A 55,261-nucleotide genomic window follows, 5' to 3' on the forward strand; every position below is an offset into this window, starting at 1 on the left:
TTCAAGAGACCAATCTGCGTCTGCCCGGCACCGCGATATTCATAGATGAACTTCCAGATGACGGAGGCGCCGACAAACGAGATCGCCATCGGCATGAAAACGATGCTTTTGGCGATATTGCCCCACCAGATACGGTCGGTCAGCACGGCGATAACGAGGCCGAAGAAGGTGCAGGCGGCGGGCACCACGGCAAGCCAGAGAATGTTGTTGAAGATCGACTGACGGAAACCGTCATCGAAAATGGCCCAGCGGTAATTGGCAAGGCCGACATAATTCACGCCGGAACGATCATAGAAGGAGAGGATGAACGTGGCGATGACGGGATAAACGAGGTAGATGCCGAGCAGCAGAAGCGCCGGGCCGAGAAACAGCCAGGGGCGCACGGTGGCGCGCCGGTTGAGATTGCGCGAGGCCTGCGTCACGTCGCCGTCGCGCACCGGAAGTGCAAGGTTCAGCAGCTTGTCGGACAGCCAGTAATAGAATGCGCAGGCAAACACGCCGACGATCATTACGCCGACAGCCGAGACGATCTGCGATGCCATGTTCCCTCCTCCACGGTCCTGCCCTGGACCCGGCTTGATGCCGCTTGATTGTTTTAAGGCAAGGCACGCCGCCGTTCTTTTGAAACGGCGGCGCCTTTAATGGCGGTTACTTCAGGCCGTCCCAGGCCTTCTGGATCTCGGTGCCCACCTGTTCGCCTGACTTGCCGCCGACGAAATCGACCATGCCGGTCCAGAACGCGCCGGCGCCGATCTTGCCGGGCATCAGGTCAGACCCGTCGAAACGGAAGGTGGTGGCGGTGGAGAGAATTTCGCCCTGCTTCTTCAGCGCATCATTGGCGTAGGTTTCGATGTTCACGCCCTTGTAAGGCGTGAGGAAACCGGACTGCGCCATCCATACTTCATGGGCGATGGGGGTCTTCAGGAATTCGACGAAGGCCTGTGCGGCAGGCGAATCCTTGGTGATGGCGACCAGCGTGCCGGCACCCAGAACCGGCGTGCCAAGCTCGGGCTTCGACGCATAGGTCGGCATGTAGAAGAAGTCAGCATCCGTGCCGAGCTTGGTTCCCTCTGGGAAGAAGGTCGGGATGAAAGAGGCCTGATGGTGCAGGTAGCATTTCGGCGGAATGCCGAAGAGGCCCTTCGGGCTGTCGCGGAAGTCGGTCGAGGCCACAGCTGCGACGCCGCCCGAGACATATTTCTCGTTCTTGGCAAACTTGCCGAATTCCTCGATGACGCTGACGACCTTGGGGTCATTGAACTTCATCTCGTTCGAAACCCATTTGTCATAGGTCTCGCCGGTGTTCATGCGCAGCATCAGGTCTTCCACCCAGTCGGTGGCCGGCCAGCCGGTGGCGCCACCGGAACCGAGCCCGATGCACCAGGGTGTGCCGCCATCCTTGACGATCTGGTCGGAGAGCTTGAACAGATCCTCCATGGTCTTGGGAACCTTGTAACCGGCTTCCTCGAAATTTTCCGGCACATACCAGACGAGCGACTTCAGGTCGGCCTTGTAGGGGAAGGCGAAGAAGGCATCCTTGCCATCCTTGCCCTTGTAGGTGCCAAGCTTCACCCAGCTGTCGCCGGCACCGTAATTGGTCTTGACCCAATCTGATGTGTCCGACTTCAGCGGCGCAAGGAAACCCTTGGAGGCGAGATCCTGCAGAAGGCCCGGCTGCGGCAGGATGGCAATGTTCGGCGCCGAACCGGCCTGCGTATCGATAACGATCTGCTGCTCGTAGTTTTCAGAGGAAGAATACTGCGCGTTGGCACCGGTCGCCGCATTGAAATAGGCCAGAACCGTCTTGAAGAGGATCTCGTCATCGCCGCGCCACGGACCGAAGACGCTGAGCGACTGGCCCTTTAGGTCACCATGGGCTGCCTTGAAGTCATCATAGCTTTTCCAGTTAAATTTTGCATCCTGCCCCGGCGCAAACTTCAAATCGGCCGCCTGAACCGAAGTAAAAACCATGGAAAACACGGCAACACTTGCCAGCAATACTGATTTCACGTCGAATTCCTCCCTTAATGTTTAATTGATCTTCCCACCCAGATCTGCTTAAAGGCTTTCAAAGCGCTTTGAGTGGAAGAAAGCCATGGCGACCGCCCTCAAGTCAAGGGCTTTTTCCAATGCATGTTCCTTCTGCAAAGTGTGAATTCAGGTAGGGCGAAGGTCAGGAAAGTCCAATTTTGCGTTTCCGTCAAATAGATGCGCTGATACAGTCCGAAGCGCTTTGGGTGCGGCTTGCGGGAGAACAGCTGCATGGGACGGAGAATTTCAGGTCGTGAACCTCAAACAATTGTCTGAATTGCTCGGCCTGTCGCAGACGACGATCAGCCGTGCCCTCAACGGATACCCGGAGGTGAATGCCCAGACGCGGCTTCGCGTGCTGAAGGCCGTGCAGGAAACCGGTTACCGGCCAAACCGCGCCGCCCGCAGGCTGGCCACAGGCAAGGCCGGCTCCATCGGCCTCATCATGCCGATTGCGTCTGAACAATCAGCCGACATCCATTTTGCCGAATTCCAGCGCGGGCTGGCGGATGAATGTCTGGCCCATGAATTTCATTTCGTCATCATGCCCTCCCAGCCGGACGAGGAAGAACAGGCCATTCGCGGGCTGGTCTCAAGCGGCAGCGTCGATGCCTATTATCTCGCCTACATGCGCGAGCACGACAGCCGCATCGCCATGGCAAAATCGCTGCCGACGCCGTTCATCGTGCATGGCCGCTCTCTGGGACTTGCCGAGGATTATCCTTATGTCGACGTGGACAATGAGCGGGCGTTTCGCGAGGCAACGGAATTCCTGCTCGACCTCGGCCATCGGCGTTTCGCGCTGATCAACGGCCCGGCCGATCTCGACTTTGCCATCCGCCGCCGCATGGGCATCGAACAGGCGCTTGCGGCACGTGGCCTGACGCTCGAGGACCACGCCGTCAGCAACACGCTGATGACCGATGCCAGCGGTTACCGCCAGATGGCGCAGATCCTGGACAGCGACGTGCGACCGACGGCCGTTTTGTGTGCCAGCACGGTTCTGGCGCTCGGCGCGGTGCGGGCCATCAGCCAGGCGGGAAAGGTTCTGGGGCGTGATATCTCGCTCATCGCCCATGACGACGACCTGATGTTGCTGAAGCCTGAAAACTTCATCGTGCCGCTGACAACGACCGGCTCGTCGCTGCGCGACGCCGGCCGCAGGATAGCCGAGCGGCTGATCGCAGCGGTTGCCGATCCCGACGCACCCACGCTGCTTGGCGAATTGTGGACGGCAGACCTGATCGTGCGCGCCTCGACAGGTCCGGCGCCGGCCTGACAGGCTGCTGCAGAATTTAGCCGGCGGCCGTGGACGTCAGAAAGTCGGGATCGGACGGCCGAGCGACCGATAGGCGGCAACCACGGTATTGGCCATCAGCATGGCGATGGTCATCGGTCCGACACCACCCGGCACCGGCGTGATGACACCGGCCACATCGAGGCAATCGTCGAAGGCGACATCGCCGACGAGGCGTGTCTTGCCCTCGCCCTTTTCCGGCGCATCGACGCGGTTGATGCCGACATCGATGACGGTGGCACCGGGCTTCACCCAGTCGGCCTTGACCATCAGCGGACGCCCGACGGCGGCGACCAGGATATCGGCCTGCCGGCAGACAGTCGCGAGATCTTTCGTGCGCGAATGGGCCATGGTGACGGTGGCATTGGCCGCCAGCAGAAGCAGGCCCATCGGCTTGCCGAAGAGGTTGGAGCGACCGATGACGACGGCGTTGAGGCCGGACAGATCGGCGCCATGTTCGTTGCGCACCAGGATCATGGCGCCCGCCGGCGTGCAGGAGACGAGGCCGCTTGCCAGATCGCCGCTCGCCACCTTGCCGGCATTCACCACGTTCAGGCCATCGACATCCTTTTCCGGACGGATGGACTGGATGACCGGTTCGGAATTGAGGTGGCCCGGCAGCGGCAATTGCACGAGAATTCCATGCACGGCCGGATCGGCGTTGAGCTTCTCGACGAGGTTTTCCAGCATGTTCTGTGTGGTGTCTTCCGGCAGCGTGTACTGCATGGAATTGAACCCGCATTGCTTGGCCATGCGGCCCTTGGCCCCGACATAGGCGTGGCTTGCCGGATTATCACCGACGATAACAACGGCAAGCCCGGGCTTCACACCGGCTTCCGCCTCAAGCTTTGCCGCCGCCTGCGTCACGATATCGGTGACGGTTGCCGCCGACTGCTTGCCATCGATGATTTTCGCCACGCGCATGTCTCCTCATGGGGTTCCGGGTGCCGGCCGCGGCCCTGTCGCGCCTGCCGGAGCACGCACAACAAAGCCTGGGCCGTGTCGCTTCCCCAACGCCCTATGCTGTCAAAACGGCGATTGCAAGGGGATTGCCGCGTTTGGCAGACAGGAGAAGATGACGTGTCGCCTGGGTTCAGCCGAGAGGTCGGTGTGCGGCAGGCAGATCATCCATAGTAGCTGGTGGGCTCTTGGCATGCCCGCTGGTGCGCGACACAGTGCGTAAACAGATCCTCGGTCGGAACGATGAGGCCATGATGGAGCAGATTGGCATCCTGCTCCACCCGGCTTTCGGCCGCACTGCCTTCGCCATCGACAAGAAGAAGATCGGCGCCTGCCGAATCTGCCGCGGTGATGACCTCATGCCATGGTGCGTGGCTGCGGATAAAACGGTGCGCCGCCTCCAGGCGCTTGGCATCTGACCCGACAAGCAGGATACGGCGGCGCTCCATGTAGGTGAGGAGCGAAGAGACGACCTGAACCGGCTGGAACGTATCAACCGCATCGACCGGTCGGCGCGCGGCAACCGACAACATCAGCGCCAGGGTGCGATCTGTCGGCAGAAGAATGCGGGCCATCAGTTTTTCGCGTGCGGCAGGATCGACGATCGAGCGGCAAAACCCGGCAAATGTCAGGAAGCCAACGGTACGATTGCCGCTCCGCGCACGGGCTGCCGCATCGAGCACCAGAAGCGTTTCGCCCCAGGATAAAACGGGAAACGGCAGACCCAGCAGATGAGGGGCCAGCGAATGGGACGCTGGTGGCACGTGCGTCTGTTCCGGACCACTGGTGAAGACGCCGTTGCGCCCGTCCCGTCTTTCCGACGGCTCGAACGGCAGGCTGGATACGCGGTCCAAGGCATGATTTTGACGTGACATGAAGAAGCACCTGACATTCGTTGCAAACTGTGAAGCAGCAATATCAGGAGGCTCTAAAACTGCATTTAAACGAAAAAATCGAATCCTAACGATGGGATTCGACTTTCGTTAAGACTTCGATGGGGACGCTTTGCGGCGCATCGCAGGCCAGTTTTAATGGCCGGTCTTCACCGCCTCGACGGGGGCCACGCCTTCGACGATCTTCGTCGGCATCACCTGCTTGCCCTGCGGGCGCTCGGCATTGGCGCGGATATCGTCCTTGGAGAGGTAATCGATCTGCTCGACAAGCGGTTCGAGAACGTAATCTTCGCCGAACTTCTTGTTGAGATTGTCCTTGATGCTGGCCTTGAAGGTTTCAAGGTCAAAGGCCTTGGTATCGGAAAGATCCACCATCCGGTTGCCGACCAGCAGGGTGAAAAGCTCGTCGGTCATCATTTCGGTCAGCGGCAGGTGCAGACCCTTCACCTTTTCCTTGTCCATGAGGAAAGAGATGCGGGTGATGAAATAACCCTGCACGGCGCCGTTGGCGAGGACGGGCACGTTGATCGCCTCGCCCTTCACCAGTTCGGATTTGTCTTTCAGCAGTTGCGACTCATCCACCGGCGGGGGCGGCGCCGACATCTTCACGGAGAAATACACCGCACCCAAGGTGACGACGCAGACCCACAGACCGGTGATAATGAGCTTAACCATCAGGATTCGCTGTAATAGAATTGTTCTTGGGTATAGGTGCCGTCACCATCGGCGTCGCGCACGGCGTTTTTCAACAGGTCTGCCACGGTGCGCACGGCATTCAGATGCGCTTCCACCCGCCGCGCATTCAGCGCCAGCTTCACCTTCAACGCGTGCATCTGCTCGATGTGGTTGACGGCCAGCTCCTGCGGGCTGGTGCTGCGGAACAGCATCGTCAACTCATAGAGGCAACGGCTCTTGTGCGCGTTCGACACCTTGAGGTCGAACTGCGGATCCTTGCCGATCCGTTCATTCTCGTTGTCGACAATCATCTCCAGCCGGCCAAGAACCGTCTTGATACGATAATCGTTGGAGATAACTTCCATGTTTTCGGTTCCGCTATGCTGCATTGTCACGCCTCGCCCCGTTCGGCCGGTGCAAGGTCGAATACCTTACGTTCAAAATCGTTGATCATGGAGAGCGTCCGGCTGCGGTCATCCTCGTCGGTTTGCGCATTGACCTCACCCTGGCTGCGGGCCTTCTGCAGCGCCTGGGAATAGACCTGCTCGGCAATGCCGACGCCGCCGCTCTTGGAGATCTGGTCGGCGATCTGTTCCGACATCATGCTTTTCCAGAACTCGCCGGCCGAGCCCTTGCCATAGACCTGCTCGCTGTCACTCGGCATCATCGAGTTGACGAAGGTCTGCAGGATGGAGGCCTCGAACTTGCGATATTCCTGCGGCATCTCGGCCGCTTTCGCCTTCTTCTCGGCGCGTTCAATACCGGCCTTGGTCTCGGAACCGTCGAGCAGATCGACGGCCACGGCAAATCCGGTGCCGGCAGAGGCAAGACTGGTGGCGGCAAAGGCCGCGCGGGTTGCTTTCAATTTTGCCTGGGCGGCCTGGACATCGCTGGGGTCAGCGGCGCGCAGCACATCGAGCACCAGGTCGCTGGGAGGAGAGATCGCCACGTGAGCTTCCTTTCGTCTGAGTGGCGAGACTATGCGGGGTGAAGCTTGCTGCAGGCTGGCGTGACCGCGATCGGACAAAAACAGAGGAGGAAGCCTGACGAAGCGGTGTCGAGTAAAGAACTCAACCTTTTGTTTTTGAAAAGTATTTATGGAAATCAGGAGCCGGCGCCCTGTTTGTCTGAAACGCAGTGCTTACGCCGAGAGCCGCTGCCGGGCGCTGCGAAAAGGTCGCTTCCCGCCTCGCGGCGGCAACGAATCGGACAGATTGTCAGAAAGGTTTGGCCTTGCCCGGAAGCAGGGTCATTTCCAGGAGATCATAGATGGCGTTGTCATCACGTTCGCGGTCTTCGCTGTCGCGCGCATCCTTCATGTGTTCTTCCAGCCGGTCGCCCTTGGTGCGCTCGCGGATGACACGGGCCTCCAGCACCTGCTGTACGCCGGCAAGCTGCTTGTCCTTGACCATCAGGCGGCCGAAGCGTTCGGAATAATTGCGCGAGAACTGCATGTGCAGCGGCGTCATCGAGCCGATGGCATCGATGACCAGATCCATCTGCTGGCCCACTTCGACGCGCTGTACGGTCGTTGAGGCAAGCTCTCCCTCGGCCATCTTTTCCAGATGCCGCTGGACAGCAACGAGCCGTTTGAGCTTTTTGGATCTCGGTTGTCCGCTGCTTGCCATGGCCGCCTCAAAAGGAGTTGAAGACCGCCGGAAATCCGTCGGCGAACTGCCGCATCATCGCGGCGATGGCAAGATAGAGCATGAACACGCCCCCGGTGATCAGGTAGGGCGTCGAGATGAAGTAGACCGGGATCTGCGGCGCAAGCTTGTTGACGAGGCCGATCGCCACGTTGAACAGCAGCCCGTAGATGAGGAAAGGGCTGACGAGGCGCAGCATGATGGAGGTGGAGGCGCGCAGCGTATCGGTGAGCGTGATCAGCATTTTCTGCGGCTCGACGAGTGCGCCGACCGGCGTTGCCTTGTAGGAATCGATCAGCGCGTGAAACACCATGTGATGGAAATCCATGATGAACAGCAGCATCAGCCCGGAAAAGGTGATGAGACTGGTGACCGAGGATTCCGAGGTATCCTCGATGATATCGTGGCCGCCGGGCGCTGTGAAACCGATCGACATGCCAAGGATTGCGCCGGCATATTGCAGGCCGAGCACGTAGAAGCGGGCAATCATGCCATACATCACGCCGACAAGCGTTTCAGACGCGATGAGGCCGATATAGGTGCCCGGCGGCGCCGATGCGTTCGGATAGACACTGTCCCAGATCACCGGCAGGATCGCCATCGAGACCGCGATTGCCACCATCAACCGGATATTTGTCGGCAGTCGGGCGCTTGAAAAACCCGGCAGGGTCAGAATGCAGCCACCCATCCGGCAAAACGCCAGGAAGAGAGCAAGCATTATCCCCTGCGGGTCTGTTATCATGAAATCGAGCCCAATATCTTGATGTCGAGCCCCTTGGCGAGTTCCACATGCGACAGCACGGGAAGCGTCGAGAACAGGCGTTCGATGATCATGCGCACATAGGACCGTGTTTCGGGCGAGGTGACAAGCACGAAAGGCAGGCCACGATCCATGAATTCACGGATAACCTTGCTCGCCTGCTCGCTGAACTCCTCGAGCGCACGCGGATCGATGTCGAATTCCACCACGTCGCCCTTGGGATCGCGCTTCAGTGCCTGGTGGAACAACAGGTCCCACTTGCTGCCGAGACGCAGCACGCGCAGCACGCCATTGTCGGCGAGATCGCCGCAGAGCTGCTGGGCCATGCGCACCCGCACATGCTCGACGATCTGTTCGGTCTTTCTGACATGCGGCGCAAGTTCCGCCACCGCTTCCAGGATAAGGTGCAGGTTGCGGATCGAGACCCGCTCGGCCAGAAGCAGTTTCAGCACCGCCTGAAGGCCGGAATAAGACATGTGCGACGAGCAGATCTCGTCCGCCAGCTTCTTGTATTCCGGGTCCATCCGGTCGATCAGCACCTTCACGTCCTTGTAAGACAAAAGCTGCGGCAGGTTGTTGCGGATGACTTCGGAGAGATGCGTCAGCACCACCGAGACATTGTCGATCGGGTGAAAGCCCTCGCGCTTCAGGTCATCGGCAAAGGCTTCGAGAATGGAAACCGCCGGCATGCCGAAAGCGGGTTCGCGGATCTCGTCGCCGGGAATGCTCGGCTTGCGCCCGGAGCCGGTGACGACAAGCACATCGCCGACGCGCAGCGAATTGGAGGCGATCGTCGTGCCGTGGATGCGGATCTGGTAGGATTTTTCCGGGATCGAGATATCGTCGGCAACCTTGATCTCGGGCACAACGAAGCCATATTGCGTGGCAAACTTCTTGCGCATCTTGCCAACCCTGAAGGCCAGCTCCTGATGCGCGCCGAGAAGCCGCGTCGAGACCTGCTTGCCGAGCGCCAGCTCGATCTCGGCCGTCTTCAGCATCGACTTGACGGAATCCTTTTCGGCTTCCTTCGTCTGGATGACCTTCTTTTCCTCGGTATCGCGACGCGCCTTGGTTTCGGCTTCCAGACGACGCGGCACGATCCAGGCGCCAAACGCCATGATGCCGCCGAGCGTGACGAAGGGAAGAAACGGCAGACCGGGAACCAATGCGAGAATACCCATCAGCGAAGCTGCCAGCGACAGCGCGCGGGGATAACCACCGAGCTGGTCGATAACAGCCTTGTCGGCGGTGCCGGGCGTTCCACCGCGCGACACCAGAAGGCCGGCAGCCAGCGACACGACGAGCGCCGGGATCTGCGAGACGATACCGTCGCCGACCGAAAGCCGGACGAAGACGTCAGCGGCTTCGCCGATTTCCATGCCGTGACGGAAATAACCGATGATGATGCCGCCGAAGACGTTGATGGCGGTGATGAGGAGGCCGGCGATGGCATCGCCGCGCACGAACTTGGAGGCGCCGTCCATGGCGCCGAAGAACATGCTTTCCTCTTCCAGCTCGCGGCGACGGTGCTGCGCCTGCTTTTCGTCGATGATGCCGGCCGAAAGGTCCGCATCGATCGACATCTGCTTGCCGGGAATGGCGTCGAGGGTGAACCGTGCGCCCACTTCGGCGATACGGGTCGCACCCTTGGTGATGACGATGAAGTTCACGGTCACCAGGATCAGGAAGACGATCACCCCGATGAGGAAGTCGCCGGACATGACCAGTTCGGCAAAACCGGCAATCACGCCGCCGGCGGCGGTGTGTCCCTCGTGTCCGTGGCTGAGGATGACGCGCGTCGTCGCGATGTTGAGCGACAGGCGGATCATCGTGGAGATCAGGAGAATGGTCGGGAAGGACGAGAAATCGAGCGGCCGCTCGATCCAAAGCGCCACCATCAGGATCAGCACGGAAAAGGCGATGGAGAAGGCCAGGCCCATGTCGATGAGGAAGGTCGGGATCGGCAGGAACAGGATGCACAGGATGGCGATGATGCCAAGGGCAAAACCGATATCCCGGCCGTTCGGGGCGACCTTGGGAATGGAGAGTGAGGGTGGTTGCGCCATGGATTTCCGTCTCTTCATGAGAAGGCGGCGCAACGGAGGTCACGCCAGTTCATGACAACCCTAGAGGTCGAAGCTTGCGCGAGGATGGCTGAACCTTGCGCAGGCATCGGTGTGAAGCGGCGTCAGAAACCCGACTGCACGCGCGAAAAGACAAGCTCTGCAAACAGGTAGATCTGGCTGCCGATGAACGGAGCCGACAGCCCGACAGCGAGCAGGATGGCAACGATCTTCGGCACGAAGGTCAGCGTCATTTCCTGGATCTGGGTGAGAGCCTGGAGAAAGGCGATGCCGACGCCGACCACCATGGCCGCAAGGACCGCGGGGCCGGAGGCGACGAGGACCGTCCTCATCGCCGCCTGCATGATTTCAAGCGCATCGGCTTCATTCATTGAGCCACTCCTTCCCTGTTACATCCAGGGATGATTCGATCAGTTGCTTGTATCGGTCGATGTGTCCGACGTCGAGGATTCCGTGTCGGTGATCGGATCGTTCGACAGGATGACGCCAGCCTGCATGAGCACCTTGTCGCCGTTTTCGGTCACGGCGATGAGGCCGTCGGAATAGACCTGCGCTTCCTTGATCTTGCCGGTCACCGTATCGTCGGCACTCTTGACATATTTGCCGACGAGATCGCCGGCCCGCGTCAGCGCCTCGGCCTGCAGCATGCTCTTCAGATGCGTGTTCGTCTGGATGGTCTGCTCCACCTGCGAGAACGACGCCAGCTGCGAGATCTGCTCGGATGCATCCATCGGATCGGTCGGATCCTGGTTTTTCATCTGGGCAATGAGCAGCTTCAGGAAGCTGTCATAGTTCAGGCTGGCATTGTTCTTGTCAGTGGACGAGGCGCCGGCATTGGCCCAGGGGTTGGATGCCGCGGTCGCCGTCGTCGTGGTGACCGGGTCTACCGCCATGGTGCGATCTCCCGACGGATCTGCTCGACCGTTGCCGGCGTCATTTCCTGGTTGTTGAGAATGCGGTCCTCGATGGCATAGAGCCCGCGGATCGCCTTCAGCGCGTCGAAGGCGCGGCCGCTCGCCACCATGGCATCGATGCGCTTCAGTTCCGCCAGGACCTCGTCATCATGGAAGCAGGAGAGCAGCATGGTGATGGACTTGCGGAACATCGTCAGCGACTGGTCTTTCCCCTCGGGGTTGATCAGCATCATCTGCGCAATGAAATAAAGCTGACGCAAAGGCGTCGTGGCGTCTTCCAGCTGGAGAACGTGGTTTTCCAGAAGGAAGGTCACGTCGTTGAGGAATTCCAGCGCGACCTTGCGGTCCACCCGCAGGACGGCGCCGTTGATGAAGATTCTTTCGCCGGATTTCAGCGAGATGCGCAGCGTACTTTTCATTTAAGTCCATCCCTGATGATGGTTGTCACGTCGATGATGCCCTGGAAGTTGTCGGACTGACGACGCCTGATGCGTTCGCATTCCTTGAGGATCCAGAGGGCAATGGAGATGAGATTGGCTCGGAGTTCGAGATTCAGTTCGTTTTCCGGCTGGCGCAGGTCCTCGATGAACCTGATCCAGACGCGCCGGGTGTAGAAAAGTGCTTCGATCGTCTGACGTGCATTGGGCGGCGCATCGCGTGCCGCCTTGAGCAGATCGATGGATCGCTCGAGTGCCTGCCGCTCACGGGACTTGGCGTCAGCGACGTCGTCCTCCATGATCTCGGCATATGAAAACTGGTACATTCATGTATCCTTCATTTTCACCAACGTCCTTCGGTCATCAAAGGAAGTTCACAAGGCTCAGCTGTTGAATTCGCGAGGTCAGTGTGTAGGCCGCTTCGAGAAGCGCCTGCAGCGACGTGACCCGGGTGGATGCTTCGTAGGCATCGATGCCCTGAAGATCGTTCAGATGCGTTTCGATGATGGTTTTCTGCGCTTCGAGGGTCTCGTCCGCCTGCTTGACGCGCTGCGACGAAAGCCCGATCTCTGAGCGCTGGCTGTTGAGGCCGGAAATCGCCTTGCCGATCGCAGCCGTGGATTTCTCCACCACGACGCTGCGCACGTTTTCCGGAATTTCCTCCGTCAGGAACTTGCTGGCAACGACCGAGGCGAACATGAAGCTGCGAAAGCCGCTGCTGTTGGCATTGGTCGAAGTGGCCACCACTTCCGTTGCGCTGATGCGCGTCGTCATATTGGTGTCGCTGGCATCCGACACGAAGTTCGACCAGAAATCCTGGCCGCCAAGGCCGGTATGCGGTGGGTCGCTCAGCGCCGTCGTGCCGTTGAACTTGCCCTCGAGATCGGTGAGGAAGCTCTGCATCTGCGAAGGCGTCATGGTCTCGGCGGACGCGATGCCGTTGTTCGTCAGGTAGAAATTCAGTTCCGTATCAACCGCTGCATTGAAGGGCGAGCTGGCTTCGGAATAGGAGGTGAGCGGCTTCACATCGGTATTGGTGCCGGCAAACAGGTATTCGCCGGTGACCGAGGTGTTGGCGATATCGGTGAACGTGTCCATGGCACTGCCGATCACGGCGCGCGCATCGCCAAGCGTCGAGGTGCTGTCCGTCAGCGCCGCCAGCGAATCCAGCACTTTCTGGCTGACGTCGGAAAGCTTCGACAGCGCTTCCTCGGAGGAATCCAGGCGTTGCTCGGCAATAGAGTTGGTGGTGAGCTGCGCATCGATGCGCATGACATCGCGGCTGAGGTCGATGCTGCGGGACGTGCTGCCCCCCAGCGCGACGCCCATGTCGGCATGCACACCGGTGGTGACTTCCTCATTGGCCTTGACGAGTTCGCTCTGCGCCTTGGCCATGGCCTGGCGCAGGCTGGTCTGGATGGAAACAGTCGAGCTGAAAGAGGTTTTCATGGTTTATCCCGCCACCGACAGAAGCGCCTGCATCATTTCATCAATGGTGCTGACGAGTTTGGTCGCAGCCTTGTAGGACTGTTCGATATCGAGCAGCAGCGACAGTTCCTCATCCAGGCTGACCGCCGTTTCGCTGGAATAGGCCTGCAGCGCACGCGACTGCATGGCGCTTTTGCTTTCCTCGGCCGACGATGCGGTGCTGCGCAGGCTTTCGAGCCAGCCGGCAGAATCCGAGGCAAACGACATGACGTCGAGATTGCCGTCGATACCGGTCGAGGCATCGAAGGACTGGGGTGTCTGCATCGCCTGGGAATAACTGTCAAGAAGCGTCGAGAAGCCGGCCGAGCTTTGCGTGTTGACCACGTAGCTTGCACCATTGATGCCGCCATCGCGCAAAAGCTGCGGATTGGTCTTTACGGCGGCATTGATGGAAATGCTGCCGGCAAGACCCGCGATCACGGTGCCGCTGGAGGGCACGCTGTCATCGACGCCATTGGTAAAGAGGCCGGCCTTCGGCGTGAGCGTGCCGGTCGGACCGGTTTCGGCAAAGGCGACGATCAGGCCGCGTGCCACTTCGTCGAGCTGGCTCTGGAATTTCGGCGCGATGTCGTCGCGGATCTGCAAGAGGGCCTGGAGCGAGCCGCTGGCATCCGTATCGGAACCGTTGCCGGCCTTTATGGCCACGCCATCCACATAGATGGCATTGCCGGTGGTGCCGGCCGTATAGGTGGCCGTCGGCTGGAAGGAGACCGTGCGCGGGATCTTCTCAAACAGCGTCGTGCCGTCGCTGGTATAGATGGCAACGTCGCCGCCGGGGCGCGAGACGGTGGAGATGCCGACGATTTCCGAAATCTGCTTCAGCAACGTATCGCGTGTGTCGAGCGCATTGCTGGCGTCGGAGTTCGACACGGTCGCCCGCATCACCTCGGTATTGGCGCTTTCGAACTGGCTGAGCAGGTTGTTCAGCGTGTCGACCTGGCTCTTGATCTCGGCATCCGCACGGGTGCGGATGGCCTGCACTTCGCTCGCGGCATTGTTCAGCGTATCGACGACATCCTGCGCGGAGGAAACGGCCGTCGAGGCAAGTGTTGCCTCGTTTGGTTTTGCCGCATAGGCATCGAGATTGGTCAGAAGCGTGCTAAGCCGCGTGCTCGGCGAGGTGTCATAGTCGTTATTGCCAAGCAGGCCGCGGATTTCTTCCAGCCCGTTGAGCAGCGTCGTCTGGCCACTGGCCAGCGACGTGCTTGCAATGGTCTGGCGAAAGAGCGTCGAATTCTGCACCCGCTCGGTGCCGGCCACGAGCGCACCATTGCCCGCGGTGACCAAAACTGCAGTGCGCCGGACATAGTTGGCGTTCTGGGCGTTGGAAATGTTCGTCGACGTGACCGAGGTTTGCGTCCCGGTGTTGTTGAAGATCGACTGTGCGGTGGACAATGCTGTGGAAAGCGACATTTGACTAACCTTTTCGAGACGTTACGCGATTACCTCTTGAGGTTGACCAGCGTTTCCAAAAGTTCGGAACCGGTCTGGAAGACCTTGGAGTTTGCGGTGTAATTCCGCTGGGCCTGGATCATCTCGGTGAGTTCTTCGCCGATATCGACGTTGGAATCTTCAAGCGCGCCCGAGAGGATCTCGCCGTAGCCGCTGCTGCCCGCATAGCCCATGACGACGACGCCGGAATCGTTGCTCTGCGAGTAGACGTTGCCGGCCAGCGGATTGAGGTTGTTGGGGCTCTGCACCATGGCCATGGCGATACGATAGGAGGGAATGGACTGACCGTTTTCATAAAGGATGGACACGATGCCATCCTTGCTGATCTCGATCTTGTCGACCGAGCTTGCGCCCTGCCCGTCGATATTGCCGGTGACCGAATAGTCCGCGCCCTTCTGCGATGTGCCTGAGATGTCGAGCGTCAGGCCACTCAGCGTGGCACCGCCGATCGACTGGGCCGTCGTGGTGATGCTGGTCGGGCTTTGCAGCGCGCCGGCGCCGTCGAAGGACAGCTCATAGCCAGTGCCATTGCCATTCGACGATCCGATGATCGACGAGACACCCGTGCCAGCGCTGAGGCCGGACAGATCGACGGTCAATGCAGCAAGCGAACCGCTGGCCGTCGTCGTCATGGTGGACGAACTGGTGAGGACGCCGGACGCATCGAAGGTCAGGGACGAGGTGCCGATCGAGGTCGTGCCGTCCAGCACTTCCAGATCCCAGCCGGTCGCCGTCTTGGTGTAGTTATAGTTCAGCGTGTGGGCAGCGCCCGTGCTGTCATAGGCCACCGACTTGGTGGAATAGGTGGCGCCGGTGGCCGCCGCGGCATAGAGGTTGCCGTTGACGGCAGCCGTGGTGGAGCCGGATGCGACCTGGCCGGTTACCGAGACGCCGTTATACTGCACGTCGAGCGTCCAGCTGTTTTCGGAGGCCTTGGTGTAGACGAGATCGAGGGTTCTCGAATTGCCCTGCGAATCGTAAGCCACGAGCGACGATTTCTTGGTGTAACCGACCGCCTCGTTGCCCGGCAGGTTGCCGCTGACGGTACCGGCGCTGGAGGCCGTGGACTTCAGGCCGCCGGCGGCGACATTGATCTCGGTGAGGCCTTCGAAACCGTTGATGACGATCGTCGGATCTTCGGTCGAGGAATAGGGGTAGCCCATCAGCGTGAAGCCGGCCGCGTTCTGCAGCGAGCCATCGTTCTGGATCTCGAAATTGCCGGAGCGCGTCAGATAGTCGACGCCGTCGCTGCCCTGCACGATGAAGAAGCCTTCGCCATTGATGGCAAGGTCGGTGGCGGACGTCGTGTAGGTAAACGAGCCCTGGTCGTTGATCGAATAGCGGATCGTGGTGTTGACGCCGCCCGAATTGTAGGCACCGTTCGAAGACGGCAAAATCATCGATGAAAACTGCGTCGACGACTTTTTGTAGCCGACCGTGCTCGAATTGGCGATGTTGTCTGAAACCGTCCCCAGCAGGTTCGCCTGGGCGTTCATTCCGGACACACCGGTCCGCATCGTTCCGTAAAGGCTCATATCAAAATCCCCGTATTGCCTATGGTGTGGACACTAGATGACGGGCCTTGCGTGAAGCTGTCTGTCTTCACATTTGCGGCGGGCGCTGCCGCAGCTCGAGACAGGAAACTTTTGTCTGGCTCTTCCATAAGCCAGACAAAATACAACCCCGGAAACCGACGTCGATTTCCGGGGTTGTATATGGATAATCACGAATGAATCGAGGCCGGCTCGCAGGCGAAACTGTGTCAGTTCCAGTCGATGCAGTAGCCGAGGAAGCGCTTGGAATCGACCGGGTCGAAACCGAGCTTCTTGCGCAGCTTCTTGCGCAGCTTGCTGATGTGGCTTTCCACGACGTTTTCTTCGACTTCCTCGTCGAAGATGCCATAGATCGCGTTGAAGATCTGGGTCTTGGAAACGCGACGGCCACGGTTGGCGACTAGGTATTCCAGGATGCGGCGCTCGCGGCGCGGCAGCGGGAAGATGTCGCCGTGGATTTCCGGATCGCGTCCGTCGGAAAACACCCGGATGGGGCCGACATCGGTGAAATTGGAAATTGCCTTGAGCCGGCGGCGGATCGCCGCGGCACGGGCCAGGATCTCCCGGGGATGAACCGGCTTGCGCACCACATCGTCGACGCCGCTGTCGAACAGGGCAAGCGTTGCTTCCAGCGAATGCTGGTCGCTGACGGCAATGACCGGTGCGGTCGTCCGCTCGCGGATGGCCCGCGGCAGTTCGAGTGCGCGTCCGGTCTGGCCGATCAGGAAAGCTTCCACGGCGTCGATATCCGTGTCTGCCGCCGTGGCGACCCATTCTCCGAATTCCTTCGGATCAAACCCAGTCGAGGGAACTCCCTCGCGTCCAAAAAGTGAGGTGTAACCCTCTTTAACAAGCTCACGCTCATCAACCACTACGATCATTCGTCCGCCTCCGAATCAGTGTGGTGCCTCGATGGACTATGGGTACGAATCGTACGAATCTTGGACAACTACACGAAGTTAACTATGCAATTTAATAGTTGCTTAACCCTTGTGTCGCGATTTGGTCCACATTTAGTGCCTCTCGTTTGCGAAAAGCACAATTCACCGGTGGAAAAGTTAACGCAAAATAAAGTTGCTCTTGCCCTGCCTCGTTTTGGTCCAATCCGTGGCAGGAATCGGACAGCATGCATGTTTTCGCGGAAAACCAATCCACGGTTGTGCTTCAACCGCAAAATTGCGAGGCGGTCTGCGTCCATTTTCCGTAGCCGGTGGCCACCAGATTGGCGATGACACGGCAGACATACCGCTTCTGGGCGGGATCGTTATTGGGCCCGGCGTGGTATCGGGCCACCGCCATCGTCCACGTCTCGTGCCGGTCGTGGAGATTGCGCAGGAATTTCGCGGCATATTCCACGTTGGATTTCGGGTCGAACATCGCCCGCATGGAGGGGAAATTCTCCCCGTGGAAGTGGTGGTTGATCTGCATACAGCCGATATCGATGAGCACCTTGCCCTCGCTGCGCGCCGCCTGGAAGGCCTGGAAGGCCGCCATGGGGCTGTCGGGAAACAGCGCCTTGCCCTCGATATTCAGCGCCCAGGGATAAAGGCTGCCCTTGCGGCCGGTCTCGGTGAGACCGACCGAATAGAGGATGCCCTCGGGGATGCCGTATTTCGCCGCAGCCGCCTGTATTTCGGTTTCACAGGCGCCTGGAGAGACGGCAAGCGCCTCAGACGTAAAGAAGGTCAGGCCGAGCGCCGTAAGCGCCAGTATCCGTCTGAGGGTCATTCTCGATCATTCCCGAAGTGCTGCCCGGCTGGCCGGACTGAGTGGCCTGCTGGTCGCGGCCGGCGCTGCCATCCTTGCCGGCGCCGGAGCCCGCCGCCTGCTGGCCGAGATCCCCCTGTTGTGCCGAGGGATCGGCAGAGGCGGCCGGCGCGATGTTGACCGACACCTGGTCGACCGAAAAACCTTGCGCGCGCAGCGCATCGAGGATGCCGCTCGTGTCCTGTGTCAGCTGCTTGTGGGCCGCCCGGTTCTCCACCGTCAGCTGGACGTTCAGCGTATCGCCGACAAGCTTCAGCGTGGCCGTGACGGTACCCAGATCAATCGGCGTCATCTGCAGCTTCAGGGTATTGACGACATTGCCGGTGCTGCTCTGTGAGGCCGCGTTGGAAAGGGCCGAACCCGGCTGCATGGCGCTCGTCCATTCCGGATCGCCCGACATCGCAGCCGTCAGTGCCGCGCCATTGATCGACTGTCCGAAACCGAGAAAGCGGCGTGAATCAAGAACGGTAATCGTCTCGGCGCCTCCCGTCGAAGCCGCCTTCGTCTCGAAACTCGCCTTACCGTCCTTGGCCGTTCCGACGATCATATCCATGCTGGCACCCTTGCCCCGCGCCGAGGCGAAGCGGAATGTCCGCTCGTCGGACGGGGTGTCGGTTGCACCGTCGCCATTTGGCATGACCAGCGTCTCGCCATCGGCAGCAAGGGCCGACAGCGGGTTTGCCTTGTCTGTCGTTGCAGCCGTGCGCTCGCTTTTGCCATCCTCGCCCTGACGACCGCCCTTGGCGGACATACCCGCCTGGCGCGCGGCCGGTGCTTCCCCGGAGGCGCCGGATCCGGCAAGCAGGGTCAGCATCGATGAAAGCTCATCGGTCAAGGCTGCAGCTTCGGCAGTTTTCTCCTCGCCTTCTGCCGGTTCACCGGCATCCTCCCGGCTGGTCTTTGCCAAGTCCTTCAGGCTTTTTGTCCCCTGACCCGCCTTAGCCGAGACCAGGGTATCGCCGGAGGCATCTGCGAGCGCCTCGCCTGCATCGACAAGCGTCTTGTCGGCACCGATTGTCGTGCGCATTTTCTGCACGGCGGTTTCGCCGGAACCGGCAGCCATGCGCGAACGGGCAAGCGTTGCGGCACTGAGATCGAGGCGTGATGTTTCTTCGCCGCTTTCCCCGCCTGCGGTTTCGCCCGGCGAAGGGCTTGTGGCATTTTCATCCTCGCCCTTGCGGCCCAGCGCCCGGCGGCCACCCTGATCGAGGCTGTCCAGCGCCGACCCAAAACCGCCTTCTCCGCCCTCTGCCCGGCCATTGCCGGACATTCTGGACGCAGATGCAGGATCGACGGCCGGAGCCCTCGTTGAAACGTCAACAGCAACCATGAAATTAGTTCTCCCCCTTCAACAGGTCGTCGATGGCATCAAGCGTCGAACGGCCCCTGTCGACATAGGTCTGGAAAGCTGGATCGAGCTTTGGAGCGCTGCCACCCGGCCTCTTGGAGGGTGCAGCGGCTTGTCCGGCCTGTTCATTGCCGGAGACTGCGGAAACAGTCTCTCCGCTGATGTCATTTTCTACATTAGCGGCTGCGTCTTGTCCGAAGCTTTCGGCAACAGGCGGGCGCAGAACCTCCTCGGCCACCCGCTGGGCCGCTGCCCTCAGCGCCTGGTCTTCAGGGCTCAGCATCGCCTCTGGAATATCGGCCAGCGCCTGGGCTGCGTCTTCAACCTTGCCGTTCGGCAGCTTGGCGACACCGCCAAAAAGACGGGCGACGGAGCGATCCCGGTCGGACATCGACGCGCCACGCGCTTTCGCCTCATCGGAGGCAAATTGCGCAAGCTCAGACTTACCTTCAATGGCTGCCTGGCGGGCTATGCGCAGGTAGATCTCACGGCTGCGATCGTCATCCATCCTCTCCAGCGCGCTCTTGACATCGTCTGCCGAGACCGCACCAAAATGCGACACGACCAGCCGCACGAACAAATCGGCAAACTGGCTGGCATAAGGCGAGTAGACAAAACGGCGCGCATACTGGCGCGAATAGGACAGCGCCTTTTCCACCATTCCCGTCTCGACGGTGATGGCAACGGAGCGACGCAGTGCCGCCTCCTCCAAGATGGTTCCCGGCGCGGTCAGGCGTGCCCAGTCGTAGAAGACCAGCGCATCCTTCGGGTTCTTCGTCACCGTGACATTGCCGGCAATCAGCGCCAGATAGGGGCCGATCCGCTGGCCGCGATATTCCGGCACCATCTTTGCCATGCCGCCGGCAATCATGGCGCCTTTGCCGGCGAGATATTTGCGCAGGGCATCGGCGACGCGCGTATCGAAATTGCCTGAACGATCCTTGGCCACGAGAAATTCGAGCGTTGCCGGATTGCCGCCGCTCATCGCGTAGATGAGTGCTGCATCGACATTGCGCGGATCGTCGAACACGGCGGGATTGATGGTGCGCAGGTTGCGATCGATGGTCGACAGCATGAAGCGCTGCATTTCGGCGGCCGAATGGTCGCCCATGACAACCGTATCCTGCAAGAACTGCAGGGAACGCAGCATCTGGTAGGGTTCAAGGCCATCGACCACCTGCTGCGCCGGCGCGACATGCGGCCAGCCGGCCACGACAACGGCGGCAGCCAGACGTTTCATCGATGTCCTGTATTTGCCCATCGTCAGCCCTTGCCGTCCTGAAGCAGGATCTCGATGCGCCGGTTCTGGTCGGCCATCGGATCGTCAAGCACCTGCGGGCGCCGGTCGGCAAAGCCGGAAATCTGCTTGACGCGCGTATCCTCGAGCCCGCCCTTCACCAGCATGAAATAGGCGCTGTGGGCACGGGCCGCCGACAGGCGCCAGTTATCGTTCTGGGTATCACGGAAGGGCCGCGCATCGGTATGGCCACGGATCACGACGTCGCCCGGCCGGCCCTTGAGCAGCCCGCCGATTTTTTCCATCGCCAGCACCATTTCCCGGCGCGGGACGGCAGAACCGACATTGAACATCGGCGTCTGGCTCTGATCGGACAGGGTAATCAGGACGCCGCCTTCAGCTGGTGTCACGATCAACCCTTCGGCGAGCTTTCCCGAGACGCCGGCAATCTGGTTCTCGATGGCCTGGCGCAGTTCATCGGCTTCTTTTTGTGTGTTTGACGCGGTCGGCGCTTCAGTGCCGCCCGCATCGGGCTGAATGTCAGCCGGATTGGGCCGCGGCTGCGGAATGGCCATGGCGATCTGCGCCTCGGTCAGTTCCCCGGGCTTTCCGGGTTGGGTTTTTTGGACGGCCACCGGCTGGTCGTCGGGCGGCGGCATGTCGGCGACGGCAACGCTCGCAGCGGACGGCGGCAGCATCTCCGGCGTCACATCCTTGGCTTCCACGGCGGCAACCTGTTCGGCCGGCGCCTTCTGCTGGCCATCGGCGCGGGTCACCTCGACCTGCTTCGTCCAGAAATCGGGATCGAACGGATCGCGGAAGGCTTCGCCGCCATCGGCGCCGGTCGCGGGGCCGGAATCGCTGGCTCCGCCTTCGCCCTTGGCGCTGACATTGGCCTGCTGGCCCACTTCCTGCGCGATTTCGGCAAGCACGGAATAGGGATTTTCAAAGAAGTCCGCTTCGGAGTAATTGGCCTCGTCGCCGGAGCTGGAGGTCTGGTCCTCGCCGGTGGCAGCCGCCGAACCGACCTTGTCGGCGTCGGCCTTCACCTTGGAGCGTTCCTTCTTTTCCTGTCCCTCGGAGGTCTCGACGGGTTTTGACAGGCCCTTTTTGGCCGGCGTCTCGTCCGACAGCTTGATCGGGTTGAAATAGCTTGCGGCCGAAGCCTTGGTTTCCTCGTTGGAGGCGTTGACCAGCCACATCACCAGGAAGAAGGCCATCATTGCGGTCATGAAGTCGGCAAAAGCGATCTTCCACGCGCCGCCATGGTGACCGCCATGACCGCCGCCATGCTTCTTGATGATGATGATTTCATTCTTGCCGTGGTGATGGTTCTGTTCGCTCATCCCAGCACCTTCTTCAGGCTGGCCGCCCAGGCAGACATACGCGTCACGAGCACAGCCTCATCAATATCAACGGACAGATCGAGATCCGGCGCCTCGACATGACGAAGCTGCGGAGCCTCCTCGCCAAGGGACTGTTGCAGGAGATCGAAAAGAGAAAGCGGGCCATGCACGGTGACAATCGCTGCCGGGCTTGCGGCAAGCGCTGAGCGGATCATCTGCGCCAGTTCACCGATCGCCTTTTGCGCCAGCGCTTCGGTCAACACCGGCGCCAGCACCTGCGCGACCTGATCCGACAGGCAGACGGCGAGCGTTTCGACCGCCGACCGGAAGCCGGTCTCGATGCGGGCGGCGGCCTGTTCCTCGAGCGAATGGCGAAGCGTTGCGATTTCCTCGGCATGGCGTGCAGCGGTTGCCGCGCGTTCTTCGTCCCAGAGCGCCTGGATTTCCGAGCGGCCCTGCGCCTCGCCCTCGGCGTGGGCCGCGGCCCGTTCTGCGTCGAGGTCAACGGGTGGTTCGGACGGCATGGTATCGAAGGAAAAGGGGCTGTCCTGCTCCTCGTCGTCAAAGCTTGGCATCACCGGCATGGCAACCGGGGCCGCGCCGAAATCCTTGAGATAACGTGCAAGCGGCGCCGTCATGCGCGCGCTCCGGTGCGGCTGTGGAAGGATCGAAGTTTCGCCAAGGCGATCATGACACTGTCCCGATTAAAGTCCCGAAGCACGAAGCCCGTCATTAGACAAAGAGCGTGAATATAGTGGGAACGTGAATATACTGGAACTTTAGGCTGCCAAACTTGCGCGAGGATGAAGAATGCCGGGCAACGACGGAGATGTCGCGGCCCGGCACGGTTTTGGCGGTAACTTTTGCAAACAGGCTTACTGCTGGAACAGCTGGAGAATGTTCTGCGCGTTGGTATTGGCAATCGACAGCGCCTGGATGCCGAGCTGCTGCTGGGTCTGCAACGCCTTCAAACGCGTCGATTCCTCGTTCATGTCGGCATCAACGAGGCGCCCCACGCCCTTGTCGATCACGTCCATCAGCGTCGAGACGAACTCGTCCTGCATGTCGATGCGGCTGGTGATGGCACCAAGCGTCGCGGCCGAATCAGTCAGCTCCTGCAGCATGGCCTCGACAGCCTTCAGCATGCCGGCGAGGTCATCGGAAGAGGTGGTGTTGTCGATGAAGATTTCGGAGCCCGTCCCCATCAGGGTGGAGTTGGCATCGAGCAGGTAATAATTGGCAACCGTGGTTCCGGCCGTGCCGTTGGGCTGCGTCACCGACCAGTCCTTGGTCAGGAGACCGCGGCCGGCGCTGTGGGTATCGATCATCACCGAACCGGCGGCGTCATATTCGAGCGTCGTCAGCGAGACGGCACCGTCGGCCGAACGGTTGAAGGACGCGACGATGTTCTTGACCGCAGCCCCTGTCGTCGTGGTGTTGTAAAGCCAGTTTTCACCGGAGAACGAGGCCGATTCGGCAATCGAGGCCAGCTGGTTCTTCAGCTCGGCCAGTTCCTTGTTGATCTTCGTCTTGTCGACGCCAGGCTCGGAAGCAGCGACGATCTTGCTCTTGATCTCGTCGACGACGGAAATTGCCGATTCAAGGCCTGTATAGGCCGTATCGGTCTTTGCAGCGCCAAGGCCCAAGGCGTCCTGCACGGTCGACAGCGCCTTGTTATCGGAGCGCATGGTGGTGGCGATGGACCAGTAGGCGGCGTTGTCGGCGGCCGTTTCGACGCGGTAGCCGGAGGAAATACGGTTCTGCACCGTTTCCATATCCTGGTTGATTGCGCGTAGGGTCTGAAGCGCAGCCATTGCGCCGGTGTTGGTAATGATACTGGTCATCGAGGATGTGCCCCTGGCTTTTGTAAAGGGACATACCGGAGGCTTGGCCGGCAACGCGCGATCAGCATCATGCTCGCTGGGAAAGGGGCTTCTGCCCACTGCCAGCTCGGCGTTCTTTAGCGATGGTGCAGGCGTGTAGAGTTAACGAGACGTTAACGCAACAGCCTTTCTCAACGACCATTAGACGTGCCGTAGCCTGCGCGAAGCTGGAGCGGGTGATCTGCAACGCAAAAAGGCCGCGCATTTTTCGCGCGGCCTTGATGAGGATCTGTCGACTATCCGGGAGGGTACCAGACCCTCCGTTCGTCTTACTGGAAGAGCTGCAGGATGTTCTGCGAGCTGGAGTTGGCGATCGAGAGCGCCTGGATACCCAGCTGCTGCTGCGTCTGCAGAGCCTTCAGGCGGGTCGATTCTTCGTTCATGTCAGCGTCGACGAGCTTGCCGATGCCCTTGTCGAAGCTATCCATCAGGTCGGCAACGAAGGTGTCCTGCATTTCGATGCGGCTGTTGAGGGCGCCGACGTCTGCAGCGGCATCCGTCATGTCCTGGAGAACCTTGTCGACAGCCTTCAGCGCTTCGGTCAGGTCGTCGGTGGTCACGTCGAGCGTCAGAACCGAGAAGCTGGTCGTTGCAGTCGAACCGGTGGCGTTCGTGTATTCGATGTTGGACGACAGGAGGCCCTTGCCGACTGAAGTGACGTAGGAACCGGACGAGTCGACTTCGACCAGCGAGGAGTTGCTGGTGTCGTATTCCAGCGTCGTCAGGCTGACATTGCCGGCGTCGTCGCGGTTGAACGAACCGACAATCGACTGCGTGCCGACGCCAGCGGATGCCGTGTGGTAGACCCAGTTTTCGCCGGAGAAGGAAGCCGACTTGGAGATCGACAGGAGCTGGTCCTGAAGCTGGTCGATTTCCTTCTGGATCTTTGCCTTGTCAACGCCCGGCTCGGAAGCGGCGGTGATCTTCGCCTTGATTTCGTCGACCACGTTGATCGACGCTTCAAGTGCAGTGTAGGCGACATCGGTGGTGGCAGCGCCGAGGCCAAGGGCGTCCTGAACGGTCGACAGTGCCTTGTTGTCGGAACGCATCGTGGTGGCGATGGACCAGTAAGCGGCGTTGTCAGAAGCGTTCTCGATCCGGTAACCGGAGGAGATGCGGCTCTGCGTGGTTTCCATGTCGCTGTTGATCGAACGGAGGGTGGAGAGAGCTGCCAGGGCAGCCGTGTTGGTCAGAATGCTCGTCATTTGAAAGTGCCCCTATGTGCGGACGAAAAAATCAGGGACATTCCGGTTTCTCTCCGGCAAGGGGTGATACGCTTCATGCTCGTCTCAGCTTTTCCGTGAAAGCGAGGCGCACCGCTTGAGTGACTTCAGTTAACCTTAATGTGGTTAACGAAGCGTAAAGCGCAGGTGCAAGATCCGTTAACGCCTCAACATTGCTGAAAGAATTTCGCGCATCCCGAAAGGCGGCGGGGCCTCGCCCAGGCCCCAAACGCAGATCGCGCCCCTTGCGGGGCGCGATCCAGTGCGAACGGTATCGGTCAATCAAAAAGCGATTAACGGAAGAGCGACAGAACGTTCTGCGAGTCGCTGTTGGCGATCGAGAGCGCCTGGATGCCGAGCTGCTGCTGCGTCTGCAGAGCCTTGAGGCGGGTCGATTCTTCGTTCATGTCGGCGTCAACCAGCTTGCCAACGCCCTTGTCGATGGAGTCCATCAGGTCGGCAACGAAGGTATCCTGCATTTCGATGCGGCTGTTGAGGGCACCGACGTCTGCGGCTGCATCCGTCATGTCCTGGAGAACCTTGTCGACAGCCTTCAGGGCTTCCGTCAGGTCATCGCTGCTGACGTCGAGCGTCAGAACGGAGAAGCTCGTCGTTGCAGTCGAACCGGTGGCGTTCGTGTACTCGATGTTCGAGGACAGGAGGCCCTTGCCGACTGAAGTGACGTAGGAACCGGACGAGTCGACTTCGACCAGCGAGGAGTTGCTGGTGTCGTATTCGAGCGTCGTCAGGCTGACATTGCCGGCGTCGTCGCGGTTGAACGAACCAACGATAGCCTGCGTGCCGGTGCCGGCGGATGCCGTGTGGTAAACCCAGTTTTCGCCGGAGAACGAAGCCGACTTGGAGATCGAAACCAGCTGGTCCTGCAGCTGCTTGATTTCCTTCTGGATCTTTTCCTTGTCAACGCCCGGTTCGGAAGCGGCGGTGATCTTCGACTTGATTTCGTCGACCACGTTGATCGAGGCTTCAAGTGCAGTGTAGGCGACATCGGTGGTGGCAGCGCCAAGGCCGAGAGCATCCTGAACGGTGCCGAGAGCCTTGTTGTCGGAACGCATCGTGGTCGCAATCGACCAGTAAGCGGCGTTGTCAGCAGCGGTTTCGACCTTGTAGCCCGACGAAATGCGGTTCTGCGTGGTCTCCATGTCGTTGTTGATGGAGCGCATGGTCGCCAGTGCAGCGGTTGCACCGTTGTTCGTGAGAATGCTGGTCATGGTGAATCTAGTCCCTTGTTTGACGGAGTACTACTGGGGGACATACCGGGCTATAAATACCGGTGATGACGTCTGGCTTCATGCCCACTCGGTTCCGGATCTTCAGGAAAACCAAACCCGTCATGTGAGAATGACAGTCGCAGACAATCATTGCAGATGTCTTAAGTGGCTATGGACAATTGCAGCTATCCGGTCATTGATTCGTCAACCGTGCGGGGCCACCGGTTTCGGGCAAGCTTGGCTCTTTAGGAATGGTAAACCGAGCGTGGATTCTTCTCGTCCGCGATCAATGATCGGCAACCCAATCCGGAGCCTGGATGTTGAGCCCGCAGACCCTGTTTTCCGATGCTTCCAAGAGCTTTCACCGCGGCCATTTCACCGAGGCGCTGACCTCGCTGAACAAGCTGCTGGACCACTCCAAGGATGCCAAGACCTATACGCTTCTGGCCCGCACGCTGGTGGCGCTCGGGTTTCGCGAGGATGCCGCCCGCACCTATGTGCTGGCCGCCGAACTTGGCGGATCGCGCGCCGAGGACTATTATGCCGAGGCGATGAAGATCTATTTCGATCTGGGCCAGGACGACCTTGCGCTGAGCCTTGGCCGCCCGCTTCTGCAGCGCGCCCAGAAGGATCCGGATCTCGCCTTCATCATCACCTCGCTGTTCATGAAGCGGGGCGAAAAAGACATGGTGCGGGTGTTTTTGCCGGCCCTGTCGATGAGCGAGAACTCCCAGCACAACAGCCTCGCCTTCCTGCTTTTGACCGGCACGCCGGAAAACGACCGCGACCGCGAATCCGTTGCCAACCTGTTGTCGCGCATGCCCAACAGCCTGATCCTGATCATGGCGCATCTGGTGGCGCAGCGCGAAATCAACAACTATGCCGAAATGGAGCGCCTGCAGCTGCGCCTGGAGCGTATCGCCAGCAACGATCGCCGGCTGCTTGGCGTGGAAACGCCATTCTATAACCTGCACTGGCTGACCGACGAGGCGATGAACAAGCTCGTCAGCTACAAGGCGGATGCCTTTCCGGCCAGCAACCCGCAGGAGCGGCTCACCATGCCGCACACATGGGGGAAGAAGATCCGCATCGGTTACCTGTCGTCGGACTTCTGGAGCCAGCATGCGACGATGAAGCTGTTCCGCGCCGTGCTCGAAGCCCACGATCCGGAGCGCTTCGAGGTGACGCTGTTCTGCTATACAGATCCCAAGCACCTGGAACACGAGACCGGTCGCGAAAACTGGGGCCGTATCGTCAACGTGCGCGACCTCAGCTACCCGGCAACGGCCGAGGTCATCCGGTCGCACAACATCGATATCCTCGTCGAGATGAAGGGTCACACCCGTGGCGGCCGGCCGGGCATCCTCAATTTCAAGGCGGCCCCGGTTCAGGTCGCCTGGCTCGGTTTTCCCGGCACCACCGTCAACACCGATCTCGATTACATCATCGGCGACCATCATGTGCTGCCGGATAGCTCCAAGCCGCATTATTGGGAAAAGTTCTGCCGGATGCCGGAGACCTACCAGCCGAACGATCCCTATGAGCGCCCGCGCCGCGACCTTTTTACCCGCGCCGATGCCAAGCTGCCGCAAGACGCCTTTGTCTTCGGCTCGTTCAACGCCACGCGCAAGATCTCGCTTGCCAATATCAACCTCTGGATCAAGCTCCTGAAGGCGACGCCGAAAAGCGTGCTGTGGATCATGTGCAAGTCGAACGACAGCCGCGACAACATCCTGCGCAAGCTGACCACAGCGGGCATCGAGACGAAACGTATCGTGTTCACCAAGGTGGTCTCCTATGAGGAGCATCTGGCCCGGCTTTCGCTCGCTGACGTCGGCCTCGACACCTATCCGTATAACGGCCACACCACGACTTCCGAACAGCTGTGGGCGGGGCTTCCGGTTCTGACGATGAAGGGCCAGCATTTTGCCTCGCGCGTTTCGGAAAGCCTGCTGAACGCCATCGGCGTGCCGGACCTGATTGCCGAGGATGAGGCCGACTACCTGAAACAGGCCGTGGCGCTTTATGAAAACCCCGAGCTGGTGAAGGCACTTCGCGCCCGCCTTGAAGAGAACCGGCTGGTGAAGCCGCTGTTTGATGCCGAGCGCTTCTGCCGTCACCTGGAGACAGGCTACGAGATCATGGCCGATCGCGCCCGCCAGAAACTGGCGCCCGATCATATCGACATCCCGGCACTTGCCGCGCGCACGCAACCTTTCCTCATCGAGGGGAACTGACCTTTCGACCGGGCGGTCCTGCCACCACCCTCCCCTCATCAAAAAGCTCTCCGGTCTATGCCGGGGAGCTTTTTGCGTTCGAGGCGCTGGAGAGAGATCTGGCCCCGCCCGACGCACAAAAAAGGGCACCGCCGGCTGGCGATGCCCTTTTTCGAATCGAAGGGTATGCGGGACTTTCGTCCCGCAGCCTTTCAAGCCATCAGGCGAACTGGGCCATGTAGTGGCGCAGCTCGAACACGCCGTCGCCCACCGGCGCCTGGGCGGCAAAATCCGGCTGCATGACCAGCCAGGAGCGCGGGCCCTGGTGACCGACCGGCGGCTGGCGCACCACATGCGGCTTCAGCGCATCGGGGATCATCTGCAGCGCCTCGTTGGTGATGATCGGATCGACCACGACAGGCCCGCCGCTATACCCCGACGCTTCCGTCAGGGCCGTGACGATGGCCGCCAGCGTGCAGATCTGGCCATAGGCCTCCTGGGTCGCCGGAGACGGATGATAAGCCGACATGCGGTGATACATGATGTAGGCTTCCGGCCAGTTGCGGAAGGCCATGTGCAGGCGCAACGCCACCGATTTGCGCACCAGCATGAACTGCACGAAACGCTCGTGGAAATGCAGCCGCTCGGCATTGGTGAGCCGCGTCGAGATTTTTGCGTGCGAAGCGAGGTATTCAAGGCCACCGAGATAGGTATCCCACTGGAACATGCATTCCTTCTTGCCCTGCTGCACGTCGCCATCGGCTGCAACGCCGGTGACGCGGGCAAAGGGTGCCGGCAGGAACAGCACATCGGCCTTGCCAAGCGCACGCGTGGTATAAAGGAAGGCCCAGAAGATGAACGGTGCAAGGCTGGAGATCGTCTGGTCGAGAATTTCGCGCCGGATGATGAGGAATTCCGGAAAGACATGATGCGTCAGCAGGAAGTCCAGCATCTGCTGGTGCTCGTCCTTGCGAAACCGTGTCGGGCCGGGAATGTGATAAAAGGGCTGCATATCCGTGCCGCCGGTCTTTTCGTTGACCAGCATCCAGGGCGCCTGGATCATGCCGAGCGCCGGATCAGCCTCCAGCATGGCCAGATATTCGGCCACCTTTTCCGGGATCAGCAGGTCATCATCGCCAAGGAACAGCGCGTATTTTCCCCGCGCCCGCTGCATGGCGAAGGCATAATTGCTGAGAAAGCCGGAATTCTTCACACGCCGATGGTGGGAGATTTCCGGGATGCCGGCAAGCTGTTCCAGATACTCATTCGTGCCGTCGGTGGAGCGATCGTCGACGATGACCATCTCGAAGGCAATGCCCATCCGGCGAAACGCCTCCAGATGAAACTTCACATTGCGTTCCAGCATCGGCCGGCGGTTGTAGGTGGGAACACAGATCGACAACATGGGTATGGTGGAAAACATCGGGCTCTCCCTGGCGAGATCATGGGTCCTTCGCGCGTGAGGACCGCTTGGACTGTCGCAATACCGCCTCTTGCTTTCGCGAGGCTGTAGCAACGCCGGCGTTTGATCTTGCTGCACCTTCAGCGCGTCAGCCCTGCACAAGCTATCGCGCATAGGTTCCAAGCTTATCGTCACCCGAAGCATTTTGTGCAGCGACGGTGGCATGGCGGTGTTTTTCGCGCCTGGGCTCAAGGTCACGGTTGGCCAGATGCCTGCGCTGACTTGGAGAGTAGTGTGAACAAGCTCGTTCTTGCACGGTATCTGGAACCGATCGACTGGATCGTCGACGTTCCCGAAGACTTCGAGATCTACATCTACAACAAGGGCGATGCGATCACCTCGCCGGCCGTGCTCGAGCGCGCCCGCAAGGTGGTGCAGCGGCCGAATGCCGGGCGAGAGTCGGAAACCTATCTCTTTCACATGATGACGGAGACCGAGGACAACGACGACTTCACCGTTTATTCGCAGGCCGACCCCTTCACCCATAGTCCGGATTTCATGCGGCTCCTGAGCGTCTGGCGCCAGTGGGATGACCTGCAGCCGCTGTCCTGGCAGTGGAAGTGCGACCATGAGGTTCCGCCATCCGGCATCCTGAAACTGTACGAAGAGCAGTTGGCCGGCCGTCTGCGCATCCGCCCGGAGCGGTTCTCGCTCTACACCTGGGCGCCGATTGAGTTTTTTGACATCGGCGCGCTGAACACCGGGCGCACCTATCGCCATGCACACGGTCAATTGCCGGAAGGCACCAACATCGCGGCGCATTTCCTGAAAATGGCGCAGTTGCCGGAGATTGCGGCAAAGGCCGAGGCCAGCTCGCTCGGGATCTTTTCCTATGGCGCGCTGTTTGCCGCACGCAACCACGTGATCAAGCAATTGCCGCAGGAGGCGGCAAAGCAGCTCTATCAGGCCTCCATGGCGCATCCCTGCTACGGCTACGTGCTGGAACGCATGTGGCTGCATTTCTTCGGCGCCGAATTCGAGCTTGCGCAATCGGCACCGATGAAACTCGACAAGGTGGAGGCCGAGGTCGCGGTTCAGCCGGCACCAAGGCCGGAGGCGACCCGCCCGACCGGCTGGGATCACCCTCTGTTTGGGCCAAGTATCACGCCTTACCGGGAGGGTCGCATCGGATGAGGATCCCCTTCTGCGACCAGTCGGATGCCGCTGGAACAATGGCGCCCGTGCAATGGACGTCCATCACGTTTATCGATGACGTGTTTCGCCATGCCTTCTGGCCCGCCAAGGAGTTTTTCTACGAACTTCTGGGCGCACCGCTTCAGGCCGTACTCGGCCAGCCGATGCCGATGAGTGTGCGGCGGCAGATGTGGCAGAACGGAACACTGCGGCAGGAAGGCTCTGCCCTTCCCAAGGGGCCGGAAACCGCCTGGCTGAATGAATACGCCACCTTAAGTCCGGACAGTCGCCGCACGCTTTCGACCTATGTCGATCCCCGTGCGCTGCATATCTGCTACGAGGCCTCGCCCGGCCTCCTCGACTTCCTGACCGAGCGTGGTGTCACCTATATCGATATCCGCCTGTCGCCGATCCGCTTCCTGCCGGACGTGGTGCTGGCGATCACCAGCAACTCCTCAGACATCAGGGCGAAGCTGTCGCGCATCAGCCTGCCGCGCCACGAGATCGTTGCCGAAGCCACCAAACTTTCGGCGGCGTTCCGCCACCGCGATCGCTATGTGCCGCAGGCCAATATCCCTCGCCGCCCCGGCAGGCAGGTGGTCGTCATCGGGCAGACCGCGTCGGATGCCAGCATCATCGTCGATGGCCGGTTTTTCCACTTCCGCGATGCGCTCAGCACGCTTCACCAGAAGCTGCAGGGCGCTCACGTCCTATACCTGCGCCACCCGAGCGCCTCGCCGGAGCATATCCGAAGTGAAACGGACCTGCTGCGCGGCATCTACCCGGCGCTCGAGGTCACCACGGCCAACAGCTACGACCTTTTGTGCTGCGACCAGTCGCTGGAGTTCCTGGGCATCTCCTCAGGCTTGATGCAGGAAGCGGCCTTCTTCGGTCGCGCCACCACGTCTCTTCTGCCTCCGGTCTGCCCGCTGGTGTTTTCCGACACGCCGGAGAGCGCGCAAGGTTATGCGCAGGTGACATTCGACACCTTCATGGACCCGCAGTTCTGGCGCTGCCTGCTCGGCGCTGCCGAACCGGACCACCGCGATACGCTGCGCAACATGGTGCCCAACCAGCTGCGCGAACTGCACAATGTCTGGTGGGGTTATCCCGCCCACAAGATCAAGCCAAACGATTTCAACCGCACGCTCACCGGCGACATCCGGCCGGAGCTTGAACGCGTCTATGGCACGACGCGTTTCGTGCTGGACATCATCGCCGGCAACCAGCCGAGCATTGTGGGTGACGACATCACCAGCAGGCACTGGCGCTGGCCAAGCGGCGGCGTGGTGAAGCTCGAGCCAGACGGCATCGTGACCCGCGACAACCGCAAGGCCGGAACATGGCGGCGACTGGCGCTTTCGGAACCGGCCTATTTCCTGCTGTGGGACGAAGGTTTCTGGGTCGATTTCGTCCGCTACGCCGGCAATGGCCGTCTGGTCTGCCGCAACAATATCGGCGGCCAGTTCGCCGTCGCCCAAGCCTAGCGCCTGTCCGGGAAAGGCGCAGGACCGGCTTTCCCGAAGGCGAACGTGAACAAGAGATCGAGAGCACCAAGCGCCAGACCCGCAGCGCGGACACTTCAAGGAGACTGACATGCATCACCCGGACGGCGCCACCCTCAAGGTGCAAGACCTCAACAACGATTCGCCAGCCGCCCAGACCGGCGAAATCGAGCGCTGCGATGCGGCAATCGATTTTCTGCGCGCCCAGATCGCCAACCTGACGGGACAACTGGCGGACAACGAACGGCGTCGCCACGAGGCGGCAAACCGGGTGGCGTCGACAGCTCCACAGACCGCTGCCGCAAGCCTTGACGATGCCGCCGCGCGCAAGATCAGCGGCGCCCTGCACGACAACGGCCAGAAGGCATTTGTCCTGCAGACCGTGCTGTCGGAAGTCGCTCGCGGCTCGTTCGTGCGTTACGCCGACCTGCTCTCGGACCTGCGCAAGGTGCCGGGTCTCGAATCCCTCATCGACCAGCACATCCTGCGCACCGGTTATGCCACCGGCCTCGACCGCTCGGCGGCCGTGCGCAACATCACGGCGAACGATTACCAGCGCCTTCACACGCAGGACGTTGCCTACCAGACCAACAACTGGATGGTGGAGCACCTGCCGTTTATCGTAGCCATGCGGCCGAAAAGCCTGGTGGAAGTCGGCTGCGGCAACGGGCGCTTCCTGCATGCCGTGGCTCCCTATGTCGAGACGCTGACGGGCCTCGACTGGGCGCGCTCGCCGCTTTTGACCACGCTTCCAAAAAACACCACTTTCCAGCAGGCCAATGCGCTGACCGATGCCATCCCATCGGCAGACGTCTGCTGCTCGGCCGATGTTCTCGAACATTTCGAACCCGCAGCGCTGCCGGCCCTGATCCGCAAGCTGCACAATTCGGCAAAGCTGAGCTATCACGTCATCGCCTGTTATGACGATGGCCATAGCCATTGCTCCGTCTTCAACCCCGGCCAGTGGCTGGCGCTGTTCCGGACCATCGATCCGGCCTACCAGCTGACAATGATCAGCCCGCGCCGCCAGCGCCCCGACCAGCTGCTGTGCGCCATCACCAATTTTGCGCCGGCCGTCGGCCAGGCCGTGCAGCTTGGCCCGATCAGCGGCAACTGGGCCACCGCCAGCGGCAAGACCGTCTCCTTCGACAAGGACATGAGCGTAAAACTGTCGGGCGTTCCGGCTGCAACCTGGGTGCCTTCTCAGGACCGTGAGACCGCCTCCGTGCGCTGGATCGAAAGTGGTGCGACGGATCTCGTTTCACTGTCCAAGGACAAGCAGACGCTCACCATCGACAACCTGAATGGACAGCAGTTCCAGGTTAGCCGCGCATGACCATCACCGCCTTGCCTCCGTTGGAGCCAATTACCTCACAGGATCATCCATGAACATGCTGATTTCGGAAAACACAGCGTCCACAAGTGCGGACTGGGGCGATGCACCGGCGCTCACCAAAGCCGATCTGGAGGGCAGCTTCTGGCAGCTTTCCAGCCTCGATGCCGGCTCCCTGTCGCCCTTCCTGGTTCTGGCGCCGGAGGGTCGCATCGGCAATTTCTTCGAACCGTCGGTGGATTACTGGCACGTGTTCCAGGATCGCCTCTGCCTCGTCAACAACCGGGGCGAGCTGACGGTGATCTTCAATGCTGCGCAGATGCAGGACGGAAAGATCGTCGGCCTTGCCGGTCGCGGCACAATCGGCGCAACCGGCGGCGTATTCATGCTGACGCGGACGCAACACCCGGCGCATCCGGTCCGCCCGACACCGGCAGGCGTCGAGCGCAAGGCAAACTTCCTCGTTCAGCTCGAGCGCCCGTTGCGCCCGAACCTTGTCGTGGTGCCAGCCAATTCCGAGACGCTGCACGGCAACTGGCTGGACAATCTTCCCGATGCCAAGCGCAGCTGGGATCTCTGCGTCGGCTATTACGGCACTGAACGCCCCTTCCTGCCGGCGCCGGCGGAATATCTTGCCCACCTGCCGCAGAAGCGCAAGTTCATGCTGCTGGCCGATCTGTTCTACGAAGGTAGCCCGCTTTGGGCCTATGATCGCATCTGGCTGCCGGATGACGACCTGATGGTGACGGGCGAAGAGATCAACCGGATGTTCCACCTGTCGCGCAAGCATGGCCTGGATCTCTGCCAGCCGGCGCTCACCGATGCACCGGGCAGCCATCCAAACCATCCGATCACCATCAAGCGTGCCGAAGGCGGCGTGCGCCACGAGCGTTTCGTCGAAATCATGTGCCCGCTGTTTTCGCGCCGGGCGCTTGAGATCTGCATCGGCAGCTTCAAGGATTCGGTTTCCGGCTACGGCCTCGATCATCTCTGGCCAAGCTTCCTCGGCCGCCCTGAAGAGCGCATGGCCATTCTCGATGATATCGGGGTTGCCCATACACGTCCGATCGGCGCCACCTACGACATCGGCTCGGCGATTGGCGAACAGAACGCCACCTTCCGCGGCTACGGCTTTCGCTACGAGCAGATCCCCGGCGTCCGCTGAACATTATCCAGCCTGACACACATGAATAACCCGGCGGTTGCAGCAACCGCCGGGTTATTCATGTTGTCTGTTGGGAAGGGAATGTTTGGCGTCAGTTGAAGGAGCGCACCAGGCTGCCGACAAGCAGGTTCCAGCCGTCGATCAGCACGAAGAACAGGATCTTGAAGGGAAGCGAGATGGAGGTCGGCGGCAGCATCATCATGCCCATGGCCATGGTGATGGCGGCAACGACCATGTCGATGACGAGGAAGGGCAGCACGATCAGGAAGCCGATTTCAAAGCCGCGACGGATTTCAGACAGCATGAAGGCCGGGATCAGCACGCGGTAATCGATAAGCTCCGCCGTGCCGACCGACTGGCCGCGCTCGCGCGCGATGTCGACAAACAGCGACAGGTCCTTGTCGCGCGTATTGGCGCTCATGAAGGTGCGAAAGGGTTCGGCGATCCGCTGCACGGCTTCCGCCTCGTTGATCTGGTTCTGCAAAAGCGGCTGCACGCCGTCGCTCCAGGCCCGGTCGAAGGTGGGCGACATGACGTAGAAGGTCATGAACAGCGACATCGAGATGAGGACGAGGTTGGAAGGGGCGGTTGCGAGCCCCATGCCGGTGCGCAGGATCGAAAAGGCAATGATGAAGCGCGGAAAGCTCGTCACCATCACGAGGATGCCCGGCGCGATTGATAGCACCGTCAAAAGCCCGAAGGTGCGGATGATCCACGCGGCAGCCGACCCGTCGATTGGCAGGTTCAGGAGATCCGTCGGAGATTGCTGGGCCAGCGCAAGACCCGGTATCGCCACAAGGGCGATCAGCAGCGAGATCAGTCGAATCATTCGATCACGAAGGTCCTAAACATCACCTTCGATACTTTGCCTTGCGAACGCAGGTCAACACGTTCCTGAATGTCGTCCTTAAGATATTGAAAGCCGCGCGGCCCTTCGATCTGCTGCAGCGAGACGGTGCGCATGTAACCCAGGATATCCTGGTGAATGTCTTCCGCCATCGCCAGTTCCGGCGGGCCGTTGAAGGCAAGCGCCACTTCGAGCCTGATCCAGCTGTCGGAGGGGTAGGCAAGATTGGTGGTGATAGGCTCCAGCTGTACGACGCCGGCAGCCGCCGTCGCGATATGGGGAAGTCCTTCTTCCTTTTTCTCGCCGTGCGCGGCGGCAGGCGCCGGGGCAGCCGCAGCCGCTTCGACGGGCGCCTTTGGCGCGATCATGCCACCCAGGACCCAGCCGGCGCCGGCGCCGACCAACGTCACGATGGCGATGGCCACGATCGTTATCACCATCGACCCCTTCTTTTTCTCCGGAGCGCCGTCCGCTGCCTCTTCCATCACCTGGTCCTTTACGATTTGCCGTCTGCTCAGAAGGGCGAGAACAGGTCGACGACCTGCTGGCCGACCGGTGGCTGCTGCACTTCCATCAGGCGGCCACGGCCGCCATAGGAGATGCGGGCCTCGGCAATCTTGTCATAGGAAATGACGTTCTTGGAATCGACATCCTGCGGGCGCACGATACCGGCGACGTTGAGGATGCGGATCTCGTGGTTGACGCGCACTTCCTGCGAGCCGGACAGCAGGAGATTGCCGTTTTCCAAGACGCCCGTCACCACCGCCGCCACCAGAAGCTTCAGGTTTTCCGAGCGCTTGGTGGAGCCCTTGCCCTTCGATGAGGAGTCGGAATCGCTGCTCATGTCGCCATCGGTGGAGGGCGTGAGCCCGAGGATATTGGCGGCCACGTTCCACGTGAGGCTTGTGCCGTTGGTGCGGCTGCGGTCGGTCTCGTTGTCGAAATTGGCCTTGTCGTTGATCTGGATGTCAACGGTCAGAATGTCGCCGACGTTGAGCGCACGGGCATCCTTGAACAGAGCGGCCTGGCTGTCGCTCCACAGCGAATAACCGCTGGCCGTCTGGTGCGGCTGCTTGGGATAAAGCGACATCTGCGGCGTCTGGGCATAATTCAGCCCGCTGCCGATCGGGCTCATGGCCGGGGCATTGCCGATTTCCTTGATCGTCTGGCTCTGGCAGCCGGTGAGCAGGAGAACGGCCAGCAGAGCGGGTGCGCGCTTGGTCATGAACGGTCCTTCGAAGTATTGGGGTCTGACGCGCTGGAGAGGATCGAGGAAATCATGCCGGCCTTTTTCGCATCCATTTCGCTGAGGATCAGGCCCGATTGGCGCGCCGGCAGTTTCATGATGATGGCGGCAGCAATGCCCGGCTCCATCGCCTCGAGCCTGGGAGCAGCGGCGTCGGCCTTCATCGTCTTGTAGATGTCGACCAGACCGACCTGGGCGCGGGCCAGGAAATCATTGCGGCGTTTCAGCCAGTCCTCGTATTCCGCCTTGCGGGTTTCCAGGACGACAATGCGTTCATCGACGCCCGATTGCAGCTTTTCCAGCTCCTGTTTCTGCAGGAGATAACGCTGGTCGCGGGCGCTGTCGGCAATGTTGGTGCAGAACTTTTCGATGTCCTGCCCTGTTGTCGTCGGAAACTGCGCGCCGTTCAGCGGGGCCGTTGCCTGCTGCGCATTCACCTGCGGCACGAGCAGCAACAGGGCGGCGGCGGCGAGGAGTCTTAGTGCGAACCGGCCTTTTGGGGCTGAAGCGCTCGAAACGGCTGCGGTCATCATGAACTTGCCCTTCGTCATTGGATCACCAGCTCTGCCTGAAGCGCGCCGGCCGACTTGATGCCCTGGAGAATGGCGATGATGCCATCAGGCTTCACGCCGATGCTGTTGAGACCGGCCACAAGGCTGCGCAGGTCCGGCCCGTTGAGGATGGCGACATTGCTGCCGCTCTTCGATACGCTGATATCGGTCTGCGGCTGCACCGCTGTCACGCCATTGGAAAACGGCTCCGGCTGGACGATCTGCGGCGTCTCGTTGACCTGGACGGTGAGTGTTCCATAGCTGACCGCCACGCGCGACACCTTCACATCCGCGCCGATGACGATGGTGCCGGTGCGTTCGTTGACGACCACCTTGGCGGGCGTATCGGTATCCACCACAAGGTTCTCGATCTCGGCCATCAGGCGCGTCAGATCCGCCGTCTTCGGCTTCTGCACGATGACTTCCTGCGAATCGCGCGGCTCAGCGATCGGGCCGCCATACCGCTGCGCGGCAAAATTGTTGACCAGATCGGCAATGCGCACGGCGGTGGAAAAATCCGGGTTGCGCAGCTGCAGCACGAGATTGACCGAATCCTTGAATTTCGACGGCAGTTCGCGCTCGATGATCGCGCCGTTCGGCACGCGTCCGGCTGTGGTGATGCCTTCGGTGACGGAGGCCGCTTGCCCTTGCGCGGAAAAACCCGAGACGATGACAGAGCCTTGCGCCACCGCATAGATCTGGCCGTCAGCGCCGGTGAGCGAGGTCATGATCAGCGTGCCGCCGCGCAGCGATGTCGCATCGCCAAGCGAACTCACCGTCACGTCGAGGCGGCTGCCGGGACTTGCAAAGGGCGGCAGGGTGGACGTCACCATGACGGCGGCCGTATTCTTGGCGCTCGACTGGCCGCCTTGCGTGGAAATGCCGAGGTTTTGCAGCATGGCGCGCATCGACTGCTCGGTAAACGGCGAGGAGCGCAGGCTGTCGCCGGAGCCTTGCAAGCCCACAATCAGGCCGTAGCCGATCAGCTGGTTGTCACGGCCGGCCTGCAGCGAGGCGATATCCTTGATGCGCGCGGCATCCGACAGCGCCGGATCCGCAAAGGGCAGGATGGAGAGGACGGAAAGGCCGGCGGCCACGAGAAGACGTTTCATCATTTCGCCATCACCTGCACGGAGCCGTCACCCATTACGGTGCCGGAAACGGTCACGCCGGAATCCAGATTGCGCACACGGATCACGTCGCCGACCGAGGCGTTTTCGAGCGGGGTTCCGGAGGCGGAAATCATCATATTGCCAACCGCGAAGGTGAGCCGCACGGAGGCGCCGCGCTTCACCGCAAAGGGCGCGCGCAGCGTTGCCACCTGAATGGTGCGGCCGGGCAGCAGCGTGCGCGTGCTGATCATGCCGCTCACCTCGTCGATGGCCGTTGCATACCCGCCGGCGATATTGGGATTGGTCACTTCGACCTCCTTCAGCGCGGACGGCGAGATTTCCTGGCCCGGATAGATGATCTGCGTGGGCACGATGGCGACGCCCATATCCGCATGCGCAAGGCTGGCAAAGGCGCCTGCAGAAAGGTGCAGGGCCGCCACCAAGGCAAGGCGCTTCATGCTGCGTGTCCGGCGGAACATCATGTCTGCCACCCTCTTTGTTTCCGGTTACTTCAGGTTCTTCGAGACGATGGAGGCCATTTCGTCGGCGGTGGTAATCACCTTGGAGTTCATCTCATAGGCACGCTGGGCCGAGATGAGATCGGTGATTTCCTTGACGGCATCGACGTTGGAGGCTTCCAGATAACCCTGCTTCAGGTAACCGAAGCCGGGATCTTCAGGGGCGGCCACAATGGCTTCGCCAGAGGCTGCGGTCTGCTGGAACAGGTTGTCGCCGAGCGGCTTCAGGCCGGCCTCGTTGACGAAGTTGGCAATCGTCAGCTGCCCGATCTCGGTGAAATCACTGTCGCTGCCGACACGCACGCTGACCTGGCCGGTGCGGCTGATCACGGTTTCGCTGACATTGGCCGGAAAGGTGATGTTGGGCACGACGGCATAACCGTCGATCGTCACCAGCTGGCCATCGGCATTGGTGTTGAAGGCACCGGCGCGGCTATAGAGCGTATTGCCGTCCGGCGACTGGATCTGGAACCAGCCACGGCCGACGACGGCGAGATCAAGATCGTTCTCGGTCTGCGTCAGCTGACCCTGCGTGTGGATGTTGCGCACGGCCGACGTCTGCACGCCAAGGCCGATATTGGCGCCCTCAGGCACGATCGCCTGGTTTGCCCGGTTCGGCACGCCGGCGGCGCGCTCCGTCTGGTAGAGAAGATCGGCAAACTCGGCGCGGGCGCGCTTGTAGCCGGTGGTGTTGATATTGGCGATATTGTTCGCAATGACTTCAAGATTGGTCTGCTGGGCATCCATGCCCGTTGCAGCGACAGAAAGCGCTCTCATGTCTTCGTCCTAACCGTTACATCTGCATCTTTGTGATTTCGAGATAGGCGTTGACGATCTTGTCGCGGAAGGCGATCGCCGTCTGGAGCGACTGCTCCGCCTGCATGACGGCATCCACCACTTCGCGGGTATTGGCCGTTCCCTTGATGCCTTCGAAGGACATGGCTTCGGCCGACTTGAGGCTGTTGCTGGCGTCGGTTGCCATGTTGCCGAGCACGTTTGCAAAGCTCATGGCGGAATTTTCCGCCTGGGCGGCCGAACCGGCTATCGACGAGGAGGAGCTGGAGCTTTCGGTTGACGATGTGCCGAGACCACGGGTCAGGGAAAGCGAGCTGACATTCTGGATATTGTCGATCATTGCGAAGCCTTCAGGAGGTCAATGGTGGCGGCGACCAGTTCGCGCGTCTGCTTGATGGTCTGGAGATTGGCGTCATAGGTGCGATTGGCCTCGCGAAGGTCGGCCATTTCGATCAGCATGTTGACGTTCGGCATCTTGACCATGCCCTTGTCGTCGGCGGCCGGATTGCCCGGATCGTATTCCTCGACGAAATCCGACTGGTCCGTGCCGAGCTTCTTGACGTTGACCACCTGCGCACCGGACGCCTTGTCCAGTTCCGCGCCGAACGTGATCGTCTTGCGGCGATAGGGATCGGCACCGGGCGTGTCGCCGGTGGAGCGGGCGTTGGCGATGTTTTCCGACACGATGCGCAGGCGGGTGGCCTGCGCTTCGAGGCCGGAGCCGGCGATTTTCGAAGCGGCTGAAAGCGGGTCCATGATGGGTCTACCTCTTGACTGTCATCAGCATCATGCGATGGAAGGATTTGACGAGGTTCGTGCTCAGCTCATACTGACGCTTGATCTCGCCCGTCTTGGTCAGTTCTCCGGCAAGACCAACGGTGTTGCCCGATTCCTGAATACCGATTTCGTTGTTGAGCTTTTCCTCTTCCACATCCACGTTGATGCGGCTGCTGACGCCGGTGCCGGACAGGTGGCCCGGCTGCGTGCGGGCCATGCTCATGCCCGTGGAGTTGAGGACGGCGGAGAACGGCGTGACGTCCTTGGCCTTGTATTGTGGCGTGTTGGCATTGGCGATGTTGCCGGCAACAACCTCCTGGCGAATGGACAGCCATTCCGCTTGACGCGATGCCAGGTCGAACAGTTGAATGGGTTGCATGGGCTTCTCTCCATCTTGTAGGGGAAGCCTATGCCTTTAATCTTGCGTCAGACTTACGGGCCGGACGATGCGGCATCATCGTAGATCTCGCCGGTCGAGGTGATGATGACCCATTTGCCGTCGCGCTTCTCGATGATGGCGAGCCGGCTGTTGTCGGGCAGGATCGAACCGACCCGCACCATATACATGCCGGAATTGTCCTGGATGAGCGCGCGCCCGTTGGCCACATGCATCAACCGGAAACTGTTGCCGCCGGGGAAAGGCTGTTCCGGCGCCACGGCGCTGTCGGTCTGGCGGCCACGGTCGGGCTTGGCAACCGTTGCCGTCGTCAGCGTATCCAGCGGTTCCAGCATCTTGTCGGGCGGCGTCGTCTTGTCGTCGTTGTCGACGAGGGCGAGCGGCGAAACGCTGAAGACAGGGCGCGGCGGACCTTCCGGCAGGTCGCGCGTCATCTCCATCGGCGTCACACGTATGCCGAACTTGTCTTCGTTGAAGAACACGTACCAGGGGAAGGATGCAGATACGATGGCAATCAGGATGCCGGCTCCCGCCAGCATCCGGTCACTCGAAAGCCTGAGACGGCCAAAGCGGCGGCGAGCCGGCGCGACGGGCGCGTCTTCGCGTGCGTTGATGCTCATCGGCGGTTATCCTCTTTGTCTTGTCGGTGTCTGCTGCGGGGCAGCACCCGCCCGAAGGGCGGCGGCGAGATCCGCATAGGCATCGGTCACAGGCTGGTCGCCCGGCGATTGTTTCAGGACGTCGTAGATGATCGGCACCTGCTTGATCGCCATGTCGAGATCCGGATCGCTGCCGGTTCGATAACCGCCGATCAGGCGAAGGTCGCGGGTTTCCTCGAAACGGTGGATGAGCGCCTTCAGCCGCGACACCAGCTTTTCCTGGTCGCCGTTCCAGGCCTTGCGGGCGAGACGCGAGATGGAGGATAGCGGATTGATCGGCGGATAACGCCCCTCTTCCGCCAGGCTGCGTTCCAGAACGATATGGCCGTCGAGAATGCCGCGCGCCGAATCGGCGATCGGGTCGTTGTGGTTGTCACCATCGACAAGGATGGAAATGATCGCGGTGATCGTGCCCGCACCTTCCGCCCCGGGGCCGGATCGCTCCAGCAGGCGCGGCAGCTCGGTAAACACGGAGGCCGGATAACCGCGCGCAATCGGCGGCTCGCCGGAGGCAACCGCCACCTCGCGGATGGCATGGGCAAAACGCGTCACGCTGTCTGCGATGAACAGCACATTTTCGCCCTTGTCGCGAAAATGTTCGGCAATGGTGATGCCGACGAGCGGCGCCATCTTGCGCAGCATCGGGCTTTCGTCGCTGGTGGCCACGACGGCGATGGATTTCGCCATGTTGTCGCCGAGCGTATCCTCGATGAATTCACGCACTTCACGGCCACGTTCGCCGACAAGCGCGATGACGACGCGGTCAAAAGCATCGGCACGCGCCATCATCGACAGAAGCGTCGATTTGCCGACGCCGGAGCCGGCAAAGATGCCGAGGCGCTGGCCAAGGCAGAGCGGCGAAAAGATATCGATGGCGCGAACGCCGGTGCGAAACCCGGTCTCGACGCGTTTGCGCGTCATGGAAGGCGGCGCGGTGTTGGAGATCGAGCGCTTGACCGGGCCGTTCTTCAACGGCCCCTTGCCATCGATGGGTTCGCCAAGCGCGCTGATCGTGCGGCCACACCAGCTCTCATCCGGCGCGACGCGAAAGGCGCCCTTTCGAATGACGACATCGCCGATGCCGATGGGTTCGCCAGGCTCGATGGGGCAGACAAAGATGATATCGGGCTCGACGCGAACGACTTCGCCGAGATGAATGCCGGTGGCACTGCGATGGGCGACGAATTCGCCGAGCCGCACATGCCGCGACAGGCCCGCCACCGTATAATGGCCAGCTGCGATGGTGCGCACGCGCCCGCCCGGTGCCACCGCCACCGAAGGATCGGCAAACCGGCGCACCAGCTCGGCCATATGGGAAAGCTTTGCGCCGGCACCGGTCTCGGCCATTCTCGTTTCCATGCGTTATGTCCTAAAGGTCAGCGTGTGCCGCCCAGCGTCTTGATGGCTTCGCCGAACTGCTGTTCCGTGTCGCGCATCAGCGCCGAAATGCCTTCGAAGGCGCGGTTGACCTGGATCAGCTCGGTCATCTGGCCGATGGCATTGACGTTGGATTGTTCGAGATAACCCTGGGTCACGCCGACATTGAAGGCATCGACCACCGGCTGCGGCTGTTCGACCGGGATCACGCCGGCGTTTTCGTAGCGCAGGTAACCCTTGGAAATATCGGCGCTGAACACGCCAAGTGTTGCGACCGGATTGCCGTCCTGGCTGATGCGCCCATCGGCGCCGACTTCCGGCGGTCCGCCTGCCCGGTTGAGCTGGATCGGCGCGCCGCCGGCATCGAGCACCGCATACCCCATGTTGGACACCAGCTCGCCGGTTTCCTTCATGGTAAACCGTCCGTCACGCGTCAGAACCTGGCCGGCAGGGGTATCGATGGCAAACCAGGCATCACCCTTGATGGCGAAATCCAGCGCATTTCCCGTCTGTTCGAGCGCACCGCTGCGCGTCGACAGGTAATCGTTGCCCTGGGTGACGAAAGCGACCTTGGCGTTCAGCTCGTTTCGGGTCTTGCTCAAGACCTCGTCGAACTTGACTTCGGTCGCACGAAAGCCGACCGTATTCATGTTGGCCATGTTGTCGGCAATGGTATTCAGCCGGCGCTCCAGCGCGATCTGCGACGAAATACCGACATATAATCCGGACTGCATATCATCTGCCTCCGTGTCTCAACTATAGGGAACGGGGGCAACGCCCATGATGGGCACCTCTCCGCACGGGTGGAGAGGGCGTTACCCCCTGATGCAGCCGACACTAGGAAGGCAGACTTGCGCGAGGCTGTTTCGCGCCGACACAGGTTTCAGGCGCCGTTTACCCAGCCTCACGCAAGCCACGCACCGTATCCCGAAACCTGATACAACCACGGTACAGGCTCGCCATGACCATTATTATCGGATTCGTTATCACACTCGGCTGCGTCCTCGGCGGCTATATGGCCATGGGCGGCCATCTGGACGTCCTTGTTCAGCCGTTCGAGCTGGTGATTATCGGTGGCGCCGGTCTCGGTGGCTTCATCATGGCCAACCCGATGAAAACGGTGAAGGATGCCGGCAAGGCGCTGGGTGAGGCGTTCAAGCATGCCGTTCCCAAGGAACGCAACTATCTCGACGTTCTGGGTGTCCTGTATTCCCTGATGCGTGACCTGCGCACAAAGTCGCGCAACGAGATCGAAGCGCATATCGACAATCCGGACGAATCCTCGATCTTCCAGTCGGCCCCGACCGTGCTGAAGAACAAGGAACTCACCGCCTTCATCTGTGACTACGTGCGCCTGATCATCATCGGCAATGCCCGCAGCCACGAGATCGAGGCGCTGATGGACGAGGAACTCGACACCATCCTGCACGACAAGATGAAGTCCTACGATGCCATGGTGATCATGGGCGATTCCTTCCCGGCCATCGGCATCGTGGCCGCCGTTCTCGGCGTTATCAAGGCCATGGGCAAGATCAACGAAAGCCCGGAAGTGCTCGGTGGCCTCATCGGCGCCGCCCTCGTCGGCACCATGCTCGGCATCTTCCTCTCCTACTGCCTCGTCAGCCCGCTCTGCTCGCAGATCAAGATCGTGCGCAACAAACAGCACCGCCTCTACATCGTCGTGAAGCAGACGCTGATCGCCTACATGAACGGCTCCGTGCCGCAGGTGGCGCTGGAATATGGCCGCAAGACCATTTCCGGTTATGAGCGTCCCTCCATCGACGCCGTCGAGCAGGAAATGATGAACCCCGGTGGCGGCGGCGAAAGCAAGGCGGCATAACGACCATGAGCGACGACACGCAAAAATCCCCTGATCGCCTCGATCACGCGCTTCTGGCCAAGCTGACCAATGGCCTTGGCGACCGCCAGACGGTTGAAAAGATCTGCGGCGATTTCGGGCAGCTTTATTCGGTTTTCCTGCCCGACGTCTTCCACAGCGAGACGGGTATTTCGATCGAGGTCTCCTATGTCGGTTTCCAGTCCGGCCTGATGCCGGACCTCATTGCCGAGCTTGGCGATACCGTCTGCCTGACGGACGGATCCTTGCGCAACTGGTGCCCGAATTTCGTGCTCGCCTGCGGCAACAGCTTCATTATCGGCCTGATGGAACGCATGCTGGGCGCTGATCCCTCGATGGTCGAACAGCCGCCGGAGCGCCCGCTGTCGGATATCGAAATGGATCTCGGCACCATGGTGTTCGAGCGAACGGCCAATGTGCTGCGCTCCGGCGTCAATGCGCCGGGCGGTTTCGAGGCCATGCTGGAACGCCCGCACAATGCTGGCGATCGCCCGCCTGCCGATCCGGACATGCCGGTGGAATATGGCGCGACCATCCGCCTTGCGGTCGACATCGGCAAGGTCACCTCGGAAATCGCCCTCGTCATTCCCCAGCGCGCGCTTTTGAAGACGAAGGTGGAAGTGCCAAAGCCGAAAGGCCAGATCTCCAAGAACCGCAAGGAATGGCATGACAAGATCACCGAGCAGGTGCGCCGGTCCCCGGTGACGCTCGAAGCCCGCATCCGGCTGCAGAGCCTGACGCTGAAAACCATCTCCAAGCTGATGGTCGGCGATGTCATCGCTTTCGAGGACAAGACCGACGTTCAGGCTCAGGTCAGCGCCAATGGCAAGGACATGTACAATTGCGAATTCGGACGGTCCGGCGAGCGCTACACGGTGCGCGTGAAGGACAATATCAGCACCGAGCAGGAGCTGCTGCGCCACCTCATGGGTTAAACAAGAGCACTGCTCATACCGCAATGCGAAGAATGGGCAGCTTCACGCAAGTTTCAACAGGAATAGTGTTTTCATGGCTACGAAGAAAACCCCAGCACCCGATGACGATATTTTTCCCGCTGCCGGCAATGAAGCCGAGTTGGACCAGGCGATTGATGACCTGCGCGGCGTGCTGAAAGCCGACGGCGATGCACCGACCAGCGATTTTGGCGCGGAATTCGGTGCCGAGTTCGGCGCAGACACGGCAACACCGGCCGCAGACTTCGGTGGCTCCGATTTCGGCGGCGCGGATCTCGGTTCGGACTTCGGCGGCGGCGATTTCGGCGGTGCTGATCTTTCGGGCGCAAGCTTCGGCGGCAGCGATTTCGGCTCGGGTGCTGCGATGTCCGAGCCCGGCAGCGGGCTCAACTCAAACCTCGACCTGATCATGGATATCCCGATCACGGTCGAAATCGTGCTCGGCACAAGCCGCATGCAAGTTTCAGGGCTTATGGGTCTTGAAGAGGGCGCCATCATAGCGCTCGACAAGCGGATCGGCGAACCGGTCGAGATTACGGTAAACGGACGGCGGATCGCCAAGGGTGAGATCACTGTCCTCGAAAATGACGATACGCGCTTCGGCGTGAAGCTGACGGAAGTCCTGAGCACAAAGAAAGCCTGATCCTTAACGGGACAGTGAGGGAAGACCATGATGGACTTTGACGATTTCGGAGGCGCAGTCTCCACGAAACCGTTATCCCAAGCTGAAAAAGCCGCTGCCGTCCTTCTTGCGATGGGCAAGGGGGTGGCTGGGAAGCTGTTGAAATATTTTACCCAAAGCGAGCTGCAGACGATCATCGCCTCGGCGCAGAGCCTGCGTGAAATCCCGCCGGACGAGCTGTTGCAGCTCGTCAACGAGTTCGAGGACCTGTTCACCGAAGGTGCAGGCCTGATGGACAATGCGCGCGCCATCGAAGGCATTCTCGAAGAGGGACTGACGCCGGAAGAAGTCGATGGGCTGCTTGGCCGCCGCACCGCCTTCCAGGCATTCGAGACCTCCATCTGGGACCGCCTGCAGGATGCCGATCCGGAATTCGTCGGAAAATTCCTCCAGCGCGAACATCCGCAGACGATTGCCTATATCCTGTCCATGCTGCCCTCGTCCTTTGGTGCCAAGCTGCTCATCCAGCTGCCGGACAGCCGCCGCGCCGACATCATGAACCGCACGGTCAACATGAAGGACGTCAGCCCCAAGGCTGCCCAGATCATCGAGAACCGCGTGATGGAACTCATCCAGATGATCGAGGCCGAGCGCAATTCCAACGGCTCCAACAAGGTAGCCGAGCTGATGAACGAGCTGGAAAAGCCCCAGGTCGATACGTTGCTCAGTTCGCTGGAGACAATCAGCAAGGAATCGGTCAACAAGGTTCGCCCGAAGATCTTCCTGTTCGAAGACCTTCTGGCCATGCCGCAGCGCAGCCGCGTGCTGCTGCTCAACGACATCGCTGCCGATATCCTCACCATGGCGCTGCGTGGCGCACCGGGCGAGATCAAGGAAAGCGTCCTGTCGGCGATCAGCCCGCGCCAGCGCCGCATGATCGAATCGGATCTTGGCGCCACCAACGTCGCGCTCAACCCGCGCGAAGTGGCCATTGCGCGGCGCGCCGTGGCCCAGGAAGCCATCCGTCTGGCCAATGCCGGCCAGATCCAGCTGAAGGAGCCGACGCCCGAGGGCGAAAAGGCAACCGAAGCCGCCTGATCGCCAGGCACAGCAGATACGCACGGCAACAGTGCCGTGCAACCGGAGCCATGATGGCCCCGCCCTTTGGAACCGACGACGGCTCTTGCCGTCCAACGCAAGGATGAAGCCTTGTCGGACGAAGATAAAGACAGCAAAACAGAAGACCCCACAGGCAAAAAACTGCGGGACGCCGCAGACAAAGGCAATGTGGCCCATTCGAAAGAGGCGACGCTTTTTGCGTCGTCTTTGGCGTTTTACTGTTACCTCTTGTTTTACCTGCCCGGCGCCACGGCAGAGCTTGGCGAAACGCTGAAGGACCTCCTCGACAAGCCCGACCAGTGGCGTCTTGAAAACGCGACGGATGTCGTGTCCCTGTCGGTGCATCTCGGCTGGGCCTCGGCTGCTTTCCTGTCACCGGCCATGCTGATGTTCTGCCTCTTCGGCCTGTGCTCCTCGCTCATGCAGAACATGCCGTCCTTCGTTCTGGAGCGGGTGCGCCCGCAGGCGTCGCGCGTCTCGCTTTCCAAGGGGTTTGCCCGCATCTTCAGCGTGCCCGGCCTCGTGGAATTCGGCAAATCGCTGTTCAAGGTCGCCGTGGTTGGCATCTGCATGTATCTGGCCATGCGCAGCGACTTCCTGCACTCCATCGATGCGATGTTTTCAGACCCGACGGTCATCCCGAGCATGCTCTACGCGTCCACCAAGAAGATGATGGTGATCATCCTTCTGGCGACCGCGACGCTTGCCGTCATCGACTTCTTCTGGACCAAACATCACTGGTTCAGCCAGCTGAAGATGACCAAGCAGGAGGTGAAGGACGAGAACAAGCAGGCGCAGGGTGACCCGATCGTCAAGGCCCGCCAGCGCTCGCTGATGCGCAGCCGCGCCCGCAACCGCATGATGAGCAACGTGCCCCGCGCCACGCTCGTCATCGCAAACCCCACCCACTATGCCGTGGCGCTGCGTTATGTGCGCGAGGAAAGCGATGCGCCGATCGTCATTGCCAAGGGCACCGATCTCGTCGCGCTGAAGATTCGCGAGATTGCCGAGGAAGCCGGCATTCCTGTTTTCGAGGATCCGCCTCTGGCGCGCTCCATGTTTGCGCAAGTCTCGGTGGATAGTATCATCCCCGCCGCCTTCTACAAGGCAGTGGCAGAACTGATCCACCGGGTCTACGCCACCCGGTCGCCCTAGAAACGGATGCACGAGACACAATGAAAAAATGCGACTACTCGTTGGAAAGAGAAAAAATCCTTGCGCAGGCGATCAACCCGGTGGCGACCGAATTACGGCTGCTGGATGCGGGCGACCTCATTTCGCTGCTGCGGCTGGAGCGTTACGGCAGCATAGCCGACCTGGTCTCATCGGCGGCTGAGCTTTATTTCCACCCCGGCACCGTGAATTTCGGCTCGGGCGGCGAATATCGGCTGGAATGGGATGGGCCGCCGCAGATCATGCTGGATCTTGAAATCAAGCCGCGCGGCGTCTCGGTTTATGCGCGCCTGATGCTGAGCGACCAGACAGCCGGCATCGAGATCGACCACATCACCTTCCAGGACCCCTCGCAGGACCCGTTGGAAAACACCGCCTTCCTGTCGCGCAGCCTGCACGAGGCCCGCTTTGCCAAGCCGCCCCTGGAAATGGCCGGCTGAAAAAGGGCCGATGGCCTGGCCGACATCTTCTGATCAGTGAATATAGCCCAGGCGGATCGCTTTTGCGATCGCCTGGATGCGGTTCACCGAATCGAGCTTGATGGTGGCCGATCCGAGATAGGCGTTGACCGTGTGGACCGAGAGACCGAGCTTTTCGGCAATTTCTTCGCTGATCTGGCCATCGCCGGCCAATTGCAGGCAGGAAATCTCGCGTTCACTCAACGTTTCGGATGGCACGGACTTGCGCTCGTCAAGCGCGAGAAGATCCATCATGATCTGGCAGCTCCGCACATGCTGGTCGATGACGGCATCGCTCGACAGGTCGATCGACGTGCCGCAGAAGATTGCATAGCCGTTGCCGACGGCGCCCAGGCGCACGGGAAAGGCAATGCCGGCAAAGAGCATGCCGCAGTCTTCCAGCCGGCGGATCAGCGGTGCCTGGTCCACGGCAGAATCGGCGGAGCCCGGCCCTCCGTCAGGCCCCGGCCAGCTCATCGGCAGCAGCGAAACATCGATGTGGTGAATGAGGATGTCGCCGTAGGCGGCAATCAGGGCGGCGGTGTTTTCGGTCGCCGCTGCCCCCCAATTGTCCAGTTCGCAGATCAGTTTGCGCTTGTTGGGCAGGCCTGTGCCGCTGACACGGAACACGGCAAAGCTTGAGGCCCGCATGCTTTTCTGCATGGCGACGAGTTTGGGAAAAATATCCGAACGGCTGCTGGCTCGCTGAACACGAAGGTATTGCATTCCCGCTTCCGGCTCTCCCCCCGTTGTCCGCGAGTACCCCATTCAGCCTTTCCTATACAAGATTGTTGCGCACAGCATAGGCGATGGCCTCCGACCGGGTCTTGGTTGCCGTCTTGCGCATGACGCTGGTGATGTAATTGTTGATCGTGTTGCGCGAAATGCCCAGAATGACCGCGATCTCGTCGCTGGTCTTTCCCTCGGCAATCCAGAACAGGCATTCCAGTTCGCGGTCGGTCAGCTCGAAATCGCGCTCCACCCTGATATCCCGGGTCTCGCCAAGGCTCATCGCATACCCGGCCAGCAGCCCGACTTCCCGCAACCGGTCCTGCGACAGGATGATGCCTTCGATGAACAGCAGCATGACCGAAAACCGCGTGCGCCCGGCACAGAAGGTGAGCGAGCAATACTGGCGGCTCACTTCTTCCGGCAGACTGAGGTCATCGGGCAGCAGCGAAAACTGCGGCGTCAGCAGCGCCAGACATTTTTCGATCTCCGTCGAGCGCGAATAACCCTTGGCCAGATCCGCACCGAGCCGGCGCACCAGATCGAAAGGCCAGTTGGAAGCAACGATGAAATCCAGCCCCTGGTCCTGGATCAGGTCGTAGCGGGCCAAAAGATAATGTGAGGAGCCGACATAGTCGGAGAGGATGCGCATGGCCGACTGAATATTGCCCGACGCTCCAGCCAGGGACAGGCGACGCAGAACTTGCTCTCGCAACAACGCCTTGGGGGCAGCGGGCTCCAGAAAATGCCTCCCCTCCAGCGTTGGATCTGCGTTTCGCAACTCCATTTCGTTTCATCTCCCTTTCAGGGAAAACACTTCAAACGCCTGTCATTGCCCTTGGATCACGCCACGTCCGGAAAACAGGTTACAATCCCGCGATCCGATTGTCTTCAATGCGCTGCAGCGAATCATGGTCATTTTAGGAAGCTGCCACGGAATTGCCATAACCTCTTGTCGTTTTCCTAAAAAGCTTTTGCCCAACGCGCGCAAAGCTGTCGGTCAACCTACGGTATAAACACACCATAAGCAAAAGGCCGGCAAAGCCGGCCTTCGTTATCACGGTATCGTGATCGCATTGGGAACTTACGCAGCGCGGTCGACCGCCCATTTGCGCAGGATCTTGGCAGCGCGCTCCTCGCTGATCTCCACCATGCGGGCAAGCCGCTTTTCCGGGCCTTCCTTGACGCGGCGGTTGAAGCCGCCGTTCGGATCGTCGCCACCGCCGAACACATCGTCTGCGCTGTCGAATCCGAAGTCGGAGCCGAAGCCGTCCATGAGGGAGGGGCTTGCGCCGCCCGGCGAGAAATCAGGCAGCTCAAGACCTGCCGCCTCGGGCGCTGCTTCACCGGCAACCACAGTACCGGTCACACTGCGCACCACGGGGCGGACACCGAGCCAGACGACCACGAAGGCGACAGCGACGAAGGCGAGCGAGTTGATGATGCCGCCCATATTGCGCATCAGCATTTCCGAAATGCCGGGACCGGTGACGGCCTCGTCGAGCAACTGCGTTTCGAGGAAGTCCATCGCCGTCACGGTGACCACGTCGCCGCGCTCGACATTGACGCCGGCCGCCGTCGTGACAATCTTCTGCATCTCGGCCAGATAGGCATCGATCTTCTGCTGGTCTGCCGGTTCGCCGACCATCTTGGCAATGCGACCTTTGTTGACGACCACGGCAATCGACAGTTTTTCCACGACATAGCTGTTGCGGGTGGTGGCGGTGGTCTTGGAATTGATCTCGTAATTGGTCTGCTCTTCCTTCTTGTCGGTCTCATCCGACGATTCCGGGCCTGCATTGCCACCGCCCTGCGGGGCAGCCTGAGGCACGTTCTGCTCCACGGTTGCGGCGCTGTCAGACTGGCGCTGCTGCGACTTCTGCGCCTCTTTCGTCACCTTGACCGAGCGCTCGACACGCGATTCCGGATCAAACACGGTTTCCTGGATCTGCTGGCTGTCGGTGTTGAGGGCGGCCGTCGCGCTGGAGCGAAAATTGTCCATGCCAAGGAAAGGAGCGAGCGCCTTGTCGATATTGCTTTCGATTTCCTGCTGCACGCTCTGGACGACATTCATCGAACGGTTGAGCGCGTTGTTTCCATATTCGTCGCCGGAGGCAAGCAACTGACCGGTGGAATCGAGAATGGTGACGTCATCGACTTCGAGCGCCGGGACGGCAGCGGCCACGAGATGACGGATGGAAGCGGCCGCCTTGCGGCCGGTTTCGCTGGACGCGCGGATCATCACCGATGCCGTCGGCTTTTGCCCGACGCGGCGGAAACTTCCAACGTCAGGCATGACGATATGGACGCGGGCGGCGGCAATGCCGCTGATCTGCTGGATGGACCGGCCGATTTCGCCTTCCAGTGCCCGCACGCGCGTCACTTCCTGCATGAAGGAGGTGAGACCGAGCGAGCCGACATTGTCGAACAGCTCGTAGCCGGCATTGGTGCTGTTGGGCAGGCCGCGCTCGGCCAACATCAGCCGTGCCTTGCTGGTCATGCCGGCGGCAACCTGGATGCTCTTTCCGTCGGCGCCTGCCTGGAAATCGATGCCGGCCTCGGCCAGCGCCGTGCTGACCTGGTTAAGGTCAGCCGTTTCCAGTCCGACATACAAGGCTTCATAGGAAGGCTTGTTGACGTAAAGCGCCGCGGCAATGACGATCGCCATCGACACCATGCCGACACCGGCCATGGTCAATAGCTTGGTCTGCCCGAGCGAACCGAGATTTTTAAGGATTTGTGGAAATTGAGCTAACAGATTCATTCTGTTCCCGCACCGTCAAAAAGGAAAAAAGAGCCCTTTGCCCAACTGCAACCTAACGCGCGAAGCTTGTGCGAGCGTTTCGCGGTTGCGGGGTGACGGTGTTATTCCAACAGCTTGCGCCGTCAGAAGAAGTCGAAGTCTCCGGCAGCCTTGGTAAGCGGCTGCGAATGTCCGTGGCGCATGCCTTTGGTCAGCGCCTTGTGCATGTCGGCCAGCTTGACGAGGCTGAGCGCCGTTGAAACATCCACTTCCCACTCATCGGGAATGGTGCTGGTAATGGTATCGATGAACTCGGCAAGCCCGCGCGTCTTCTGCACGGCCAGGTCTATGCCCTGCAGCACCTTCATGCTGTCGGGTGAATGCAGGATGGCTGCGCCACCCACTTCGAGAAGCTGCGGCTCGACGCGCTCGATGAGATAGGCCACGTCGTAAAGCTCCGAAACGATCCGCATCAGGACCTCCGGCAGTTTCTCGTCAAGCGAAGCAGATGGCTGCGAATTGATATCGGTCATTGCTTCCTCGGTTAAAAGAACTCGATCGAACTCTCGACGGGCTTTGCAGGCTTGGCAGGACGCTGCTGTTCCATCGCCACCGTCTTTTGTGTTTCGGCACCGGTCAAAGGATAGGCACGCGCACGGCCGCTGGCCGGCCAGTATTCCAGCTTGCGGCCGAACTCTCCCCCGGTGGAAGAGCCGACCACGGTAATGCCTTCGTCGCGCAGGAACTGCAGCGCAAAGGCCGCGTTCTGTTCGCCGACATTGGAAAAGGTGGCAATGGTCTTTGCGCCGCCGAAGATCTTGGCTTCCAGTCGCTCGCGCCGCCCGCCGCGTTTGAGGATGCCGTTGATCAAAAGCTCCATCAGATGCACGCCGTAGCGGGACATGTCCCCGCCCGACATGCCACCCGGACCATTGCCGGGCAGCAGGAAGTGGTTCATTCCACCAACGCCTGCCACCGGATCCCGTAGGCACGCAGCCACGCAGGAGCCCAGGATCGTCGTAATGACGGCATTGGGTTCATCCGTTACCTTGTATTCGCCCTGGATGATGTTCATCCGTTTGGCTGCGGCCATTTCACTCATTTAAGCGCTCCGAACACCGCCTCGATGGCAGCTTTCATCTTTTCGATCGTAAACGGCTTGGCCAGCACATTGTTGGCGCCGAGCTGGGCGGCCTTCTGCACCAGCGCCCGGTCGCCCTGCGCGGTCAGAATAATGAAGGCCGCCTTCTTGGTCGCCGGGTTGGTGCGCACGGCCTGGAGCAGGCCAAGCCCGTCCATCTTCGGCATGTTGAAATCCGAGATCACCAGGTGATGTGGCTGCTCGGCCATGATCTTCATGCCCTGCTCGCCATCGCCTGCGGATGTGATCTGCTTGAAGCCGAGTTGTGTCAGGGCGTCGCTGAGCAGCAACCGGCTCGTCACCTGATCATCCACGATCAGAACTTTGATTTTTTCAGCGAGAGACATTTATTCGGTACCTTCTTTTCGGGCAGCGGTTAATTTCAAGATTTCGTCACCGATCGCGCCGAGCGGCATCTGCTGCTCGACCGCTCCTATTTCCTGTGCGACCCGTGGCATGCCGTAGACGACGCATGTCCTCTCGTTCTGGCCGATCGTGCGGGCGCCCGCGCCACGCATCTTCAGCAGTCCGGAGGCCCCGTCCCGGCCCATGCCGGTCAGGATCACGCCCACGGCGTTACGTCCGGCAAGGTCTGCCACCGAATCGAACAGGACATCCACCGAGGGACGGTGGCCATTGACGGGATCACGTTCGACGAGCCGGCAGCAGGGCGCGGAAGCGTTGGACACCTGCAGGTGGCGCTCCCCGCCCGGCGCGAGATAGATCTTGCCGATCTCGAGCCTTGCGCCATCGGTTGCCTCATGCACCACGGGAGCACAGATACGATTAAGCCGTTCTGCAAAACTTTTGGTAAACGCCGGCGGCATATGTTGCGTAATGACCGTCGGTGGGCAATTCTTCGGGAATTTTTGCAACACCGCGATCAGCGCCTCGACACCGCCCGTGGACGAACCGATGGCGACGATCTTGCGGCCGACGCGGTAATCCAGCGAAGGTGCCAGCATCGGCTGCGTCGACTGTACGGAGCGACCACGCTTGGAGCGTGCCGCAGCCTTGACCTTTTCCGCCAGATCGCCAAACGGGCGCGCATCGCCCGGCACCGGCTTGCTGACGCAATCGAAGGCGCCGATTTCGAGCGCGGCAAGCGTTGCATTGGCCCCCTGGTGCGTCATGGTCGAGACCATGAT

Annotated in this window: 59 protein-coding genes (2 of these 59 only partly in view); 12 read left to right on the plus strand and 47 right to left on the minus strand. The window is 60.7% G+C overall.

Features of this window, described 5'->3' with window-relative positions:
- Both AC4CWH_RS13450 and AC4CWH_RS13455 read right to left on the minus strand, forming a co-directional pair.
- Positions 1-542, minus strand: the 5' portion of a protein-coding gene (locus AC4CWH_RS13450; RefSeq protein ID WP_491282564.1) for a carbohydrate ABC transporter permease. The gene continues 472 nt to the left of window position 1, outside the view; 542 of the gene's 1,014 nt are visible here — the first part of the coding sequence; it begins with the start codon at positions 540-542; the stop codon falls past the left edge of the window.
- A gap of 106 nt (positions 543-648) precedes the next feature.
- Positions 649-1,971 carry an ABC transporter substrate-binding protein gene (locus AC4CWH_RS13455; protein ID WP_491285426.1) on the minus strand — a complete coding sequence of 441 codons (1,323 nt, stop codon included), beginning with the start codon at positions 1,969-1,971 and terminating at the stop codon, positions 649-651.
- A gap of 313 nt (positions 1,972-2,284) precedes the next feature.
- Between AC4CWH_RS13455 and AC4CWH_RS13460 the strand changes: the two genes are divergently transcribed.
- The gene (locus AC4CWH_RS13460; RefSeq protein ID WP_491319143.1) at positions 2,285-3,310 is read left to right on the plus strand and encodes a LacI family DNA-binding transcriptional regulator; all 1,026 of its coding nucleotides are present in this window, start codon (positions 2,285-2,287) and stop codon (positions 3,308-3,310) included.
- Positions 3,311-3,346: 36 nt separating this feature from the next.
- Here the strand turns inward: AC4CWH_RS13460 and folD are convergent, their stop codons facing one another.
- From folD to AC4CWH_RS13580, 24 genes are all read right to left on the minus strand, one after another.
- Positions 3,347-4,246, minus strand: a complete 900-nt coding sequence (folD, locus tag AC4CWH_RS13465) for a bifunctional methylenetetrahydrofolate dehydrogenase/methenyltetrahydrofolate cyclohydrolase FolD (RefSeq protein WP_491319144.1) — start codon at positions 4,244-4,246, stop codon at positions 3,347-3,349.
- A 206-nt stretch (positions 4,247-4,452) separates the two neighbouring features.
- On the minus strand, positions 4,453-5,163 hold the full coding sequence (locus tag AC4CWH_RS13470) for a hypothetical protein (protein ID WP_491319145.1): 711 nt from the start codon (positions 5,161-5,163) through the stop codon (positions 4,453-4,455).
- A 153-nt stretch (positions 5,164-5,316) separates the two neighbouring features.
- A complete protein-coding gene (locus tag AC4CWH_RS13475) occupies positions 5,317-5,856 on the minus strand; it encodes a hypothetical protein (protein ID WP_491319146.1) in 540 nt (179 codons plus the stop codon).
- Positions 5,856-6,221 carry a hypothetical protein gene (locus AC4CWH_RS13480; RefSeq protein ID WP_491282569.1) on the minus strand — a complete coding sequence of 122 codons (366 nt, stop codon included), beginning with the start codon at positions 6,219-6,221 and terminating at the stop codon, positions 5,856-5,858. Before AC4CWH_RS13480 ends, AC4CWH_RS13475 begins: the two co-directional genes overlap by 1 nt.
- A gap of 26 nt (positions 6,222-6,247) precedes the next feature.
- Positions 6,248-6,805: a rod-binding protein gene (locus tag AC4CWH_RS13485; protein WP_491282570.1), complete on the minus strand. Its 558-nt coding sequence runs from the start codon at positions 6,803-6,805 to the stop codon at positions 6,248-6,250.
- Positions 6,806-7,073: 268 nt separating this feature from the next.
- Positions 7,074-7,484 carry a hypothetical protein gene (locus AC4CWH_RS13490; protein WP_491282571.1) on the minus strand — a complete coding sequence of 137 codons (411 nt, stop codon included), beginning with the start codon at positions 7,482-7,484 and terminating at the stop codon, positions 7,074-7,076.
- A gap of 7 nt (positions 7,485-7,491) precedes the next feature.
- Entirely contained in the window at positions 7,492-8,244 is a 753-nt protein-coding gene (gene fliR, locus AC4CWH_RS13495; RefSeq protein ID WP_491282572.1) for a flagellar biosynthetic protein FliR, read from the minus strand.
- Positions 8,241-10,328: a flagellar biosynthesis protein FlhA gene (gene flhA, locus AC4CWH_RS13500; RefSeq protein WP_491282573.1), complete on the minus strand. Its 2,088-nt coding sequence runs from the start codon at positions 10,326-10,328 to the stop codon at positions 8,241-8,243. The genes fliR and flhA overlap by 4 nt, the downstream gene beginning before the upstream one ends.
- 122 nt (positions 10,329-10,450) lie before the next feature.
- Positions 10,451-10,717: a flagellar biosynthesis protein FliQ gene (gene fliQ, locus AC4CWH_RS13505; RefSeq protein ID WP_491282574.1), complete on the minus strand. Its 267-nt coding sequence runs from the start codon at positions 10,715-10,717 to the stop codon at positions 10,451-10,453.
- A 39-nt stretch (positions 10,718-10,756) separates the two neighbouring features.
- The gene (gene flgD / locus AC4CWH_RS13510) at positions 10,757-11,239 is read right to left on the minus strand and encodes a flagellar hook assembly protein FlgD (protein WP_491282575.1); all 483 of its coding nucleotides are present in this window, start codon (positions 11,237-11,239) and stop codon (positions 10,757-10,759) included.
- The gene (gene flbT / locus AC4CWH_RS13515; protein ID WP_491282576.1) at positions 11,230-11,679 is read right to left on the minus strand and encodes a flagellar biosynthesis repressor FlbT; all 450 of its coding nucleotides are present in this window, start codon (positions 11,677-11,679) and stop codon (positions 11,230-11,232) included. Before flbT ends, flgD begins: the two co-directional genes overlap by 10 nt.
- Complete coding sequence (gene flaF / locus AC4CWH_RS13520) at positions 11,676-12,023, minus strand: flagellar biosynthesis regulator FlaF (RefSeq protein ID WP_491282577.1); 348 nt, start codon at positions 12,021-12,023, stop codon at positions 11,676-11,678. The genes flbT and flaF overlap by 4 nt, the downstream gene beginning before the upstream one ends.
- Before the next feature lie 37 nt (positions 12,024-12,060).
- Entirely contained in the window at positions 12,061-13,146 is a 1,086-nt protein-coding gene (locus tag AC4CWH_RS13525; RefSeq protein WP_491319147.1) for a flagellar hook-associated family protein, read from the minus strand.
- A gap of 3 nt (positions 13,147-13,149) precedes the next feature.
- Positions 13,150-14,598: a flagellar hook-associated protein FlgK gene (flgK, locus tag AC4CWH_RS13530; RefSeq protein ID WP_491319148.1), complete on the minus strand. Its 1,449-nt coding sequence runs from the start codon at positions 14,596-14,598 to the stop codon at positions 13,150-13,152.
- Positions 14,599-14,627: 29 nt separating this feature from the next.
- Positions 14,628-16,172, minus strand: a complete 1,545-nt coding sequence (locus AC4CWH_RS13535) for a flagellar hook protein FlgE (RefSeq protein ID WP_491319149.1) — start codon at positions 16,170-16,172, stop codon at positions 14,628-14,630.
- A gap of 227 nt (positions 16,173-16,399) precedes the next feature.
- Entirely contained in the window at positions 16,400-17,071 is a 672-nt protein-coding gene (locus tag AC4CWH_RS13540; RefSeq protein WP_491282582.1) for a response regulator transcription factor, read from the minus strand.
- A 283-nt stretch (positions 17,072-17,354) separates the two neighbouring features.
- Positions 17,355-17,918 carry a transglycosylase SLT domain-containing protein gene (locus AC4CWH_RS13545; protein WP_491282584.1) on the minus strand — a complete coding sequence of 188 codons (564 nt, stop codon included), beginning with the start codon at positions 17,916-17,918 and terminating at the stop codon, positions 17,355-17,357.
- Positions 17,860-19,287, minus strand: a complete 1,428-nt coding sequence (fliK, locus tag AC4CWH_RS13550; RefSeq protein WP_491319150.1) for a flagellar hook-length control protein FliK — start codon at positions 19,285-19,287, stop codon at positions 17,860-17,862. Before fliK ends, AC4CWH_RS13545 begins: the two co-directional genes overlap by 59 nt.
- Before the next feature lie 4 nt (positions 19,288-19,291).
- Positions 19,292-20,545, minus strand: coding sequence for a chemotaxis protein MotC (gene motC, locus AC4CWH_RS13555; RefSeq protein WP_491319151.1), 1,254 nt, complete (start codon positions 20,543-20,545; stop codon positions 19,292-19,294).
- A gap of 23 nt (positions 20,546-20,568) precedes the next feature.
- A complete protein-coding gene (locus AC4CWH_RS13560) occupies positions 20,569-21,888 on the minus strand; it encodes a MotB family protein (RefSeq protein WP_491319152.1) in 1,320 nt (439 codons plus the stop codon).
- Positions 21,885-22,526, minus strand: coding sequence for a hypothetical protein (locus AC4CWH_RS13565; RefSeq protein ID WP_491319153.1), 642 nt, complete (start codon positions 22,524-22,526; stop codon positions 21,885-21,887). Before AC4CWH_RS13565 ends, AC4CWH_RS13560 begins: the two co-directional genes overlap by 4 nt.
- A 237-nt stretch (positions 22,527-22,763) precedes the next feature.
- Complete coding sequence (locus AC4CWH_RS13570; RefSeq protein ID WP_491282589.1) at positions 22,764-23,732, minus strand: flagellin N-terminal helical domain-containing protein; 969 nt, start codon at positions 23,730-23,732, stop codon at positions 22,764-22,766.
- Between the two features lie 308 nt (positions 23,733-24,040).
- Positions 24,041-24,976: a flagellin N-terminal helical domain-containing protein gene (locus tag AC4CWH_RS13575; RefSeq protein WP_491282590.1), complete on the minus strand. Its 936-nt coding sequence runs from the start codon at positions 24,974-24,976 to the stop codon at positions 24,041-24,043.
- A 311-nt stretch (positions 24,977-25,287) separates the two neighbouring features.
- Entirely contained in the window at positions 25,288-26,223 is a 936-nt protein-coding gene (locus tag AC4CWH_RS13580; protein ID WP_491282591.1) for a flagellin N-terminal helical domain-containing protein, read from the minus strand.
- Between the two features lie 320 nt (positions 26,224-26,543).
- Here AC4CWH_RS13580 and AC4CWH_RS13585 point away from each other — a divergent pair, with 320 nt between their 5' ends.
- Complete coding sequence (locus AC4CWH_RS13585) at positions 26,544-28,460, plus strand: O-linked N-acetylglucosamine transferase, SPINDLY family protein (protein WP_491319154.1); 1,917 nt, start codon at positions 26,544-26,546, stop codon at positions 28,458-28,460.
- A 199-nt stretch (positions 28,461-28,659) separates the two neighbouring features.
- On the opposite strand, the gene AC4CWH_RS13590 is transcribed toward AC4CWH_RS13585, so the two are convergent.
- The gene (locus tag AC4CWH_RS13590) at positions 28,660-29,862 is read right to left on the minus strand and encodes a glycosyltransferase family 2 protein (RefSeq protein WP_491282593.1); all 1,203 of its coding nucleotides are present in this window, start codon (positions 29,860-29,862) and stop codon (positions 28,660-28,662) included.
- A gap of 273 nt (positions 29,863-30,135) precedes the next feature.
- Between AC4CWH_RS13590 and AC4CWH_RS13595 the strand changes: the two genes are divergently transcribed.
- From AC4CWH_RS13595 to AC4CWH_RS13610, 4 genes are all read left to right on the plus strand, one after another.
- The gene (locus AC4CWH_RS13595) at positions 30,136-31,035 is read left to right on the plus strand and encodes a hypothetical protein (RefSeq protein WP_491319155.1); all 900 of its coding nucleotides are present in this window, start codon (positions 30,136-30,138) and stop codon (positions 31,033-31,035) included.
- The gene (locus AC4CWH_RS13600; RefSeq protein WP_491319156.1) at positions 31,032-32,522 is read left to right on the plus strand and encodes a hypothetical protein; all 1,491 of its coding nucleotides are present in this window, start codon (positions 31,032-31,034) and stop codon (positions 32,520-32,522) included. Before AC4CWH_RS13595 ends, AC4CWH_RS13600 begins: the two co-directional genes overlap by 4 nt.
- A 109-nt stretch (positions 32,523-32,631) precedes the next feature.
- Entirely contained in the window at positions 32,632-33,876 is a 1,245-nt protein-coding gene (locus AC4CWH_RS13605; protein ID WP_491319157.1) for a class I SAM-dependent methyltransferase, read from the plus strand.
- Between the two features lie 49 nt (positions 33,877-33,925).
- Entirely contained in the window at positions 33,926-35,038 is a 1,113-nt protein-coding gene (locus tag AC4CWH_RS13610; RefSeq protein ID WP_491319158.1) for a DUF707 domain-containing protein, read from the plus strand.
- Between the two features lie 91 nt (positions 35,039-35,129).
- Here the strand turns inward: AC4CWH_RS13610 and fliP are convergent, their stop codons facing one another.
- The 13 genes from fliP to flgF are packed head-to-tail and all read right to left on the minus strand — an operon-like array spanning position 35,130 to position 44,051.
- Positions 35,130-35,867 (minus strand): flagellar type III secretion system pore protein FliP, encoded by a 738-nt coding sequence (gene fliP, locus AC4CWH_RS13615; protein ID WP_491282598.1) that lies wholly within the window; start codon positions 35,865-35,867, stop codon positions 35,130-35,132.
- Positions 35,864-36,370 (minus strand): flagellar basal body-associated FliL family protein, encoded by a 507-nt coding sequence (locus AC4CWH_RS13620; RefSeq protein ID WP_491319159.1) that lies wholly within the window; start codon positions 36,368-36,370, stop codon positions 35,864-35,866. The genes fliP and AC4CWH_RS13620 overlap by 4 nt, the downstream gene beginning before the upstream one ends.
- A 29-nt stretch (positions 36,371-36,399) precedes the next feature.
- Positions 36,400-37,110 carry a flagellar basal body L-ring protein FlgH gene (gene flgH / locus AC4CWH_RS13625; RefSeq protein ID WP_491319160.1) on the minus strand — a complete coding sequence of 237 codons (711 nt, stop codon included), beginning with the start codon at positions 37,108-37,110 and terminating at the stop codon, positions 36,400-36,402.
- Positions 37,107-37,682: a MotE family protein gene (locus AC4CWH_RS13630; protein WP_491319161.1), complete on the minus strand. Its 576-nt coding sequence runs from the start codon at positions 37,680-37,682 to the stop codon at positions 37,107-37,109. Before AC4CWH_RS13630 ends, flgH begins: the two co-directional genes overlap by 4 nt.
- On the minus strand, positions 37,679-38,794 hold the full coding sequence (locus AC4CWH_RS13635) for a flagellar basal body P-ring protein FlgI (RefSeq protein ID WP_491321432.1): 1,116 nt from the start codon (positions 38,792-38,794) through the stop codon (positions 37,679-37,681). The genes AC4CWH_RS13630 and AC4CWH_RS13635 overlap by 4 nt, the downstream gene beginning before the upstream one ends.
- Positions 38,794-39,276, minus strand: a complete 483-nt coding sequence (gene flgA / locus AC4CWH_RS13640) for a flagellar basal body P-ring formation chaperone FlgA (RefSeq protein ID WP_491282601.1) — start codon at positions 39,274-39,276, stop codon at positions 38,794-38,796. The genes AC4CWH_RS13635 and flgA overlap by 1 nt, the downstream gene beginning before the upstream one ends.
- A gap of 24 nt (positions 39,277-39,300) precedes the next feature.
- A complete protein-coding gene (gene flgG / locus AC4CWH_RS13645) occupies positions 39,301-40,089 on the minus strand; it encodes a flagellar basal-body rod protein FlgG (RefSeq protein WP_491282602.1) in 789 nt (262 codons plus the stop codon).
- A gap of 16 nt (positions 40,090-40,105) precedes the next feature.
- Entirely contained in the window at positions 40,106-40,447 is a 342-nt protein-coding gene (gene fliE / locus AC4CWH_RS13650; RefSeq protein ID WP_491319162.1) for a flagellar hook-basal body complex protein FliE, read from the minus strand.
- Complete coding sequence (gene flgC, locus AC4CWH_RS13655; protein WP_491282604.1) at positions 40,444-40,863, minus strand: flagellar basal body rod protein FlgC; 420 nt, start codon at positions 40,861-40,863, stop codon at positions 40,444-40,446. The genes fliE and flgC overlap by 4 nt, the downstream gene beginning before the upstream one ends.
- Positions 40,864-40,870: 7 nt before the next feature.
- The gene (gene flgB, locus AC4CWH_RS13660) at positions 40,871-41,263 is read right to left on the minus strand and encodes a flagellar basal body rod protein FlgB (protein WP_491282605.1); all 393 of its coding nucleotides are present in this window, start codon (positions 41,261-41,263) and stop codon (positions 40,871-40,873) included.
- A gap of 53 nt (positions 41,264-41,316) precedes the next feature.
- On the minus strand, positions 41,317-41,901 hold the full coding sequence (locus AC4CWH_RS13665) for a flagellar protein (RefSeq protein ID WP_491319163.1): 585 nt from the start codon (positions 41,899-41,901) through the stop codon (positions 41,317-41,319).
- A gap of 6 nt (positions 41,902-41,907) precedes the next feature.
- Positions 41,908-43,287 carry a flagellar protein export ATPase FliI gene (fliI, locus tag AC4CWH_RS13670; RefSeq protein ID WP_491321433.1) on the minus strand — a complete coding sequence of 460 codons (1,380 nt, stop codon included), beginning with the start codon at positions 43,285-43,287 and terminating at the stop codon, positions 41,908-41,910.
- Positions 43,288-43,316: 29 nt separating this feature from the next.
- A complete protein-coding gene (gene flgF, locus AC4CWH_RS13675; RefSeq protein ID WP_491319164.1) occupies positions 43,317-44,051 on the minus strand; it encodes a flagellar basal-body rod protein FlgF in 735 nt (244 codons plus the stop codon).
- 227 nt (positions 44,052-44,278) lie between these two features.
- Here flgF and motA point away from each other — a divergent pair, with 227 nt between their 5' ends.
- The 6 genes from motA to AC4CWH_RS13705 all read left to right on the plus strand — a co-directional run bounded on the left by motA (position 44,279) and on the right by AC4CWH_RS13705 (position 49,482).
- Positions 44,279-45,157: a flagellar motor stator protein MotA gene (motA, locus tag AC4CWH_RS13680; protein ID WP_491282608.1), complete on the plus strand. Its 879-nt coding sequence runs from the start codon at positions 44,279-44,281 to the stop codon at positions 45,155-45,157.
- A gap of 5 nt (positions 45,158-45,162) precedes the next feature.
- Positions 45,163-46,110, plus strand: coding sequence for a FliM/FliN family flagellar motor switch protein (locus tag AC4CWH_RS13685; protein ID WP_491282609.1), 948 nt, complete (start codon positions 45,163-45,165; stop codon positions 46,108-46,110).
- Positions 46,111-46,183: 73 nt separating this feature from the next.
- Positions 46,184-46,771, plus strand: a complete 588-nt coding sequence (gene fliN, locus AC4CWH_RS13690; protein ID WP_491319165.1) for a flagellar motor switch protein FliN — start codon at positions 46,184-46,186, stop codon at positions 46,769-46,771.
- Positions 46,772-46,798: 27 nt separating this feature from the next.
- Positions 46,799-47,848 carry a flagellar motor switch protein FliG gene (gene fliG / locus AC4CWH_RS13695; protein ID WP_491282611.1) on the plus strand — a complete coding sequence of 350 codons (1,050 nt, stop codon included), beginning with the start codon at positions 46,799-46,801 and terminating at the stop codon, positions 47,846-47,848.
- 111 nt (positions 47,849-47,959) lie between these two features.
- Positions 47,960-49,024: a flagellar biosynthesis protein FlhB gene (gene flhB / locus AC4CWH_RS13700; protein ID WP_491319166.1), complete on the plus strand. Its 1,065-nt coding sequence runs from the start codon at positions 47,960-47,962 to the stop codon at positions 49,022-49,024.
- A 20-nt stretch (positions 49,025-49,044) separates the two neighbouring features.
- Positions 49,045-49,482 (plus strand): BspJ family T4SS effector nucleomodulin, encoded by a 438-nt coding sequence (locus AC4CWH_RS13705; RefSeq protein WP_491282613.1) that lies wholly within the window; start codon positions 49,045-49,047, stop codon positions 49,480-49,482.
- Positions 49,483-49,515: 33 nt separating this feature from the next.
- Here the strand turns inward: AC4CWH_RS13705 and visR are convergent, their stop codons facing one another.
- The 7 genes from visR to cheB all read right to left on the minus strand — a co-directional run.
- Complete coding sequence (gene visR / locus AC4CWH_RS13710) at positions 49,516-50,268, minus strand: transcriptional regulator VisR (protein ID WP_491282614.1); 753 nt, start codon at positions 50,266-50,268, stop codon at positions 49,516-49,518.
- Positions 50,269-50,278: 10 nt separating this feature from the next.
- On the minus strand, positions 50,279-51,016 hold the full coding sequence (gene visN, locus AC4CWH_RS13715; protein WP_491282615.1) for a transcriptional regulator VisN: 738 nt from the start codon (positions 51,014-51,016) through the stop codon (positions 50,279-50,281).
- 297 nt (positions 51,017-51,313) lie between these two features.
- Positions 51,314-52,993 (minus strand): flagellar basal-body MS-ring/collar protein FliF, encoded by a 1,680-nt coding sequence (gene fliF, locus AC4CWH_RS13720; protein ID WP_491282616.1) that lies wholly within the window; start codon positions 52,991-52,993, stop codon positions 51,314-51,316.
- A gap of 122 nt (positions 52,994-53,115) precedes the next feature.
- A complete protein-coding gene (cheT, locus tag AC4CWH_RS13725) occupies positions 53,116-53,505 on the minus strand; it encodes a chemotaxis protein CheT (RefSeq protein WP_491319167.1) in 390 nt (129 codons plus the stop codon).
- 11 nt (positions 53,506-53,516) lie between these two features.
- Positions 53,517-54,074 (minus strand): chemoreceptor glutamine deamidase CheD, encoded by a 558-nt coding sequence (gene cheD, locus AC4CWH_RS13730; protein WP_491282618.1) that lies wholly within the window; start codon positions 54,072-54,074, stop codon positions 53,517-53,519.
- A complete protein-coding gene (locus AC4CWH_RS13735) occupies positions 54,071-54,460 on the minus strand; it encodes a response regulator (RefSeq protein WP_491282619.1) in 390 nt (129 codons plus the stop codon). The genes cheD and AC4CWH_RS13735 overlap by 4 nt, the downstream gene beginning before the upstream one ends.
- Positions 54,461-55,261, minus strand: the 3' portion of a protein-coding gene (gene cheB / locus AC4CWH_RS13740) for a protein-glutamate O-methylesterase CheB (protein WP_491282620.1). The gene runs 240 nt beyond the window's last position; the window shows 801 of its 1,041 coding nt (coding positions 241-1,041); its start codon lies off the right edge, out of view — the gene reads right to left on this strand; its stop codon occupies positions 54,461-54,463.

This window comes from Neorhizobium sp. PAMB6716, from assembly GCF_058242805.1.

What these genes read in the sequence shown, in the direction of transcription:
- fliN (WP_491319165.1), top strand. Translation starts at nt 46,184, where the DNA reads ATGGCTACGAAGAAAACCCCAGCACCCGATGACGATATTTTTCCCGCT.
- visN (WP_491282615.1), bottom strand. Translation starts at nt 51,016, where the DNA reads ATGGAGTTGCGAAACGCAGATCCAACGCTGGAGGGGAGGCATTTTCTG.
- AC4CWH_RS13545 (WP_491282584.1), bottom strand. Translation starts at nt 17,918, where the DNA reads ATGACCCTCAGACGGATACTGGCGCTTACGGCGCTCGGCCTGACCTTC.
- AC4CWH_RS13560 (WP_491319152.1), bottom strand. Translation starts at nt 21,888, where the DNA reads ATGAGCGAACAGAACCATCACCACGGCAAGAATGAAATCATCATCATC.
- flgA (WP_491282601.1), bottom strand. Translation starts at nt 39,276, where the DNA reads ATGATGTTCCGCCGGACACGCAGCATGAAGCGCCTTGCCTTGGTGGCG.
- visR (WP_491282614.1), bottom strand. Translation starts at nt 50,268, where the DNA reads ATGGGGTACTCGCGGACAACGGGGGGAGAGCCGGAAGCGGGAATGCAA.
- AC4CWH_RS13565 (WP_491319153.1), bottom strand. Translation starts at nt 22,526, where the DNA reads ATGACGGCGCCGCTTGCACGTTATCTCAAGGATTTCGGCGCGGCCCCG.
- flgK (WP_491319148.1), bottom strand. Translation starts at nt 14,598, where the DNA reads ATGTCGCTTTCCACAGCATTGTCCACCGCACAGTCGATCTTCAACAAC.
- AC4CWH_RS13705 (WP_491282613.1), top strand. Translation starts at nt 49,045, where the DNA reads ATGAAAAAATGCGACTACTCGTTGGAAAGAGAAAAAATCCTTGCGCAG.
- motC (WP_491319151.1), bottom strand. Translation starts at nt 20,545, where the DNA reads ATGAAACGTCTGGCTGCCGCCGTTGTCGTGGCCGGCTGGCCGCATGTC.
- AC4CWH_RS13535 (WP_491319149.1), bottom strand. Translation starts at nt 16,172, where the DNA reads ATGAGCCTTTACGGAACGATGCGGACCGGTGTGTCCGGAATGAACGCC.
- fliR (WP_491282572.1), bottom strand. Translation starts at nt 8,244, where the DNA reads ATGATAACAGACCCGCAGGGGATAATGCTTGCTCTCTTCCTGGCGTTT.
- AC4CWH_RS13570 (WP_491282589.1), bottom strand. Translation starts at nt 23,732, where the DNA reads ATGACCAGTATCATTACCAACACCGGCGCAATGGCTGCGCTTCAGACC.
- fliI (WP_491321433.1), bottom strand. Translation starts at nt 43,287, where the DNA reads ATGGCCGAGACCGGTGCCGGCGCAAAGCTTTCCCATATGGCCGAGCTG.
- fliE (WP_491319162.1), bottom strand. Translation starts at nt 40,447, where the DNA reads ATGATCGACAATATCCAGAATGTCAGCTCGCTTTCCCTGACCCGTGGT.
- AC4CWH_RS13580 (WP_491282591.1), bottom strand. Translation starts at nt 26,223, where the DNA reads ATGACCAGCATTCTCACGAACAACGGTGCAACCGCTGCACTGGCGACC.
- fliP (WP_491282598.1), bottom strand. Translation starts at nt 35,867, where the DNA reads ATGATTCGACTGATCTCGCTGCTGATCGCCCTTGTGGCGATACCGGGT.
- AC4CWH_RS13480 (WP_491282569.1), bottom strand. Translation starts at nt 6,221, where the DNA reads ATGGAAGTTATCTCCAACGATTATCGTATCAAGACGGTTCTTGGCCGG.
- flgB (WP_491282605.1), bottom strand. Translation starts at nt 41,263, where the DNA reads ATGCAACCCATTCAACTGTTCGACCTGGCATCGCGTCAAGCGGAATGG.
- flgD (WP_491282575.1), bottom strand. Translation starts at nt 11,239, where the DNA reads ATGGCGGTAGACCCGGTCACCACGACGACGGCGACCGCGGCATCCAAC.
- flgF (WP_491319164.1), bottom strand. Translation starts at nt 44,051, where the DNA reads ATGCAGTCCGGATTATATGTCGGTATTTCGTCGCAGATCGCGCTGGAG.
- AC4CWH_RS13685 (WP_491282609.1), top strand. Translation starts at nt 45,163, where the DNA reads ATGAGCGACGACACGCAAAAATCCCCTGATCGCCTCGATCACGCGCTT.
- flbT (WP_491282576.1), bottom strand. Translation starts at nt 11,679, where the DNA reads ATGAAAAGTACGCTGCGCATCTCGCTGAAATCCGGCGAAAGAATCTTC.
- AC4CWH_RS13470 (WP_491319145.1), bottom strand. Translation starts at nt 5,163, where the DNA reads ATGTCACGTCAAAATCATGCCTTGGACCGCGTATCCAGCCTGCCGTTC.
- AC4CWH_RS13735 (WP_491282619.1), bottom strand. Translation starts at nt 54,460, where the DNA reads ATGTCTCTCGCTGAAAAAATCAAAGTTCTGATCGTGGATGATCAGGTG.
- AC4CWH_RS13600 (WP_491319156.1), top strand. Translation starts at nt 31,032, where the DNA reads ATGAGGATCCCCTTCTGCGACCAGTCGGATGCCGCTGGAACAATGGCG.
- flgG (WP_491282602.1), bottom strand. Translation starts at nt 40,089, where the DNA reads ATGAGAGCGCTTTCTGTCGCTGCAACGGGCATGGATGCCCAGCAGACC.
- AC4CWH_RS13455 (WP_491285426.1), bottom strand. Translation starts at nt 1,971, where the DNA reads ATGGTTTTTACTTCGGTTCAGGCGGCCGATTTGAAGTTTGCGCCGGGG.
- AC4CWH_RS13635 (WP_491321432.1), bottom strand. Translation starts at nt 38,794, where the DNA reads ATGAAACGTCTTCTCGTGGCCGCCGGCCTTTCCGTCCTCTCCATCCTG.
- fliK (WP_491319150.1), bottom strand. Translation starts at nt 19,287, where the DNA reads ATGGTTGCTGTTGACGTTTCAACGAGGGCTCCGGCCGTCGATCCTGCA.
- AC4CWH_RS13575 (WP_491282590.1), bottom strand. Translation starts at nt 24,976, where the DNA reads ATGACGAGCATTCTGACCAACACGGCTGCCCTGGCAGCTCTCTCCACC.
- cheT (WP_491319167.1), bottom strand. Translation starts at nt 53,505, where the DNA reads ATGACCGATATCAATTCGCAGCCATCTGCTTCGCTTGACGAGAAACTG.
- flgC (WP_491282604.1), bottom strand. Translation starts at nt 40,863, where the DNA reads ATGGACCCGCTTTCAGCCGCTTCGAAAATCGCCGGCTCCGGCCTCGAA.
- motA (WP_491282608.1), top strand. Translation starts at nt 44,279, where the DNA reads ATGACCATTATTATCGGATTCGTTATCACACTCGGCTGCGTCCTCGGC.
- fliG (WP_491282611.1), top strand. Translation starts at nt 46,799, where the DNA reads ATGATGGACTTTGACGATTTCGGAGGCGCAGTCTCCACGAAACCGTTA.
- AC4CWH_RS13665 (WP_491319163.1), bottom strand. Translation starts at nt 41,901, where the DNA reads ATGAGCATCAACGCACGCGAAGACGCGCCCGTCGCGCCGGCTCGCCGC.
- flhA (WP_491282573.1), bottom strand. Translation starts at nt 10,328, where the DNA reads ATGGCGCAACCACCCTCACTCTCCATTCCCAAGGTCGCCCCGAACGGC.
- fliF (WP_491282616.1), bottom strand. Translation starts at nt 52,993, where the DNA reads ATGAATCTGTTAGCTCAATTTCCACAAATCCTTAAAAATCTCGGTTCG.
- AC4CWH_RS13605 (WP_491319157.1), top strand. Translation starts at nt 32,632, where the DNA reads ATGCATCACCCGGACGGCGCCACCCTCAAGGTGCAAGACCTCAACAAC.
- AC4CWH_RS13620 (WP_491319159.1), bottom strand. Translation starts at nt 36,370, where the DNA reads ATGGAAGAGGCAGCGGACGGCGCTCCGGAGAAAAAGAAGGGGTCGATG.
- AC4CWH_RS13475 (WP_491319146.1), bottom strand. Translation starts at nt 5,856, where the DNA reads ATGGTTAAGCTCATTATCACCGGTCTGTGGGTCTGCGTCGTCACCTTG.
- AC4CWH_RS13490 (WP_491282571.1), bottom strand. Translation starts at nt 7,484, where the DNA reads ATGGCAAGCAGCGGACAACCGAGATCCAAAAAGCTCAAACGGCTCGTT.
- AC4CWH_RS13540 (WP_491282582.1), bottom strand. Translation starts at nt 17,071, where the DNA reads ATGATCGTAGTGGTTGATGAGCGTGAGCTTGTTAAAGAGGGTTACACC.
- fliQ (WP_491282574.1), bottom strand. Translation starts at nt 10,717, where the DNA reads ATGAATGAAGCCGATGCGCTTGAAATCATGCAGGCGGCGATGAGGACG.
- AC4CWH_RS13610 (WP_491319158.1), top strand. Translation starts at nt 33,926, where the DNA reads ATGAACATGCTGATTTCGGAAAACACAGCGTCCACAAGTGCGGACTGG.
- AC4CWH_RS13590 (WP_491282593.1), bottom strand. Translation starts at nt 29,862, where the DNA reads ATGTTTTCCACCATACCCATGTTGTCGATCTGTGTTCCCACCTACAAC.
- AC4CWH_RS13630 (WP_491319161.1), bottom strand. Translation starts at nt 37,682, where the DNA reads ATGACGAAGGGCAAGTTCATGATGACCGCAGCCGTTTCGAGCGCTTCA.
- AC4CWH_RS13525 (WP_491319147.1), bottom strand. Translation starts at nt 13,146, where the DNA reads ATGAAAACCTCTTTCAGCTCGACTGTTTCCATCCAGACCAGCCTGCGC.
- cheD (WP_491282618.1), bottom strand. Translation starts at nt 54,074, where the DNA reads ATGAGTGAAATGGCCGCAGCCAAACGGATGAACATCATCCAGGGCGAA.
- flgH (WP_491319160.1), bottom strand. Translation starts at nt 37,110, where the DNA reads ATGACCAAGCGCGCACCCGCTCTGCTGGCCGTTCTCCTGCTCACCGGC.
- flaF (WP_491282577.1), bottom strand. Translation starts at nt 12,023, where the DNA reads ATGTACCAGTTTTCATATGCCGAGATCATGGAGGACGACGTCGCTGAC.